This is a genomic window from Exiguobacterium abrahamii (genome assembly GCF_015645365.1).
GTDB lineage: Bacteria > Bacillota > Bacilli > Exiguobacteriales > Exiguobacteriaceae > Exiguobacterium_A > Exiguobacterium_A abrahamii.
Map to the genome: position 1 here is coordinate 1 of NZ_JADOYC010000002.1, position 57,049 is coordinate 57,049.

Below are 57,049 nucleotides of genomic sequence, written 5' to 3' on the forward strand. Positions count from 1 at the left end.
GAGCTGAGTGATACTAATCGGTCGAGGCCTTGTTCTAGCAGATGCTTGTTGATGACTTCAGTTTTGAGGGCGCGAGCCTTTCAAAAAAATGAAAAAAAGTCTTGACGTTATGCGAACATAATGTTAAGATAATAAATGTCTGGTGGCGATAGCCAAGTGGTCACACCCGTTCCCATGCCGAACACGGAAGTTAAGCACTTGAACGCCGAAAGTAGTTGGGGGCTTCCCCCTGTGAGGATAGGACGCTGCCAGGCGATCGTTCCGCAATAGCTCAGCGGTAGAGCAACCGGCTGTTAACCGGTAGGTCGTAGGTTCAAATCCTACTTGCGGAGCCATTTATTACTTCTTCACCACGTACAATGGAGAGCTGTCCGAGTGGCCGAAGGAGCACGATTGGAAATCGTGTAGGCGTCAAAAGCGTCTCAAGGGTTCGAATCCCTTGCTCTCCGCCATCATCACTTTCAATTCATAATGGCCCGTTGGTCAAGCGGTTAAGACACCGCCCTTTCACGGCGGTAACACGGGTTCGAATCCCGTACGGGTCACCATTTATAGCGTCGCGGGGTGGAGCAGTCTGGTAGCTCGTTGGGCTCATAACCCAAAGGTCGTCGGTTCAAATCCGGCCCCCGCAATTACATACGGTCCTGTGGTGTAGCGGTTAACATGCCTGCCTGTCACGCAGGAGATCGCGGGTTCGAATCCCGTCAGGACCGCCATTGTTAAGGCTTTGTAGCTCAGTTGGTAGAGCAAAGGACTGAAAATCCTTGTGTCGGCGGTTCGATTCCGTCCAAAGCCACCATCTTTATTAACAACATGATTTTCCCATTTGTGGGGGGGTAGCGAAGTGGCTAAACGCGGCGGACTGTAAATCCGCTCCCTCGGGTTCGGCGGTTCGAATCCGCCCCCCCCCACCACCATAGGGGCATAGTTTAGCGGTAGAACTACGGTCTCCAAAACCGTCAGCGCGGGTTCGATTCCTGCTGCCCCTGTTTACCATGGCGATTGTGGCGAAGTGGTTAACGCACCGGATTGTGATTCCGGCATTCGTGGGTTCAATTCCCATCAGTCGCCCTCTTATTATTGGGCTGTAGCCAAGTGGTAAGGCACTGGATTTTGATTCCAGCACGCGAAGGTTCGATCCCTTCCAGCCCAGCTTTTCAAGCGGAAGTAGTTCAGTGGTAGAATACGACCTTGCCAAGGTCGGGGTCGCGGGTTCGAATCCCGTCTTCCGCTCCAATGAGTGGCGCCATAGCCAAGTGGTAAGGCAGAGGACTGCAACTCCTTTATCGTCAGTTCGATTCTGACTGGCGCCTCCAACTATTTCTCAATTAAATAGTTTTGCAAGAGATTGTGCCGGTGTGGCGGAACTGGTAGACGCGCACGACTCAAAATCGTGTTCCTTTGGAGTGTCGGTTCGATTCCGACCACCGGTATCTTGCGGGTGTAGTTTAATGGTAAAACCTCAGCCTTCCAAGCTGATGACGAGGGTTCGATTCCCTTCACCCGCTTTATACTTTTTACACAATCTGATGTTTCACCTGATCATGCGGGTGTAGTTTAATGGTAAAACCTCAGCCTTCCAAGCTGATGACGAGGGTTCGATTCCCTTCACCCGCTTACCAAAAAAGAGCAATGTGTCGTTTTCGCTGACACCTTGCTCTTTTTGTTTAGGAACGGGATTTTAACGAGGAAAGGAGTAGATCGTGATGGATGGTATGCAATTGAAATTGACTTTACAAGAGTACGCAGCAGAGATTGGGATCGATGAATTGAAGGTGACGACGGCTGATCCATTTCTTGTCTTAAAACGTCGCTTGCAAGCGCAACAAGAAAAAGGATTCGCTTCTGGTTTTGAAGAGCCCGATCTCGATCTTCGAACGACACCGTCTCTACTCGTTGAAGATGCCGCTTCGATCATTGCCATTGCGGTCGCGTATCCAAGTACTCTCAAAAATGCACCTCGTGGCAAGGAAGGGGAGCGACGGGGAATCTTTTGTCGATCGTCCTGGGGACTGGATTATCACCAAGCGTTGCGCGAACGCTTGACGTTACTTGAAGAAAAAATTCAAGAATTGAGTCCAGGTGCAAGGACACGCTCGATGGTCGATACAGGAGAACTCGTCGATCGTGCAGTAGCAGAACGAGCAGGTATCGGATTCAGTGGGAAAAACTGCTCGATCATCAGTGAGGAGCACGGATCCTATCTCTATCTTGGTGAACTGATTACAGATATCGTCCTACCGCCGGATCAGCCAGTCGAAGAATTATGCGGGACATGCAATAAGTGTATCGACGCTTGTCCAACGGATGCGCTTGTTGAACCTGGCGTCATCGACGCTAAACGGTGCATCTCGTTTTTGACGCAGACGAAAACACTACTACCAGAACCATTCCGAATGGCGCTTGGGAACCGTCTGTACGGTTGTGATACGTGTCAGCAAGTATGTCCGTATAACCGGAAGAAGAATGCGACACATCATGTTGAACTGCAGCCGGATCCAGAACAAGTCAAACCGCTCTTAGTTCCACTCTTATCCATGAGTAATCGTGAGTTCAAGAGCCGGTTCGGTACGTTGTCTGGCGCATGGCGTGGAAAGAAGCCGATTCAGCGTAATGCGATTTGTGCGCTCGTCCATTATCGAGACAAGAGCGCGATTGAGGCGCTACGATTGATGATAGAAACGGATGCCCGGGAAGACATGCGGGCACTGGCACTCTGGGCAGTCGGTCGGATTGGCGGAATTGATGAGAAGTCGTACATCGAATCACGTCTTTTAGCCGATATTGCAGTGGATGTGCAAACCGAAGGACAACGGTTACTTGAGGAGTGGGGGGAAGCAGATGCCATTTCAACAGCTCACTTATGAATTTGGTACCTTGCTCGTCGCATGGGAAAAAGAGCACATCGTGTATCTCGATTTTGGATTGAATGAAGAGCGTGCTCGAACCTATTTGCAAGAAGAAACCGACGACGGTGAATTACCGAAAGCTTGGCGCATGGCGTTTGATCGTTACGCAGTCGGCGATCGACAAGCGCTTGATGCACTTCCTTGTCAGTTGCATGTCACACCATTTGCAGAGCAAGTATTGCACGCTTTACAAACCGTTCCGTTTGGTCAGACGATCAGTTACGGTGAACTGGCTCGAATGATTGGGAAACCAAAGGCAGCACGAGCCGTTGGTGGTGCCTTGAACCGGAATCCGATTGCGTTAATTTATCCGTGTCACCGTGTCATCGGGGCGACTGGTAAACTGACGGGTTTTGCAAGTGGGATTGCCCATAAAGAAGCGCTTTTAGCGCATGAGATAGGAGAGAATTAAACCATGGCTATTCATGTCGTTATGTATCAACCGGAGATTCCTCAAAATACAGGAAATATTTCACGCACATGTGCAGCGACGCATTCCGTCCTTCACTTGATCCGACCGCTCGGCTTCTCGACGGACGATAAGCAACTTAAACGTGCGGGTCTCGATTACTGGGAATTCGTCGATGTCCGTTATCATGATTCGTTAGAAGAACTGTGGGAGAAGCATCCGGAAGGTATTTTCTACTATATTACGAAATATGGAGAACAGTACCCGAGCCAGATCGACTTATCGGATGTCGAACAGGATTATTTCTTCGTCTTTGGTCGGGAAACAAAAGGATTGCCGCTTGAAGTCATCGATGCGAACGCAGAGCGTTGTATCCGTCTACCCCAATCGAATCTCGTTCGTTCACTGAACGTCTCGAACACGGCAGCGATCATCGTCTATGAAGCATTGCGTCAGCAAGGATACGCAGGTCTTCTATAAAGCAAAAGCTCCATCCTGAATCAGGATGGAGCTTTTATGAATTATTCGTTACCTTCAGGTTTTTTGTTGTAGCCTGCAGTGAAGATTGCTGTCAAAAACGCAAGACTTACGCCGACCATTAAGATAAATGCCATTTTTGTTTCCCCCTTCAGTCTCTTGAACCGATATAATCTATTATAGTATACCTGTAAGTGAAATTGTGTGCTACATATGAATTTTCTATGAATGGAGACTCCACATGCGTACGAATGTTTACCTATTAAGTTATGCTCCGCTGATCAGCATCTTGTTATTTAGTACGTCCCTTGCGATTGCAACGACGGAACTTGCACTACATTGGCTCGATCAAGTCGGAGTGTACGATGAATTGTTACAACTCTTGACGGCACGCGATACGAAGCTTGTCGTTTGGCTCGGCTTTTTGATTGTCTACTTCATGATCTTCAGTTCATTGAAATTATTATCGGATACGATCAATCAGCTCGGTTTCGCCTTTTTCATCAAGGAACAAGAGGGAACGACACTCGGCATGTTACGTCCGGGAAGTATTTTGCTACTTATCGGAGGTTGTGTTAGCTTTGCCTTCATGACGTCCTTCTTGCATGTCGGAATCGTGTTGCTTGTGTCTTTTTTCATCTACTTCATCTTTTACACGATACAAATCAGTAAAATGACGAGTGCAGCAGGAGCCGTTGGTTTGATTATCTTTTCTTTCTTAGCCTGGGGTGTTCTGCTTGCTGGTCTATCCTGGGTCGGTCTGACTTTATTCAATTCGTTCGGGGAAGCGATTTTATTTCCGAGTTGATTTAAGGACGTAAAATCGTCGCCCACGTCTGGACCTGTAGCGTTGCATTTGCCTCAACAGGGAAGGGACGTGGGCGATCTGCCCCTAGCCAAATCCCTCCGATATGTTGATTCTTGATGCCAACGAACCACATATCCTTATTGTCGTTCGTTGTTCCTGTTTTTCCTCCGATATAGCGCGCAGAGGAATCATATCCTTTGCGTCCCGTTCCATACGTCATGACATTTTTCAAACCAGCCCGTAATTCCCGGTTCGTCTGACTGGACCAAATCCGTTGTTCCTTTTCTTGTGGTCGTTCGACCGTTCCATTCTTAAGCGTAATACTTTTAATCATCGACGCCGGTCGGTAGAGCCCATCATTAACGAATACGGTATAGGCGTTTGTCAGTTCATACGGACTGATTCCGTATTGCAACCCACCTAGAGCACTCGTAAACGCATCATCCTCGCGCGTCCATTGGCTGAACTGGAACGGACGGATCGACTTCAATCCTTCCCGGAAAGAGACAGCAAATGCGCGAATCGCTGGTGTGTTATAGGAGTAAGCAATCGCATCGGCAATCGTTACTTGTCCGAGAATTCGATTTCCGCTATTTGACGGACAGTATCCATCGATACAGACGGGACTACCGTCTAATGTGCTCGATAAGCGGGCTTTCGTCTTCTCAAGGTAAGGACCATAGACAAGTAACGGTTTGATGGCTGAACCAGGTTGTCGGTACGACTGCACTGCTCGGTTGAACTGACCTGTCAAATTCGATTTGTAGCCGACAAGAGCGGTGACCCCGTGTGTTTGTCCGTCGATGCCAACATAAGCACCCTCAATCGGGTTGGGTAGATTGCGAAGAGCTTCCTTAGCCCGTCGTTGTTCTGCTGAGTCGAGATATGTCGAGATGACCGCCCCTTGTTGATGCAGATATTCTGCAGCACGCTTCTCACTCCAACCTTTTTTTTGAGCGGTCATCCGAACCGCAGCTTGAACGGTGGCATCGATATAATCTGGATAAGGGACACTCGGTTTATAGGATCGAGGCGACACACGAGAAATAGCAAAATCTTTCGTCAGTACACGATCGCGTATTAACGCTTGAACGATTCGTTGCTGACGTTTTTTTGTGTTTTCAGGAAAGCGTAGCGGGTCATAAAGAGAAGGATTGTTCGGAATTGCTGTCAGAAAACTGATTTCAGACCAACTCAACTCGCGTGCCGGCTTATTGAAATATGATTTTGCGGCAAGTTCAATACCATAAATATTATTCGCGAAATAGGCTTGATTGACATACGCCGTCATCAGTTCTTTTTTTGAATATTTTTGCTCCAAAGACACAGCAATTAACAACTCTTTTATTTTCCTAGTATATGTTTTTTCGTTTGATAGATACGTCATTCTTGCTAGTTGTTGTGTGATCGTACTGCCACCTTGAGATTTAGAATCCGACTGATTTTTTGTAAACGCGCGTAAGATTCCTGTGATGTCATATCCGTCATGTTGATAGAAACGCTGATCTTCGATGGCAACAAACGCTTGCTCGATTTTTTTCGGCAATGTTCGAGGAGTTAGATCATCCCGTCGCAATCCGTCATAGAGCTCGACCCGTTTGTTTTCATAGGTTACGGTGATTGGTTGATAGGAGGTCAGTGGATGTCGCGTCGTCTGTTCATCGGCCCAGAAAAAAAGTGTACGTGCTGTTTTCAACTCATCTTTTATTGAAAATAAGGAAAATAGAAGCATCGTCGCAAGACCAAGTAAGACAAGATATCCTGTAGTAATTCGCATGAGAACTCCTTTCAAAAAGCCATTTCATTCCTATTATCGGTCTTTTATGGAGAAATCAATAGATTTTTTTTCGATTTTTGTATTTTAATAAACCTATTTTGCAGGAATGTTATATTAAAAAGAGAAAAGATTGGGTATATAGAAGTATCTGTGGATTTTTACAACGCGAATTGTCTGAAAAAAAAGAGCATAAATGGAGGGGACGAAATGGCTAAAAAGAATGTCGTTGCGATGTTACTTGCAGGCGGAGAAGGGAAACGTCTGGGAGCTTTAACGAAACATACTGCAAAACCAGCTGTTGCATTTGGAGGAAAGTACCGGATCATTGATTTCCCGCTATCGAACTGTACGAACTCAGGAATCGATACAGTTGGTGTATTGACGCAATATGAACCACTTGAATTAAACCGCTATCTCGGAATCGGGAGTGCATGGGATTTAGATCGACGTAACGGTGGTTTGACGATTCTACCTCCTTACCAGGCGCAAAACGGAAAGAACTGGTATGAAGGAACGGCAAATGCCATTTATCGAAACATGAGTTACATCAACCAATTTGACCCTGACTATGTTCTTGTCTTATCAGGCGATCATATTTATAAAATGGATTATGAACAGATGATTGAAGAGCATCGTCTTGGCGGAGCGGACGTGACGATCTCCGTTCGTGAAGTGCCGTGGGAAGAAGCACCACGGTTCGGAATTCTCAACACGGATGATGATCTCCGGATTAATGAATTCGAAGAAAAACCACAGAATCCAAAGTCGAATCTTGCATCGATGGGAATCTACGTCTTTAACTGGGATGTATTAAAACGTCATTTGATTCAAGATGCTGGTGATGCGGAATCAAGCTTTGACTTCGGTAAGAACATCATTCCGAACATGCTCTTTGAAAACCTCAATATTCGAGCTTATAAATTTAAAGGATACTGGAAAGATGTCGGAACGATTCAATCGCTCTGGGAAGCGAATATGGACTTGTTGACGGCAGAACCAGAGTTTGATTTATATGATCCTTCTTGGAAAGTCTATTCGGTCAACCCGAATCAGCAACCACAATATATCGGGAATGCTGCGACAGTCGAGACATCGATCATCAATGAAGGATGCCATATCGAAGGTGAAATCAATCATTCGGTTCTCTTCCATGGTGTCGACGTAGCAGAAGGATCACTCGTCAAAGACTCGGTCATCTTCCCGAACGTCAAAATCGGACGAGACGTCACGATTCATCGGGCAATCTTAGCAGACGGTGTGATCGTAGAAGATGGTGCAACGATCGGCTCTCCAGACGGAGAAGTTTTCGTCATTGAAGCAGACAGCATCGTCAAGAAGAACGAAGTCATCAAAGAAGCGATTCAATAAGGGGGATATTCGGATGAAGGTCGATTTATTAGGTGTCATCAATTTAAGCGGAGAAGAAGGCTTTTTCAAGGAATTGACGGAACATCGTAACTTAGCGGCAGTTCCATTTGCAGGACGTTATCGGTTGATCGATTTTACATTAACGAACATGGTACAAAACGATATCGCAAACATCGGGATTTTTACACTCGAGAAATATCGTGGAATGATGGACCATCTTGGATCGGGTAAAGAGTGGGATCTTGACCGTTCAAACGGTGGACTCTACATCTTCCCGCCTGCATTGTCACAAGATGCGAACGAGTTCCGTGGAGATTTATCGAACTTCCACCTCCACCGTGACTTCTTCCTTCGCAGTAAGGAAAACTATGTCGTCGTTTCTGGTTCAAACATCTTATCTGCTGTAGATTATCGCGATGTGTTACGCGAACATAAAGAATCGAATGCGGACATCACGGTCGTCTATACGAAGCGTGAGTTGCCTTGTAAATACTGCCGTCCGATCCGTTTTGGCGAACAGAACCGCGTGACGGCAATCGGATCACGAGGGTTCCAACCGACGGATGAGACGTTCTACATGGAAACGGTCGTCCTATCGAAGAATCTCTTTGTTCGTTTAATCGATGAAGCCATCGCACGTGGTGAGTACGATTTACTTCAAAGCATCATTCGTTCGCAGCTCAATCGCTTGCACGTTCACGGGTATGAGTACCGTGGTACATCACAAGTCATTCATTCGCTTCGTTCGTATTACCGTGAAAGCATGCTGTTACTTGAACAGTGGGGAGCAATCAACGACTTCCAACACGTTTATACGAAAATCAAGCATGAACCACCGACGCGTTACTTACCGGGTTCTGCCATCAAGAACTCACTCGTCGCAAACGGTTGTAAGTTAGAAGGCACGACGACGGATAGTATCTTGTTCCGTGGTGTCAAAGTCGGAAAACACGCTCGCATCAAGAACTCGATCATCATGCAAAAATCAGTCATTGAAGAAGGCGCGGTCGTCGAGTACGCGATTCTCGATAAAGAAGTCACTGTCAAACGCGGTCAAGTCATCCGCGGAACGGCAGAAGAGCCAATCGTCATCAAAAAACAAACAATCGTTTAAAGGAGATGTCATTCATGAAGGTATGGTTTGCTGCCACGGAAGCGACACCCTTCATCAAGACAGGGGGGCTAGCTGACGTCGTCGGCTCGCTCCCCTTAGCGCTTGCTGAGGAAGGGGCAGACGTTTCAGTCGTCTTACCCAATTATGGTCAAATCAAGGAACAATACAAATCAGAGATGGAGTTCTTGTTCGACTTCATCGTGCCAGTCGGTTGGCGCCAGCAATTTGGTGCCGTCCTCCGATTGAAACAAGATGGTGTGACGTTCTATTTCATCGATAATGAGTACTACTTCAAACGGGATGGCGTCATTTATGGACATTACGATGATGCGGAACGGTTTGCCTATTTCTCACGTGCCGTCCTTGAGATGATTCAACACCTGGATCGAAAGGAAGTACCGGACGTCATCCATTGTCACGATTGGCAAACAGGCGTGATTCCAGCGTTCCTACGCATCCATTATCAACACTTAGAGCGCTATCAAGACATTAAAACGGTCTTTACGATTCACAATCTACAATACCAAGGTGTCTTCCCGGAAGAAGTGCTCGGTGACTTACTTGGTTTGAGTCATGAACATTTCACAGCGGATGGGATCGCTCACAACGGTCTCGTCAATTACATGAAGGCAGGGCTTGTCCACTCCAATCAAATCACGACAGTCAGTCCATCGTACCGTGATGAAATCATGGATCCCTATTACGGTGAGACACTTGAGCCGGTTCTGCAACATCGCGCTGTCGACGTGCGTGGCATCTTGAACGGGATCGACTATCGTCAATTTGATCCTGCGCAAGATACGCATCTCGTTGAGACATATTCCGTTGATACCGTCACGGAAGGAAAAGCAAAAAACAAGGCGGCCTTACAAGAGGAACTAGGTCTCCCGATTAATCCGGACGTACCGTTGTTCGGTTTCGTATCTCGTCTCGTTGACCAAAAGGGAATCGATTTACTCGCGCATATCTTGCCAGACTTGTTCGAACTCGATGCGCAGTTCATCATTCTCGGATCGGGTGAAGCGGAATATGAAGGATTGTTCTATCATGCGACATCGATTCGTCCAGACAAAATCGCTTCTTATATCGGATTTGACGTTGGTCTCGCACAACGGATCTACGCGGGCAGTGATGCCTTCTTGATGCCGTCGCGTTTTGAACCGTGTGGTCTCAGTCAGTTGATTTCGATGAAGTATGGCTGTTTACCGGTCGTTCGGGAAACAGGTGGGCTCCGTGATACGGTCAAACCGTTCAATCAGTTCACATTAGAAGGAAATGGATTCTCGTTCGCGAATTATAATGCACATGAGTTTTTAGAAGCGATTAAACGTACGATTGAGGTGTATCATGATCGACCGGTCTTTGATCATTTGATTGAGACAGCGATGAATGAGGACTTCAGTTGGTTGCGTTCAGCCGACGAATACTTGGCGTTATATCGTTTGATTGCACCGTCCGCCACTTGATCGTATCACTGGGAAAAGGGGTTACGTCATGTTCAAAGATAAAGAGAAGTTCAAGGAGAGGTTTACGGAACGATTCGTTTCGATGCATGGTAAAGCCATAACGGAAGCAACAGAAAACGATATCTATCAGACACTTGCCTATCTGGTACGCGAGACGGTCACGACCGATTGGTTACGGACGAAGGAAACATATATCCATAAAAAAAGTAAGCAAGTCTATTACTTCTCACTCGAGTTTTTACTCGGACGTTTCCTGCATAACAATCTATTGAGTCTTGATGTCTTAAAGGATGTGGAGCGGGGACTGGAAGAACTCGGATATCAGCTCAGTGATTTGACGGAAGAAGAGCCGGAACCTGGACTTGGGAACGGGGGTCTCGGACGTCTCGCGGCGTGTTTCCTTGATTCCCTTGCTGCGCTCGGTCTTCCTGGACACGGAAACGGGATCCGGTATCAGTATGGTCTCTTCAAGCAAAAAATCATCGATGGTTATCAAGTCGAGTTACCGGATAACTGGCTGAAGAACGGAAACATGTGGGAAATCAGACGTTCTGATAAAGCGGTCGATGTGCCATTCGGTGGACACGTTTGGCTTGAAGAGGTCGGTGATGGATATCGCGTCCATCATGAACCGGCTGAAATCGTCCGTGCTGTTCCGTACGATATGCCGATCGTCGGCTATCAAAACAAGGTTGTTAATAACCTGCGACTCTGGAGTGCTGAGTCTCCACTTGATGATGATGAATTACTTAGCCAATACCGTGGAAACTATAAGGATTTACTGGCACATAAACAGTCGATTCAGACGATTTCAGAGTTTCTGTATCCGGATGATACGACGCATGAAGGAAAAGAGTTGCGTCTGAAGCAACAATACTTCTTCGTCTCTGCTGGATTACGGAGTATCTTGACGTCCTTTAAAAAGCGAAATCATTCACTGAAGCAACTCGGCAACCATATCGCCATCCATATTAATGATACGCATCCGGTCGTCGCGATTCCGGAGTTGATGCGGATCCTTATCGATGAAGAAGGATTTGGCTGGGAAGAAGCATGGCGGATCACGAAGAGTGTCATGTCGTTTACGAACCACACGTTACTGTCAGAAGCACTCGAGCGCTGGCCGATTGATTTGTTCCGTCGCTTGTTACCGCGCATCTACCTCATCATCGAGGAAATCAACCGACGCTTCTGTAAGGATGTGCTTGCGAACTATCCACACATGGAAGCGCATATGCGAGATATCGCCATCATCGCGGATGACCGGATCAACATGGCGAACCTGGCTGTCGTCGGCACACATTCGACGAATGGAGTCGCGCAGATTCATACGGAGATTCTGAAGCAACGCGAGATGCGCTTATTTTATGAGATGTTTCCTCTTCGCTTTAACAATAAGACGAACGGAATTACACATCGTCGCTGGTTCCTCTCATCAAACCCAGCACTGGCAAATCGTGTGACGGAAGCAATCGGGGATAGTTGGATTCAGCATCCGTCCGATTTGCAAAAGTTGACGAAATGGGCAGAGGATCCAGCATTACAGAAGGACATCGCCGAGATCAAACTTCAGCGTAAAGAAGAACTAGCATTACTCATTGAAAAAGAAACCGGGATCGTCGTGGATCCGACCTCGATTTTTGATGTTCAAGTCAAGCGATTGCATGCGTACAAACGTCAACTCTTGAATGCGTTACACATTCATTCGCTTTACTATCGTCTGAAGGAAGACCGTTCCTTCACGATGACACCGCGGACATTCATCTTTGGTGCAAAGGCTGCGCCAGGCTATCATTATGCAAAAGAAGTCATTCGTTATATCAATGCGTTAGCTCGCTTGATCAATCAGGATCCAGACGTCAGTCCATACTTGAAAGTCGTCTTCCTAGAAAACTATCGAGTATCGCTTGCTGAGAAGATTTTCCCGGCAAGTGACGTCAGTGAACAGATTTCGACTGCAAGTTATGAAGCCTCTGGAACCGGCAACATGAAATTCATGATGAATGGCGCCTTGACGATCGGAACGCTTGACGGAGCAAACATCGAAATTCGAGACGAGGTCGGGGATGCGAACATCTTCATCTTCGGCTTAACACCGCAGGAAGTCATGAATTATAAGCAGTACGGTGGTTACAGTGCATACGATCAATACAGTGCCCAACCCGAGCTACGACGGATCATTGATAGTCTCGTCGATGGAACAATATTTGCTCCAGGTGAATTCCAAGCGATTTACGATTCGTTATTGACGTATAATGATGAGTATCTGATCCTGAAAGACTTCATGTCGTATCAACAAGCGCAGGAACGAATCGATCGGATGTATCAGCAACCAGAAGAATGGTATAAACGCGTCATTCTTAATATTGCACGGTCAGGTGTGTTCTCAAGTGACCGAACGATTAAAGAGTATGCGAATGCGATTTGGAACATCAAACCGATTCAACTCTGAACAAAAAGACACTGACAGATGTTTCTGTCAGTGTCTGATACTTACGAACGGGAGACATCTTCACCACGGCTGACCCAATCACTATAAGAGCCGGCGTAAAGCCGGACATCGGTTTTCCCGAGTGAATGGAGAGCGATGACATTGACACACGCTGTCACACCACTTCCACAATAGAGGATAGGGGCTGTGACCGGTAGGATGTCGGCGTACAGTTCTTTCAAATCTTCCGCGTCCCGTAAGCGACCATCTGGTGAGAGTGCTTGCTCAAAGAAACAATTCACGGCACCTGGGATGTGGCCGGCGACGTGATCGAGTGGTTCGATTTCTCCACGGTATCGATCGGGTGCACGGGAATCGATGATCATCGTTTCTGTCAGCTGATGCTTTAGCTCTTCGAACGAGACGAGCATCTCATCTTGAAAACGAGGCGCGTACTGAGACGGTTCATAAGTAGGGACGTCGTCCGTGACCGGAAGATCGAACGCTAGGTAAGAGGAGAATCCGCCCTCAAGGACTACGACACGCTCATGTCCGATCCATTTAAATAACCACCAGGCACGAGCGGCATACGGAAAACCATCGTCATACAAGACGACGAAGTCTTCCGGTGTCACACCATGCTGTTCCAGTGTGTGTTGCCACGCTTCTTTTGAAGGAAGCGGATGCCGACCGCCGACCTCATCGACGGGACCGGAAAGGTCAGTCGTTAAATCCAGGTGCTGTGCACCTTCGACGTGTTGTTCCAAGAAAGCATTTCGTCCATATTCAGGTTGTTGCAAGTCATATCGGCAGTCAAACCAGCGAATCTGATCCGTTCGGACGAGCTGTTGAAGATCTGCCATTTGAATCGTAGGAAACATGCCTCATCACCTTACCCTTTCTAGTGTTAATCATATGAAAGGTATCGCTTCATCGCAAGTCTTACCCTCATTCAAAAAGGAGTCGATTTACCATGTCATGGAAAGAAACCTATCAAAAATGGGATCAGTTCGCTGATTTAGATAGCACATTAAAAGAAGAGTTAGTCACGTTAGCAACGGATGAAAAAGCAGCCGAAGAAGCATTCTATAAAGAACTCGAATTCGGAACAGGTGGTATGCGTGGGGAAATCGGTGTCGGAACGAACCGGATGAACGTATATACGGTCCGAAAAGCATCACAAGGGTTCGCAGCATTCATTAAGGCGTCGGGGGAAGAAGCGGCAGCAAAAGGAATCGTCATCGCACACGATTCACGCCATTTCTCACCAGAATTTGCGCTAGAGGCGGCACGTACGCTCGCAAGCAACGGCATCAAAGCGTATCTGTTCGACGGTCTACGTCCGACACCGGAACTTTCGTTTGCGGTTCGGTCTTTACAAGCGGCGGGCGGGATCGTCATCACGGCAAGTCACAACCCACCAGAGTACAATGGCTACAAAGTATATGGGGATGACGGTGGACAACTTCCGCCAAAAGAAGCAGATGAACTCGTTTCTTATGTCAGCCAAATCGAAGATGAGCTATCGATTGAACTGGAGCAAGAAGAAGTCCTTCGCGCGAACGGTTTGATCGTCCGTGTCGGAGAAGAGCTCGACGAAGCGTATCAAGACAAATTACAAACGATTCGTGTTTTACCTTCGATTCAATCGCAATTAGCGGATCCACTTAAAATCGTCTTCACACCACTTCACGGAACAGGTCTTGTGCCGGTAACAGAAGGCTTGAAACGGTATGGATTCGAACACGTGACAGTCGTTAAGGAGCAAGCGGAACCAGACGGTGCGTTCCCGACCGTGACGTCGCCGAACCCGGAAGAACATGCTGCCTTTAAACTGGCGATCGAATATGGTGACCGGACAGATGCCGACATCTTGATTGCGACGGATCCAGATGCTGACCGTGTCGGAGTCGCAACACGTGATGCCGACGGAGAATGGACAGTCCTGACAGGGAATCAGACGGGCGCGTTATTGCTCGACTACATCCTTTCACAAAAAGCGGCGCAAGGAACACTGCCAGCGAACGGATTCGTCGCGAAGACGATCGTTACGTCGGAACTCGGCGCGTTGATTGCGCGTCATTATGATCTCCATGTCGAGAACACATTGACAGGCTTTAAGTTCATCGGGGAAAAAATCAAACAATACAATGCATCGGGTCAATATGAGTATCTCTTCGGATACGAGGAGAGCTATGGTTACCTCATCGGTGACTTCTGCCGAGACAAGGATGCCGTCCAAGCGTGCTTGTTAGCTGCTGAGATGGCTGCGTACCATAAGAAAGAAGGACGGACGCTCTATGAGGCGTTACAGGCGATTTACGAGCAGTTCGGGTACTTCGAAGAGTCACTCCGCTCTCTAACGCTCAAAGGGAAGGATGGCGTGGCACAGATCGGGCGTATCATGGATACGTTCCGTGAGAATCCGCCAAAACAAGTGGCTGGAGAACAGGTCGTTTTATTCGAGGACTATGATGCGAGCATCGCCCACGATTTGAAGACGCATCAACCTTCACCAATCAACTTGCCAAAATCCAACGTACTGAAGTTTACGCTCAGCGATGGATCGTGGTTCTGCCTTCGTCCATCGGGCACGGAACCAAAAATCAAATTCTACTTCAGCGTCACGTCACCAGATGCTGCTGAGACGACACGAAAACGTCAGCAGATCGAAGATGAAGTCATGCAAGAAGTCGAACAAATTCAATAAGTCCCATGCAGGATCACGTCATCGACGGGGTCCTGTTTTTTTGTCTCAGAGCATCAAAAAGTGAAATCCGTGCAACCGGTACCATTTTGAGGTACAGTAAACGAGATAGAGTTTATACGATAGAGGAGTGGAAGATAGATGGAACGGATTCAACTAACAGAAGATTTATCATTCTCACGCATCATTCATGGTTTATGGCGATTGAGTGAATGGGAGATGACGAAAGAAGAGCGGCTTGAATTGATTGAAGCATGCCTTGCTTTAGGGATTACGACGTTTGATCACGCGGATATCTATGGTGACTACACGAATGAACGCTTATTCGGAGAAGCACTTGCTTTAAAACCGGAGTTACGTGACCGAATGGAGATCGTTACGAAGACGGGCATCAAGATGAAAGGGAATCATTTCTCGGATCAGTCGCTGTCATTCTACGATACGACGAAAGAGCATATCATCAAACAGGTGAACCGTTCTCTGCAAGAACTCGGTGTCGAGTACGTGGATACGTTGTTGATTCACCGTCCAGATCCATTGATGGACCCGAACGAGATTGCTGAAGCATTCGTAGAGTTGAAGGACGCAGGAAAGGTACGGACATTTGGTCTCTCAAACCATACACCTGCGCAACAAAGTCTGATTCAGTCGCGCTTACCATTCATGCTCGTGACGAATCAACTCGAGTTGTCGGTTTCTGAACTGAAACATTTCGAGGACGGATCCGTTGATCTCTGTCATGAGAATGAGATGCCGTTAATGGCATGGAGTCCACTTGCGGGCGGTCGTCTCTTCAAAGATGAGCAATATGCACCGTTACGCGAAAAATTAGCTGAGATTGCAGAGACGATCGGGGCAGAAGAAATCGACGAAGTCGCATATGCATGGTTGCTTAAACATCCAGCACGTATCATGCCAATCGTTGGTTCGGGTAAGATTGAACGCATCGAATCTGCGGTTCGTTCGACGAAATTATCGTTGACACGCGAGCAGTGGTTTGAGATTTTGAAGGCATCACGTGGTCGTGACGTCGATTAAGTGGTTTTGAGACAGAAACGAATCGATTCGTACGTGTGCCATTAATAAAACAAAGTGAGAGGTTCGTTTCTGATATATCATCCGGAAGCGTTCCTCTCTTTCGTTTATGAACAGAGTGTTCTTTCTATTTAAAAATAAACAAAAAAAGCCCCATCTCAAGGGGGAGGAGAGATGGGGGATCTATGAGGTTAAGCTTCTAAGCGAAGCATCTCCTGACGGTATTTATCTAAACGATCTTTACTTGCTGACATGGCAGCTTGGTCATTGGCTTGAATCGCATCGAAGAGCGTACTGAGCTCATAATCGATTTCGAGACGTAGCACTGGAATTCGCTGCTCTGCATCTTGTCTACGGAAAGCTTCAATTACTTGTTTCATCTCGGCCACGCTCCTTTGTAAGTTGTCAGATAATTCTGATTTTTATTAGTATACTTGATTATTCCCGGATTGCCTAGTGCTAAACCTAAAAAAATCTAAAAAAAACACACTTGAAATCCTGACGGTTCCAAGTGTGGAAAATTCATTCTGGAATGCTGAATCGTGCCTCTAAGCGATGTTGAACACTTTGAATGAGTGTTGACATGATCCAGTAAATCGCAGCTGAGAATAGCAGCAACGGCATGACGAGATACGTCGTCGCTGAAATCTGGTCAGAGACATATGTCAATTCTTCAACAGCAACAATCGTACCGAGTGATGTCGACTTGATGATATCGATGACAGAGTTCGAAAGCGGTGGAATCGCTCGAGATAATGCTTGCGGCAAGATGACATCCTTGAATGTCTTACGACGCGGAATACCGAGCGAATCAGCTGCTTCCCATTGTCCACGATCGACAGAGGAGATGGCAGCGCGGAACGATTCTGAGATATACGCAGAAAAGTGAAGCGATAAGCCGAAGGCAAGAGCTTGGAATCCAGTCAATTGAAGGACAACGAGACCATTGTATAAAATCAGGATTTGTAACAACAATGGTGTTCCTCGGAAGAAGGAGACGTATAAACGTGCAAAACCGCTAAAGACGGCAAGGCGGCTATCACGCATGACGGCAAGAATCAACCCGAGAATAAGCGCAAAGACGATGGCGAGACCACTTGCAAGAAGGGTCGTACCAATCGCCTTTGCGTAGACGTCCGAGTTATCCCGAACAATCGTCAGTAATTCACTCACTTACTGATATCCTCGTTGAAGTACTTCTCACCGATTTTTGCAAGAGTGCCGTCTTCTTGCATCTCAGCGAGTGCTTTGTTGAAGTCTTCTGTATACTTGCTGTTTTTCGCCATCATGAAGCCTGATTCGTTCTTGTCGAACGTCTCACCGACCGCTTTGACTTTATAGCCTGCTTTCTTCAGCTCCGTCAAGACGAAGAGACGATCGTTCATGGCAGCATCAACACGACCTGCTTCAAGATCTTTTAAGACTTGGTTCGCACCTTTGTAGTATTTCACTTTCGCACCAGCTTCTTCAGCCGTTTTAGCATAGAGTGAACCTTGTGTCGAACCGACTGTCTTTCCTTTTAAGTCGTCGAGTGTTTTGATGTCATTTGTCTTATTGTTGACGATGATCGTTGAACCAGAGACCGTATACGCATCAGAGAAAGCGTATTTTTCTTGGCGCTCAGGCGTGATTCCCATTTGGTTCGCGATGACATCGATTCGTTTTGAATCGAGTGCTGGGATGAGTCCTTTGAAGTCCATCGCTTTGTAATCGACTTTATAGCCGGCACGTTTTGCGACTTCGTTCATGACGTCTACGTCATAACCTGTCAATTTTCCTTTTTCTTTATACGTGAAAGGTGGGTACGTTGCTTCTGTACCGACTGTAATGACTTTTGACTCTTTATCAGAACCTGCGTTGTCGTTCGAAGCGCCGCATGCTGCAAGCACCCCCGCTGTTGATAATGCTGCTACAGCTAATTTCAAACCGTGTTTCATAGCGCTCTCTCCTTTATAAATAAATGATTTCAATTCCTAGTTTTCGAATAGGATTAATTTTAAGCTACAAGCAGTATCATACAAAGTTACAGGAACGTCTGTCAATAAAAAAGACTGCCCTTAAAAGGACAGTCTGAAACATCGGAACTGATTAATGATGCGATTAACGGATCGTTGCTTCTGTTGAAGCATCGAAGAAGTGTGCTTTCGTCATATCGAAGAAGAGATCAAGCTGCGATCCCATCTCGACGTGTGAACGAGAATCAACACGTGCCGTGAACGCTTGTTGTCCGACTTTTGAGTAGAGGTAAGACTCTGCACCCATCAATTCGGAGACTTCGATATGTGCTGGGAAGCGGTGTGCTGTTTTCGTATCTTGATAGATCAATTCCGCATGGATGTCCTCTGGACGAATTCCGAGGACAAGATCCTTGTTCGTGTAACCACGGTCGCGGAGAACTTTCATTTTTCCTTCTGGTACTTCAAACTTCTCTTCTGTTCCTGAAACATGGAAGAGACCGTCTTCCGCTAGTTTACCTGTCAAGAAGTTCATCGATGGTGAACCGATGAATCCGGCGACGAACATGTTATCCGGGTGATCATAGACTTCTTTCGGCGTACCGACTTGTTGAATGATACCCGCTTTCATGATGACGATTCGTGTCGCAAGCGTCATCGCTTCCGTCTGATCGTGCGTAACGTAAATCGTTGTCGTCTCAAGACGTTTGTGTAACTGAATGATTTCCTTACGCATTTGTACACGCAATTTAGCATCTAAGTTCGAGAGCGGCTCATCCATCAAGAAGACTTTAGCATCACGAACGATGGCGCGACCAATCGCTACCCGTTGACGCTGACCACCAGAAAGTGCTTTTGGCTTCCGCTCGAGATACTCTTCAAGACCAAGGATACGAGCTGCGTTATCGACGCGTTGCTTGATTTCATCTTTTGGGAACTTCCGAAGCTTTAATCCGAACGCCATGTTATCGAAGACGTTCATGTGTGGATACAGCGCGTAGTTTTGGAAGACCATCGCGATATCGCGATCTTTTGGCGCTACATCGTTCATGCGTTTACCGTCGATGATGAAATCCCCACCTGAGATTTCTTCAAGTCCAGCGATCATCCGGAGCGTCGTTGATTTACCGCAACCTGATGGTCCGACGAAGACGATGAATTCTTTATCTTTAATGTGAAGGTTGAAGTCATCAACCGCTTTTGCATCACCTGAGTAGATTTTATCGATATGTTCAAGACGAATTTCAGCCATGTGTAGTTCCCCCTAATGTAAATGATGAAATAATAACGCTTACAAGATTTAGTATAAAAGAAGTCAGGGAGTCTGCCTATGGACAACCTGACTAAATGCAAACGTTTTCAATTAGGCATCATGCTACAAGAAGTAAGGTATAGAGGAAAGTAGCACCTTCAAATGAGCGAACATCGATTCCAGTCTGCTCCGTCAACCGGTCGAGTCGATACTGGAGGCTGTTTCGATGTAAGAATAGATGTTTTGCTGTCAGGGAGACGTTCAAATTAGCTCGACAAAAAGCAAGGATTGTCTCACGAGACTCTGGCTCGAGGGAACGGATGAACTGATTGACGAGTGTCGCGCGGTGCCGGTCATCTAGACTTGCAAGACGGATCATGGCAGGCAAGAAACGTTCGATTTGCATCGAAGGAACGAGAGCAAGCGCTGCTTGTTCAAGTTGGAACTGAACAGCGATATCACCTGCAGCACGTTGTTGACCAAGCAATACCTTACCGTCGAGTACAAAATCAGATTGTAATGCTAAAAATAAATCGGATAGTTCTGACTCGATGACAAACTCTTCGCGTTCAACGACCGTGAAGCGGTGTGTGCTAAAAGGAATAAGGATGCTCGTCTGCGAAAAGAAAGAGGAGAGCAATTGTTGAATTTCTTCACTTGTCCGTTCATCGGTTGGATTGAACAAAAAATGGACAAGTCGGAACGATTGATCTTCGAGGGCATGAGCAGATTGGATACGCTCTCGCCATAGATCGATATCAGACCGCGACGTCGTGATGATGCGTTCAGCGAATACATCAAGCAGTTGTTGTTCACGGTCAGAGATGGCAGTCGCCTTGATTCCAAAACAAAGTCCATCTTCAAGTCGATATACGCTATACTGTTCCTGGCAATAAACATTCGGATCGGTCGTAAGCTGGTCATTGAATACAGTCATCAGTTGTCGTAACAAACGGCATCACTCCTAAATCGTACATAACTATCTCGACTTTACCATAAGTCGAAAATCGGAAGGAATGATAACTTATGTCAGATACGTTTTTACTCGTATTGAAACTTGTCGGAATCATCGTCATTGGGGCCCTGATTGGCGCAGTCACGAATCATCTAGCGATTCGGATGTTATTTCGACCACTCGAACCGAAATACATCGGAAAATTTCGCGTACCCTTTACGCCGGGGCTGATTCCTAAACGGCGGGATGAACTGGCAGCGAATCTCGGACGGACGGTCGTCAAGCATCTCTTGACGCCAGAAGGGATCGGGAAACGTCTCGCATCACCAGCTGTTCGTGGAGCTGTCACGCGGCTCGTCGAACAAGAAGTCATGAAATGGACACGCTCGGAAGAGACGACGGAAGCGTGGATTAGTCGCTTCATCGACGAACCCAAACAACGGATCCAAGGAAAAATCAGTTATCACTTGGAGCAGGAGTTTTCGCTCCTCATGGGTAAATGGCGTGAAAAATCCGTACGCGAGTTGATCGGGGAAGCCGGAGAACAAAAAATCGAAGAGGTCATGCCAAGACTCGTCACATCCGTATTGCACCAAGCGGAGGAATATTTTGATGGACCAGAAGGACGTCTACAACTCGAGGAAACGGTTGCTCGTTTCATCCAACAACGTCTCGGAGGTGGGATGTTCGGGATGTTGCTCGCGAACGTCAACGTCGTTGATATGATTCAGCCGGAGCTGAAACGGGTACTTCAATCAGAGTCGACGTCTCAGTTCATCCTTGCCTTATTACGTCAGGAATGGCAAAAGGGACTGGATCGTCCACTGTCGTCTTATATGACAGAAGAGACGGAGTCACGGATTCGACAGACCGTCAAAGAACAAGTCTTGGCGCGTTTACCGATCGAATCGATGCTTGCTACACCATTACGCGTCTGGTTGAATCCCCTCGAGTCACAATTACTCGAGCAACATGTCCCTGTCGTCATCGATCATCTATTCGAACGGACGACGAATCAAATCGGGCAAATTCTACAAACGCTTGATCTCGAAACGATTGTTCGAGAAGAGGTTGGTTTGCTGGATACTGCGTATCTCGAGGAAATCGTCTTATCGATTTCCAAACGGGAATTCCGGGCTATCACTTGGCTTGGAGGGTTGTTAGGTGGTTTAATTGGATTGATACAGGCGGGGCTTTATCTCGTCTAAACAAATTGGAGGTTTTACTCATGGCAGAAACAAACTTATACGATCACGCGTACACACTGGAGCGTGCATTACGCGAAACTTCGGAGTACACGACATTAAAAGACTTGTACACGCAAGTTAACGCGGATCCGGAATCAAACGAATTGTTCGCATCGTTCCGTAACATCCAACTCGAATTACAACAAAAACAGATGCAAGGTGAAGAAATCACACCAGACGATATGGCGTCTGCTCAAACAAAGATGCTTGAAGTCCAAAACAACCCATTAATCAGTCAGCTGATGCAAGAAGAGCAACGGATGCATACGATGTTGACGGAAGTCACACAAATCATCATGAAGCCGTTAGAAGAACTCTACGCGCCAATGATGGAGCAACAAGACGACGTTCAATAAGTCATCAAAAAGGAAGACGCGCCATTATGGCCGTCTTCCTTTTTTGTATGGCTCAAGATGAAGCAGAAACGATTCGTGGCAAGTAAGCGCGCTCGAAATGAATCAAACGACCTGAACGTGTGACGCGAGCGGCATGATGGGCGTACCCACTCTCATTGAGACGCCGAATCCCTTCTTCTCGTGCCTGTCCATCTGTTTCTGCTTCAAAAACGTCATCGAGTAACGTTTCACCACGATCTGAAAAGACTGTAATCGTATACTGCATGCTTGTTCCTCCCTTGTCTGATCGGTCTTGTATTTAGTATAGTGAATCAACATTCATTTTACAAGCGCAAGTCTAAGTCTTGCCACGTCAGCTGTCGCGCAGCGGGAGGAGTAGTCAGGTGACTGACCGTCATACCAATCAAGCGGATCGGTCCGTCGAAGGTGATGCCATTGAAGAGTTTTGTTGTTTCCTCAAGTAAGCGTTCTTCGTCCGCTGTCTCTTCTGAAAATGTATGCCGTTTCGAACGTGACTGGAATGTATCGGTCTTCCACTTGATCGTGATCGTCCGGCAGACGAGTTCTTTTTTTTGAAGACTCGCAATGACGGATTTTGATTCTCGAATCAACGTCTCGAATATCGTATCGATATCCTCCGTATCTTCTTCGAAGGTCGTCTCAGAACCAATCGATTTTCGCTCGCGTTCCGGACGAACCGGACGCTCGTCGATGCCGTGTGCCATCGCATGCAGTTCCGTTCCGCGATCGCGTCCGAGTATTGCTCGTAATTGTTCGACGGGCATTGCTTGGACATCTGCGACGGTTTCAATCCCTTGTTTCCGTAATGCCTGTTCCGTGACTTTTCCGACGCCGTGTAAGTCTCCGATTTTCAAAGGGGATAAGAAACTGAGAACGTCTTCTGGTGGAACGACCGTCAACCCGTTCGGTTTCTCGTAACCGGAAGCGACCTTCGCGACGAGCTTAGAGTTCGAAACACCAGCAGAGGCCGTCAGACCTGTCCGTTCTTTAATTTGCTGTAGAACATATTGTGCGATATAGGTTGCACTTTTTTGATCAAAATAATTTTCCGTGACATCGAGGTACGCCTCATCAAGCGAGAGAGGCTCGACGAGCGGTGTCACTTCTCGGAAAAGCGCCATGATTTGCGCACTGACAGCCCGGTAGACGTCAAAGCGAGGGCGAATGAAGACCGCACGAGGGCAGAGCTGAAAGGCGCGTCGTGACGGCATCGCGCTATGGATGCCATATTTCCGTGCTTCATAGGAACAGGTCGCTACGACACCACGGGCATGAGGCGGTCCACCGACGACGACGGGAACACCTTTTAATCGAGGACGATCGCGTTGCTCGACGGAAGCGTAAAAGGCGTCCATATCAATATGAATGATTTTTCGTTCCATCGGACAAGCGTCTCCTTTCAGTAGATATGATACAATTAGTATAACGAACTTATGTTCTGATATCTATTTTTTTGGTCGACTGTTCTTCGGCATTCGAACAAGAGCACCTAACCACCCACGCCAGCGCATCCAGTAGAAGATGCCACCGGTCGAGAGAAAGATCAAACCAAGGGATAGGGCGTAACCGTATTTCCATTCTAATTCCGGCATGATTTTAAAGTTCATCCCCCAAATCGCACCGAGGGCCATCGTTGGTGTCGCGACGGCAGTAAAAATCGTTAATGCCTTCATGATTTCGTTTCCACGGAAGTTCGAGACGGTCGTCGATAAGTCGAGCAGGACCTCGATGTCTTTTTGATAATGTTCGATGAGCATCAACAGACGGCGGACACGTTTCGTAGCTAGTTTCAACGAGAGATCCTCGAGATACGCGTCCTCATCGAGAAATGATTCTTCGCCAGCCATGACGAGCTCTTGAAACGGAACGATCAAATCAGACCAGTTCTCGATCGTGTCGCGTAACGCGAAGATACTATCGAGCGAATCTTCATTGATACTGCCGCGCAGTTCATCTTGTCTTGAGAACAGTTCCGTCTCAAACTGATCGATACCGGCAAAATACGTGTTCAGCTGTAAAGCAAGAATCGTATAAAAGGCTGCGAATGGATGCGTGGGAGAATAGGGAGCGACCAGGGACACGATGGAATCCGACAATCCGATCGTGATCAGTTTTTCTTTCGTTACGTAAAAACAAATCGAGCGACGGTCACTTTTATCGACGGGATTTTGCCAGGTGACGACAGCGCCATAGAGAACCCCTTTTTCCGAGCGGGTGAAGTTCATGTCTTTCGATCGCAGCTGTGTGACCCAGTCCATTTCGGATTGGTCGACGACAGCCGTCGGAAAGGTTTGTTCATAGTCAGCTAAATCGAGATAGCGGGACCAATTAAATTGAGGTTCCAGTTCCATGTTCATGACTCCCATATAGTAGAATGAAATAGTATATGCCTTAAGTGTAGTCAATGGAATATAAAAAAGACACCTATTTTACAGATAAAGGACGTGTTTCAAGTATGAAAGGAATCGGTAAATTAGCAGTTGGAGAAACGCTCGATCAACGAGCGATGATCAAGCAAGCAGTCAAAGGAATTGCAGCAAATGGGAAACCATACTTGACGCTCATTTTGACGGATAAGACAGGCGAAATCGAGACGAAGATGTGGGATACGAGTGATCTTGAAAAATATGCGCCGAAATCAATCGTCCATGCTGCTGGAGAAGTCATGGACTATCGGGGACGGACACAACTTAAGCTCAAACAAATCACGGTCCTAGAGGAGACGAATGTCGAGGACTACGTCCAATCCGCGCCGATTCCGCGAGAGCAGATCGAGACGGAAGTCCTCGCGTTCGTAGAATCGATTCAGAACAGTGATATGAAAAAGCTCGTTAAACATTTGATTACTTCGCGATTCGACGCCTATTTCACGCATCCGGCAGCGGTCAAGAACCATCATGCTTTTTACTCGGGGCTGTCATACCACGTCCTTTCGATGTTGCGTCTAGCGGATCAAATCGCTCAACTCTATCCGACCTTAAACCGTGACGTGCTAATCAGTGGCATCATTCTGCACGATTATGCGAAAATCAAGGAGTTATCCGATCCGGTTGCACCGGAATATACGTTGCCTGGTAAACTCGTCGGTCATATTACGATGATGGTAGCGGAACTTGAAAAAGTCGGAGCAGAATTACAAATTGACGCAGAAGTACTGACGGTCTTGCAACATCTCGTTTTAAGTCATCACGGACGACCAGAATGGGGTTCTGCCGTCGCACCACAGATGCGCGAAGCAGAAGTCTTGTTCTTGATCGATAACCTTGATGCACGGATGACGATGATGGATCGCCTTCTGGAATATGTCGAGCCAGGACAGTTCTCGGAACGATCATTTGCACTAGATAATCGTGCTTTTTACCGTCCGAAGCTATAAGGGGGAAGAAAGATGAAGACGAAGTTGTTTGATACGGTTCAACTCGGAACGTTGACATTCCGAAATCGGGTCATTATGGCGCCGATGTGTATGTATAGTGCAAAAGAAGATGGACTCGTTACGGATTGGCATGTCACGCACTATGCAACCCGTGCGATGGGTGGTGTCGGCGGCGTCATCTTAGAAGCGAGTGCTGTCACGCCAGACGGTCGCATTTCAGCCGGTGATCTTGGAATTTGGTCAGATGCGCATATCGAAGGCTTACAACGGATCGCAGAGCAAGTCAAAGCAGCGGGTGCAAAAGCAGGCATTCAACTGGCCCATGCCGGGCGCAAAAGCACGACGGCAGAACCACCCGTTGCACCGAGTGCTTTACCGTTTGATGATACGTATACACATCCACGAGCATTAACGCTTGAGGAAATCGCGACGATCAAACAACAGTTCATCGATGCAGCACTGCGTGCGGAACGAGCAGGGTACGATTTCATTGAAATTCATGGGGCTCATGGTTACTTATTGAACACGTTCCTCTCTCCGTTATCAAACGTTCGTGAGGACCAATACGGTGGATCGATTGAAAATCGGATGCGCTTGTTGCTAGAAATCATTGATGGCATTCAAGCCGTTTCAAAGCTCTCGATTTGGGTCCGGATTTCAGCAGCCGATCACGCAACAGGGGGAATGACAGCGACGGATTATATTCCACTCGCAAAAGAACTAGCTGCACGTCACATCGATCTACTCGACTGCAGTTCAGGTGCTGTCGTCGCTAATGCCGTACCGGTAGTGTATCCGGGCTATCAAGTGAGTTATGCGGAAGAGTTGAAACGGGAGACGGGTATTGCAACAGGCGCGGTTGGATTGATCACGACAGCTGCTCATGCAGAAGAAATCGTCCGTAACGGTCGAGCAGATATCGTCCTGCTCGCACGGGAACTACTTCGCCAACCGTACTGGGTCTATCATGCGGCAGCCGAACTAGGAGACACGGTCGCCTTGCCGAAACAATACGAACGAGCACCGATTCGGACGGTTCGTTAATCATCGCTCATATAAAAACGACACGAAAAAAGGAAGCCTTCGCGGCTTCCTTTTTTGATTACTGCTGTTGTTGCATCATCTGTTGTTGCATTTGTTGTTGTTCTTGTTTATCTAAATCAAAAGCATCCTTGAAGTCTTTGTTTTCGATTTTAACATCGTATTCTTTCATGAGCGAACGGTAGATATCGTTCGGGTTGACTTGTGCTGCTTTTTCTTCAGCAAGCGCTTTTTTGATGCGAGCTTTTTCTTTATCAAGTGTGAAGTCTTTCTTTTCTTTACGATCGACTACTTTGATGATGTGGTAACCGAATTGTGTTTTGATTGGATCGGAGATTTTACCTTCAACGCCATCCTTGAACGCATAATCTTCGAATTCCTTGACCATTTTACCTTTTGTGAAGTATCCAAGATCTCCACCTTTTGTACCGCTACCTGTATCTGTTGATTTCTCTTTTGCGAGTTTCGCGAAGTCCGCGCCGTCATCCAATTGCTTTTTGATGTCTTTTGCTTCTGACTCTTTCGCAACGAGGATATGGCTTGCTTTGACTTCGACTTTTTCTTGGTCAAAACGCTCTTGGATTTCTTTATCTGTTACTTTTGATTTCGCAGATTTTGCTTCCGTTAAGAGCATTTGTGTGCGAAGAACTTTCTCGAATTCTTTTTCGTTCTTGATTCCAGCAGATTTCAATGTTGTATTGAACTGCTCTTTATCCGGGAACTGGTCTTTTGTCTTCTTGACTTCTGCTTCGACTTCTTTATCCGTGACTTCTTTGCCGTATTTCTTCTCAAGCAATTGGTTCATCGTTTGCTGGAAGGCGATTTGAGCACCAGCTTTTTCGTATGCTTCTTCTTGGACGTCAGCCTTGTTGACTTCGCCACCTTTGTAATTGATGACGGCTTCGTCATTTGATCCACATGCTGCTAACGTAAATACACTTGCGACTGCTGCTGCGCCTAACAATTTCTTTTTCATACATACACCCCTAATTTACCATTTATTTCAACCGTTTTATCATATCATATTCTCGTCTGGTTGACAGCTGTATCTTGTCATGCCAAGAGATACTTGCTCTTTTCCATGCTATCACATCCAAGTAGTCGGTTGAGGATAATTTTTATGGGAAATTGTGAGGGAAATAACGCTCTTGAGACATAGTAGTAATGTCCTTGTCATGAGGAAAAAAGACCTAAAAAAAGCATTCTAGCTAGAGGCTAAAACGCTTTTGGTAAGGTTATGCTTTTTTGATTGAGTCCATGACTGGATCTTGAGGGCGACGATCTGCTTCTTCTGTGATCATCTTTGATGTCTCAGCGAATATGTCCATGAAGCTGTCGCCATACAAGCGACGTACGATCGCAGAAATGTCCGTTAATTCCGGGAACTTCCCGTACAGTTCCTGAAGAGGAAGTGATGCACGGAAGACACCGTTTTCTTCAGGGCGGAACGCTTGAATCGTCTCAAGCAAGAGTGATTCGCCCTCTGGTGTCAACTGGACGTAGGTATTTCGTTTATCTGTTTCCTTTTTTGAGAACGTCAACAGTCCGCGGTCTTCTAACTTCTTCGAGAAGTTGAATGCCGTCGAGACGTGCATGACACCATATTTCGCGATCTCTGAAATCGAGGCACCACCTAGCGCGTGCGAAATCCACAAGATATGATGTTCATTGATGTTCAAATCAAAAGGTTTGATCCAGTTTTGCCAATCTTTTTCTACCGTTTTCCATAGTGCTTTGCTTAACTGGACAATCTTGTGGCTATACAACAAAGCCTCTTGTCCAGGATATAACTTTTCGTGTTCCATATCTGACTCATCCTTTCGAAAGGTGACAATGGCTCAAACGCGCAAAATGCAAACTATACAAAAACAAATCGAAGCAACGGATCTTACTTTTGTGGAGAAAGCTGGTCTGCTTCCTGTTTCGCTTCATCAGCGAGAGACTGGATCTTCGTGAGCGATGCTTGGACTTCCGTTTGGTATTCCGAGACGCTCTGCATGACTTCTTCTTTGAAGTGCATACCAGACGCTTTTGCTGTCTCTACTAAGTTCTTGCCCTCCTGGGTCAAATCCTGCACATTCGTTACGATTGTAGAATAAGAATTTCGACGTTGATGACCGTTCGAAGAGTCGCTTTTCGTACCTTGGCGAAGCGCCTTCAGACCGTAAAAAGTCACAAGTGTTAGCGTAGCACCAAAAGCGACCCAGTTACGGGCGGGACGCTTCGACATATTGAACCTCCTTTTTAATATTAAAATATTTGTTTCATATTATTTTACCGAAAATCGAATGAAAGAAACCTATTTCGGCAATATTTTTCTAAGAATAGAAGAAAAAGAACAGACTTAGATGCGAGAAGCGATCGAGTTAGCGAGTTCAGCCAATTCCTCTGCCGTGTAATCGTCATTATGAACTTCCCATTTCGCGCCGAAACCGTCTTGTTTATCGTGACGCGGAATGAGGTGCAGGTGGAAGTGGGAGACTGATTGACCGGCTACTTTTCCTGTATTCGATAAGAGATTCATGCCAGCTGCTTCTGTTTCTTGTTGAAGCGCACGACTGATTTGCGGGATCGTCGCAAATACGTCTTGTGCTTGTTCAGGAGAGAGATCATACAAATTATCGGCATGTTGTTTTGGAATGACGAGCGTATGTCCTTTCGTCACTTGTGACAGGTCGAGGAAAGCGAGAACTTGTTCGTTCTCGAAGACGATATGACCAGGGACTTCTTTGCGAGCAATTTTACAGAAGATACATGATTCTTTTTGCATGGAACGTTCACTCCTTTGGGTAAGATAATATTAGTATACGGAAAGTTTCCGACTTCCGCACGATTGACAGTCAAATTGAACCCGATACACTTAGAAACATACAGATACTGACGGAAGGAGCGAATTGCATGGCATCACGAGTAGCCTCGACGGCACAAAAAAAACGAAAACGGCGTCTGCTCGTCGGTAGCGTCATCGTCGTCGGTCTTTTCTTATTATTTGCCTTTTGGTTTGGGCGTAACATGCAAGAAGCGGCGAGAATGGAAAAAACAGACGAGCGTCTTGCTACCTTGTTAAAGGAAAAGGATCAGCGTGGATTCCAACAACTCGTCACGATGAACGGTAAGTCACTACCGATGAGTGAGGCGACGCGACTCGTTAATTGGTTGACGGCTGACTCAGAACGGACGGATCGGGTCATCGCACAAGTCAAGCAGGATCAAGGCACAGGGAAACAAGTAAAGACACATCTGTTTTCGCTTCAAGAAGAAGATGGATGGCTTTGGTATGACCGGTACTCTCTCGATGTGAATCCTCAGCGCTTAACCGTTTCAAGTGATTTACCGGGAACAAAGGTTTCACTAGACGGAGAAGAAGTCGGGACAATTGATCAGAAATCCCTTGAAGTCAAGCGATCTCCTGGAGAATACGATGTTCAAGTAAGTGCGGATCAATCAGGACAGACCGTCCAAGAATCAAAGACTGTACAACTCGGAGATGAACCGAACGCGACAGTCGACTTTAAATTGGCTGATCGATTCAATACGACCGTTTCGAACGAATATGCAGTCGATATCAAAACATTACTTGAGACGGAAGTGAAAGCCCGGACTGGAAAAAGTATCGATACGATGACGGGCTATCTTGGACGTTCGCGTGACGCGTTTGAGAATACGTTCGGGACGCCTGATTCGACCGTTGCCAATCGAGCACGATACGATGGATATGAAGTGACCTATCAGTCGGGTCAGGTGGAAGAATTGTTGATCCGATTGAATAAGACTCCGGATGAACTGGAAGCCATCGCTGGAAAACCAGAACGAAAGAAGCGTGAGCAAGTCGGTACCGTTTGGGAGTATCCGTCTAGTTTTCTCGAAGGTGTGTTCGAATGGTTGAACTTACGAGCAGAAAAACGAGTCGTCGAGCGAGAGGACGGCATGTGGTTACAATTAAAAGACTAATAAAAGACTAAAAAATCCTCGGACAGAAACGTCCGAGGATTTTTGGTTATCGTTTATTCACCGCACGGAGAATGAACGATACGATAAGGATAAGAATGATAGCTCCGAGTAAAGCAGGTACGATTGCGAATCCGGCAACGATCGGACCCCAATCTCCAAATAATGCTTGACCGATGATTGCACCGACGAAACCAGCGATGATGTTACCGATGATACCACCTGGAACATCTTTACCTAAAATTAAGCTTGCCAGCCAACCGATAATACCGCCGACGATTAACGCCCATAAGAATCCCATTTAAAACACTCCTTTTCAATTTAAGATCTATGATTACTTACGTACTGCCCGGAGAATAAGTGAGACGATGAAGATCAAGATGACTGCTCCGAGAATAGCCGGAATGACTGCGAATCCACCTATTTCTGGTCCCATTGAACCAAAGATGGCTTGACCAATCATCGAACCGATGAAACCAGCGATAATGTTACCGATGATGCCACCCGGCACATCTTTCCCGATAATTAAACTTGCGATCCAACCGATGAGACCACCAACGATGAGTGCCCATAAGAAACCCATTTTTAAACATCTCCTCTACATATTAGTTTTACCTGTTTTCAGGCAGTTATAAACACGTGCGAAAATGAAAAAATCTGAAATCGTTCATTCTTTAAATGACTAGACGATTAGACCACTTGATAGAGAATAAATGGACGATTCATTGATTTCACTTTCAATTTACATGTAAATCGTTTTCATATATTGATGTAACGATTACACTTAGAGTAATTGCCGAAAAAACAAGTATTAAAACATTATATTTTAAAAAACTAGACGTTACGCTAGAAAAACGAAGCAAATCTACTTTACGATGAGCCTAAGGGGAGTGGCAGATATGTTATTAGACATTAAAGGTTTGTCAGGAGGATACGGTTCAAAAACCGTTCTGCATGACATCAATATCGAAGTCGATCGAGGTGAACTCGTCGGTCTGATTGGGTTGAATGGTGCCGGAAAATCAACGACGATCAAGCATATCCTTGGTCTTTTACCGGTCAAGACAGGATCGGTTCGAATCAATGAATTGGATTTAACGACGAACGAAACCGAGTATCGTCGCCAAGTGGCGTATATTCCGGAACAGCCGATGTTATATGAACAACTGACGTTACGGGAGCACCTTCGTCTGATGGCGCAAGGATATGACGTCGAAGAAGCAATTGCTACAGAACGCGCGCAACATTACGCTGAACGACTTCGAATGACGAAGCAACTCGAATGGTTTCCAAGTGTTTTCTCAAAAGGGATGAAACAAAAAGCGATGATTTTATGTGCACTCGTCACAGGCAGTGAGCTGTTAATCGTCGATGAACCGTTCGTTGGACTTGACCCACTAGCGATTCGTGAGTTACTTCAGATTTTTAGTGAACTGAAGCAGGACGGTAAGGGGATCTTAATGTCGACGCATATCCTTGAGACAGCCGAGCGTCACTGTAACCGATTCGTGCTCTTACATGAGGGGCACATTGCAGCAGAAGGAACGACAGCTGCTTTACGCGCGCGATATGGACTGCAAGATGGAACACTGGATGATCTGTACGTCGCTGCGATCGAGGAGGCGGAACGATGAACAGCCAGTCCTTATGGAAGGAACGGTATCAGACGGCGATGACCGAGACAGTGAAATACACACGGTATATGGCGAATGGTGGACTGTTATTTACCGTGTACTTCGTTATTTTGTACGGTTTAGTCGTCTACGGTCGTTTCCTCGACCAACTCGATCCATCGTTTCCTGGTCGGTTCGTCATGGCAGCCTTGTTTCTGATTTTACCGCTCTACCGGACAAGTCGGACGTTTCTCGTCGAAGCGGATCAAGTGTTTCTATTACCGGTATTAGCGAAGTTATCTAGTTTCATGCAACAAGTCCGAGCGTACAATGCGGTCTTTGGTATCATCCGTGCGGTGCTTCCGTTTTTAGCTGTCGTTGTCCTCTATGTTCGAACGGAACAGACGACACCCTTTGAACTTGTCTTAATGGGAGTAGCGCTTGCTTTGTTCGGAGCGGCTGCAAATTTATCAAAGCTTGAAGGGATCGCACATCGGACGGTGTTACTGTATGCGTTCGGAGCGGCGCTACTCGTCATCATCGATATGGCGTGGATGACGATCGTCGTCGCACTTCTCTTAATGGTTGTCCTTCATTTGAAGCGTCAGGACCATCTTCCTCTACGCGAATGGATTGCACTTGAGCAGGAATCGCGTGATCGTTTTTATCGATTAGCGAATTGGTTCGTTGATGTGCCGCATCTATCGGCAACGTATAAACGCCGTCGTCTCTTAAGTAACATGGTCGAGCGGATTCCATATCGAGCGCAAACGACATTCGATTACTTGTATGTCAAACAGTTCATCCGGAGTGGAGACGGGATCGGATTGATTGTTCGTTTGACGCTGATCGGGGCTGTATGCATGTGGTTAGCGAGTGGCAACTTGTTGTTCGTTGCGCTTGCAATCCCTGCGTTTGCAGGATTGACAAGCTTTCAACTAGCACCGTTTACGAAGGCAGTGGACCAACATCTATTGACGCGTCTATTACCGTTTGGAAATGCTGTACAGGCGAAACGGAAAATCATCCGCTTCGCAGCAATCAGTCAATGCATCGTCTTGACGCTACTTGGATTCTTTTTAAGCGGATCCATCTATGTCGTTGGTGGGGCAGCCTTGGCGCTTGTGATTGGTGAATACTACGCTCGAAAATAATAAACAGAGCCTACGCAATGAATCCATCGCGTAGGCTCTGTTTATTATCAATCATTAGTTAACACGTTCGTTTGAGAGGTCTTCTTCTTCGACCATACGTAATTCTTTGCTGACAGGAGCAGGGAGATCATAAGAAGATTGACCATGTTCTGCAACATCCAGTCCGCGGAGTTCATCTTCGCGTGTGATCCGAAGACCAATCGTAAGGTCGAGAACTTTTAAGAATGCGTAACTTAAGACGCTGACAATGACGACGGCAAAGACGACGCCAAGTGCTTGAACACCGAGTTGCGTAAAACCGCCACCATAGAAGAGACCAGCTTGTCCGATCCCTGTGATTTCAACGAGTCGTGGTGAAGCGAAGAATCCAGTTGCGAGTGTACCCCAGATACCAGCGACGCCATGAACGGAGAAGGCACATAATGGATCATCGACACGGCTTGCGAGAAGAATGCTCGTTCCATATGTGATCACACCAGCGAGGAAACCGATGACGACGGCTGCCCACGGTTCAACGAAGGCACAGGCTGCTGTGATGGCAACAAGTGCAGCTAACACGCCGTTGATGATCGAAGGGATATCTGCGACACGACGGTGCCAGAATGAGATGGCAAGAGCACCGAGGGCACCTGCTGCAGTCGCAAGTAACGTCGTCAAGGCAACGTAACTAAAGAATCCATCGGCAATCGTTAGTGTCGAACCAGCGTTGAAGCCGAACCAACATAACCAGAGGATGAAGGCACCAACGACAGAATAGATGACGTTGTGTCCGAGTAACGGTGTTTTTTCAGCACCGATGCGTTTCTTAAGCAGTAAAGCAGCAACGAGTGCAGCGATCCCACCTTGTAAGTGAACAACCGTTGATCCAGCGAAGTCTTGCATCCCGAGCGAACCAAGGAATCCACCTGCCCAAACGGAACGTGCGATGATCGGATAGATGATGGCAACGAAAAACGTTCCGAACAACAGGTAGACGGATAATTTAGCACGTTCTGCGAATCCGCCCCAAGCGATCGCGAGGGAGACAGCGACGAATGAGAGTTGGAAGAGGAACTTCACATCAATCGTGATGTTCGACCAATCAAGACTGCTGAACCCTCCTTGTAAGAAGAATCCTTCCGTTCCGATGATGGAATTGCCATCACCGAACGTCAATCCGAATCCGATGGCCCAAAAGGCGAGAGCGGCAACGGAGAAGCTGATGATTTGTTTGACGGCGACGTGCCCCGCGTTCTTCGCCCGTAACATCCCTGTTTCTAGAAGTAAGAATCCAATTTGCATCGTAAAGACGAGCAGTGCTGCGAATAAGACATAAAACGTATCGACTGAGATAGCGAGTTGTTCCAGTTTCATTGTCGTTCCTCCTTTATCCATTTAAAGTATGTGTTTACTTTAGACGGAAATACTTTCAAAGAAACGTGTTGTGTCAGAAAATCTGACATGGTATTTTTGTGGAAAGGAGTGACGAAGATGAACTACCGTGAAAAAAAGGTGATGTCGATCGGAATCGTCTGTGAATTGACCGGCTTGTCAGAACGTCAGATTCGTTACTATGAGGAACGGAAGTTAATCTTTCCAGAACGGACAAATGGGAAAACACGAAAATATTCGTTTACGGATGTCGAGCGACTCGTCGAAGTCGCGGAAAAAATCGAGGATGGCTGGCGCACGCACGAAATTCGAGAAAAAGAACGCAAGGTAACGGAACAGCAACGTTCTGACTTGATTCGTGGTCAGTTGAATGCTGCATTCGGTCTTTACAAGAAACAGTGAACATTTCATGAACTGGTAACAGAACTGTCATTTTGTAAACGATTTATTGGCACAGACTTCTTAATTTCAGATATAATGTTTCTGTGTTCACAAACTTATCGTACGTTTTTTTGGGGCGTTAGAACGAGTATAAAGGGGTAGTTATGATGAAGAAATTCAATGATACGTTTTTGCGGGCGATCCGTGGCGAGCAGATTGATCACGTTCCCGTCTGGTACATGCGACAAGCAGGTCGTTATCAAGCGGAATATCGTGAAATCAAGAAGACGCGGACGCTTTTCGAGATCACACATGACTCGGAACTAGGCGCATATGTGACAGAACTACCTGTAAAACAATTAGGGGTCGATGCAGCGATTCTGTATAAAGACATCATGACGCCACTTCCATCGATGGGCGTTGACGTCGAAATCAAGAGTGGTATCGGTCCAGTCATCGCGAACCCGATTCGCACGATGGCAGATGTCGAAGCATTACAACCATTTAACCGTGAAGATATTCCATATATCTATGAAACGATTCGTTTGTTACGGGAACGACTCGAAGTACCGTTGATTGGTTTTTCCGGGGCACCATTCACGCTTGCGAGCTATATGATTGAAGGTGGTCCTTCGAAGGGATACCATAAAACGAAAGCATTGATGTATGGACAACCTGAGGTATGGCATGCCTTAATGGAGAAACTAGGTGACATGGTCATCGATTACATCAAATCACAAGTGGATGCAGGAATCCAAGCGTTCCAAATCTTTGATTCATGGGTCGGAACGACAAGCCGGAAAGATTATGTCCGTTACATCAAGCCAACGATGGAACGCATTTTCACGGAATTAAAAGATACAGGCGTGCCGATGATCATGTTCGGTGTAGGAGCGAGTCACTTGGCAGAAGAATGGCACAGTTTACCGTTAGACGTCGTCGGACTTGATTGGCGTTTGTCGATTGACGAAGCGCGTGAGCGTGGACTGACGAAACCTGTCCAAGGAAACCTCGACCCGTCTTATCTGTTAGCACCGTGGGATATCCTTGAAGCAAAAACGAAGGAGATTCTCGACATGGGAATGAAGCAACCAGGCTTCATCTTTAACCTCGGTCACGGCATCTTCCCGGAAGTCGATCCAGAAGTATTGAAACGTTTGACTGCATTTATCCATGATTATTCGAAAGAAAAAATGGAGGTAGGAAAATGAAGACGTTAGGACTACTTGTTATGGCGTACGGTACGCCATATAAACCAGAAGATATCGAGCGTTATTATACGCACATCCGTCGCGGGCGCAAACCGTCTCCAGAAGCATTGGCAGAGTTGACGGAACGTTACGAAGCCATCGGTGGAGTCTCACCACTCGCACAAGTCACGATTGATCAGGCTGAAGAGCTACACCGTCAACTGTCTGAGAAATATGCTGGTGAAATCGAGTTCAAACTCTATCTTGGTCTGAAACACATCGAGCCATTCGTTGAGGATGCTGTCGAGCAAATGGCAAAAGACGGCATTACGGAAGCGGTCACGGTCGTTTTAGCACCACACTATTCGACGTTCAGTATCCGTTCATACAATGGTCGTGCGAAGGAAGTCGCGGATAAGCATGGTATTCGTCTCGCATCTGTCGAATCGTGGTACAAAGAAGAAGCGTTTCTCGATTGGTGGGGGAAAGAAATCCGCAAGACGTTCGACGCTTTACCAGTACCTGAAGAGAAAGCCGTTCTCGTCGTTTCAGCACACAGTCTCCCTGAGAAAATCATTGCAAACGGTGATCCATACCCAGAGCAATTGAAGGAAACAGCCGAATTGATCGCGCAACGTGCTGGTGTACCGCATATGATCACAGGCTGGCAATCGGCTGGACAAACGCCAGAACCATGGCTTGGACCAGATGTTCAGGATTTGACACGTGACGTCTACGAAGAAAAAGGATACGAAGCATTCGTCTACGTACCCGTTGGTTTTGTAGCCGATCACCTAGAAGTATTGTTCGATAATGATTACGAGTGTAAAGTCGTCTGCGACGAACTCGGAATTCATTATGCGCGACCTGTCATGCCAAACGCGGATCCAGCTTTCATGAAAGCTGTCACGGAAGCCGTCGCGAAACAGGTGGGTAGTTATGTCCAGTAAACGTCTCGTCATCGTGGGCGGCGGTATATCAGGACTTGCAGCCGCCTATTATGCAGAGAAGAAGTTTCCGGAGATGAACATCACGTTACTCGAGGCAGAGGGTCGTCTCGGTGGTAAGGTGGCGACATATCGGGACGAAGGATTGACAATCGAGCGGGGACCGGATTCATACGTCGCACGGAAACACGTGTTGACGGATCTCATCGAAGAGATCGGATTAGGGGAGCAACTCGTTCGCAATAACACGTCGCAAGCGTATATCTTGGATGCGCGCGGTCTCCACCCGATTCCAAAAGGTGCCGTCATGGGCATCCCGACTGATTTAGAGTTATTCGCAAAGACGTCTCTATTGACGGAAGAAGAAAAAGCAGAGGTGACAGAACGCTTGCTTCACCCTGCTCCTGATTTGACGATTCCGGAAACAGACATCCCATTAGGGGAATACCTGCGTCCGCGTCTTGGAGATGCGCTCGTCGAGAAGTTGATTGAACCGCTTCTTTCAGGCATCTATGCGGGTGATATCGACCGGATGAGTACGTTCGCGACCTATCCACAATTCGTTGCGAATGAGCAAAAGGCGGGAAGCTTGTTCGAAGGGATGCGCCTCATGCGTCCACTTGATCAACAACAAGGTCCGACGCTCAAAGCGACAGGTCAATTCCTATCACTTGCTACTGGACTCGAGTCTCTCGTCGAGCGTTTAGAAGAGGTGCTCGAACGGACAGAGATTCGTCTAGAGACACCGCTTCGCTCCATTGAACGGGAAGCAGACGGGCGGTATCGTCTCGAAACGGATCATGGTCCAGAATATGCCGATGATATTTTGTTGACGATTCCGCATCGCCAAGTCGTGTCCTTGTTACCGGAAGCGACGCTTCCAGGGCTTGCGAACCTTTCGACGCACTCGACAGCGACGGTCACGTTGATTTTTGATAAGGAAACGGCGTTACCGATTGATGGAACGGGATTCATCGTCAACCGTCGGGCACCGTATTCAATCACAGCATGCACGGCGATTGATCAAAAGTGGAATCATGCAGCACCGAATCATACCGTGCTCCGTGCCTTCATCGGACGCCCCGGAAAAGATGCACTCGTTCGTGAATCAGACGAAATGATTGAACGCGTCGTCTTAGAAGATCTTGAAAACATCTGTGGTCGTCCATTGCAACCGGAACGTGTCGTCATCAGTCGTTTATTAGACGGCTTACCGGCCTATACGGTAGGACATGCACAGCGGATTCAAGAAGTGCGAGAAATCGTCGCTTCTTACTATCCACACATTCATTTAGCCGGACTCGCTTATGATGGTGTTGGTTTGCCAGACTGTGTAGCAGGTGTCAAAGCGACGCTTGAACAAATGGCGTTACAACAACCGGAACCATGTAAAGAATCATGACACACCTAAACCTTTTTGAAGCTAGCCGTGCTTCAAAAAGGTTTTTTTTGTCTTCAGAAGAATGACACGGAAGGAAACGGGAATAAGAGACAGAGGAATCAAAATCGAAGAATACCGTTGAAGCGGGAGGGAATCGTATGGTGGAAGTATGGAGTACGTTCACAATCATCATCGTCTACGGATTACTTATCATGAATATCTTGGCTGTCCTGACGGTTATTTTTCTCGAGCGGCGCGATATTGGTGCGACGTGGGCATGGGTATTCATCTTGTATTTCGTTCCGCTCGTTGGGTTTCTCGTCTATCTGTTTTTCGGAAGACTGTTGAAAAAAACGAATTTTTATCGTGTCACGGATGAAGAACAACTGGAACAGGATAGACGGATTGCCTTACAGAAAAAAGAACTTGTAACGATGGGACGGCACCCGATGATTCAAAAGCACCGGGATATGATTCGGATGAACTTAATGTCGAACGGTTCCCTGCTCAGTCTCTCGAATCAATTGCAGATTCTTTCGGATGGCGAGCAGAAGTTCAATCGGATGATTCAAGATATCCGCCAGGCTGAGCATGAAGTGAACATCCAATATTACATCATTCAGAAAGATCGTCTCGGATTAGCGTTGATTGATACATTGACCGATTGTGCCCGTCGTGGGATCAAAGTCCGTCTCTTGTATGATGCTGTCGGATCACGGAGTCTGAAACGGACAGACTTCAAGGAGTTACTCGCACACGGGGGAGAAGTGTTCGCCTTTTTCCCGTCGACGATTGGTTTCGTTAATTTTCGATTGAACAACCGCAATCACCGTAAATCCTGCATCATCGACGGTCGAATCGGCTACATTGGCGGGTTCAACGTTGGTACGGAATATCTCGGTATCGATGAAAAGTTCGGCTACTGGCGGGATACACATTTTCGCTTGGAAGGTGACGTCGTTCACGATCAACTCGACCGCTTTATTCTCGACTGGAACCAAGCAAGCGACCTCTATACGGAAAAATCTTTATTTTACTATGGAACGCATAGGATTCAGGATATATTACCGATGCAAATCGTCACATCGGGTCCGGATTCTCGTTCAGAGTATTTGAAGCTTGCCTTGATCAAGATGATCAACGAAGCAAAACGGACGATTTATATCCAATCGCCTTATTTCATTCCAGACACGAGTTATTTAGATGCATGTAAGGCAGCCCTTTTGTCCGGAGTGGAAGTCCGTATCATGATTCCGAATAAGCCGGACCATCCATTCGTTTACTGGGCAACGACTGCGGCTGTAGGGGAGTTGTTATCGTACGGAGCTAAAGTCTACACGTATGAACCTGGATTTTTACACGCAAAGACGATCGTCGTTGATGGTGAGATTGCTTCAGTCGGGACGACGAATATCGATGCGCGAAGTTTTCGGTTGAACTTTGAAATGAACACGATCGTCTATGATCAGGCAATAGCGATTGAACTAGAGCGTCTTTTCCTCGCTGATTGTGAGGTATCAAAGCTCATGACGGTCAAGTCGTATGCCGCGCGATCAAGAACGATCAAATTCAAGGAAAGTATTTCACGTTTGTTGTCACCGATTTTGTAAACCGCGTTTACGACCAGTCAAAATGTGAAAAATGGTATAGTGGTATGGAAATAGAAAAAGAGGAGAGTGAAGACGATGGCAAATCCAATCAAACTACTCGTATCAGACATGGACGGAACCGTTCTTTCGGGCAAGCAACGAATTGAACCGGAGACGATTCAGGCAATTGAAGCGGCACGCGAACAAGGTGTCGAATTTGCAATCGCAACAGGACGTAACTACTTAAATGCAAAAGAATTAACTGACGCAGCAGGAATCCACTGTCCGATCATTGCTTCAAATGGGGCACGTGTGATGACCGTCGATGGAGAAGAGTTGAGTGCGACGACGTTGACGACGGAACAAGCACAGCAAATTTACGGCATCATCAGTCAATATGAAGTTTTCTTTGAGATGTTCTGTGATCAAGGGCTCGTGACAGCACAAGGAGCGACGATCGATGCAGCCTATGATTCCCTGAAAGAATTAAGTGAAGAAAGTGATCGGGCGAAACAAGTGCTTGATTTCTTCCACGATCGTTATTATGTCCACGAAGACGTCAAGATGATTGATGGATTCCGATCGTACATCCGTAACCAAGCGGGAAAAGTATTTAAATTCATCTCATTCTCGTTTGATCAAGAATTAATGAAAAAAATCTGGCAGGAAATCGAGCAGAAGGTCGATGGTGTCTATGTCACGTCGTCAGGACACGATAACATCGAAGTCATGGCAGTTGGTGCCGATAAAGGAACGGCAATTAAAATCCTCGCAGACCACCTCGGTGTGCCAATCGAACAGGTCGCTGTCATCGGTGATAACCTGAATGATCTTCCGATGTTCAAAGTTGCCGGAAAGGCGATCGCGATGGGAAATGGTCATGATGAGGCAAAAGCGATTGCCCATCACGTGACGAAATCAAATGACGAGCACGGCGTCGGATATGCGATTCAGCAGTTGGCGTCCCGCGCTTGGTAAGGGGGACGTTTCATGTTTAAGGCATTCAAGGAATTCGCATTTCGAGGAAATGTGATCGACTTAGCGGTCGGAGTTATTCTTGGTGCTGCGTTTAGTGGGATCATCAAATCCCTCGTCGACAGCGTCTTCATGCCACTGATTGGTATCATTATCGGGGGCATTGATGTCAAAGGATTGTCGGTCATGGTTGGAAATGCAGAGTTGCAGTACGGTCAATTTCTTCAAGCGAGCATCGAATTCTTGTTGATCGCCTTTGCACTGTTTATCTTCGTCAAAGGTATCACTTCATTCCGGAAGAAGGAAGAAGTCGTCGAAGAAGAAGCGGTACCAACGACAGAAGAAAAATTATTGACAGAAATCAGAGATGCCTTGATTCATCAAAATGAGTCATCGACGAAAAACTGACGTATATAATTGGGATTAACTTAAAAAAGAAGGACTCGTCTTTTCACGCCCTTTCCTCAGGCGAGACACAAGCCAGTTTTCCTGCTTCATTCAAGCAGGAAAGCGGGTCTTGCTTGTCTCTGACAGCGCGATGCGCTTTTTCTTGTAGGAGTGTCGTGAAACGAGGTCTTCTTTTTTTACGAGATAAGGGTGGCAGATCATCATTCTGCCACCCTTATCTTTATGGAGACTGACTTATGAATCAGTCCATTGTTAATCATAAAATTTCGAGTAACGCATTTTCAGAGCAGACTTGTAACGAAAGCTGTTTTTTCATTCCTTGATCAAATGAAATTTCTAGCACGTCGTCAACCAGGTGCAAAACGGTTCCGGGACCAAATGCTGTATGCGAGACACGCATGTTCTCAGTGATCGGTAATGGAGCAACGCTAGCTCGCGCTGCAACAGCAGGGCGCTTGCGCTCTGCTTTTCGTTTTGCAGCATCAGGCGTGACGAGGCGATGAACGTCTTCGACGAATGGCGAGACATCAAATGATTTCGATTTAAAACGATAGGACAGAAGATGTAGTTCGTGTCGCGCCCGTGTCATGCCGACGTAAAACAAACGTGCAGCTTCTTCCATATCATCGAGTTGTCCATTCTTGTATGCCTTGATCGTATCAGCCGATGGAAGAATACCAGCAACGAGATCAATCATGAAGACGCGATCGAATTCAAGTCCCTTTGCACTGTGAAAGGTCGAAAGGGTGACCGCATTTTGATTTTTATTTTGTTTCGCATCACGCATCAATTGTTCGAGATGCGCGATCCGTTCACGAAAGGCAAGTAGTGTCGGTACATCACTTGCGATATTATCGATTGTGTTTAACGTCTCAAGCAGGTGATCGAGACTAAAACCGAGACTCTCACTCATTTTTCGCAAATTCTTTTCGTAGCCCAGTTCATGACGAATCAAAGAGAGGGCAGCAGAGGGGCGAACGGTTTGAATGGAAGCGAATGTGCGCTTCATTTGTTGAAGTTGTTTCTTTTGATAAAACTTCATCTCGATTTTGTTTATGAGTAGATCAAATACAGATTCACCCGTACCGAACTGTTGCAATTGAGCCAGTTGCGCTTTTGAGATATATCCGGCAAATTTCGTATGGATAGTTGCTAACACATCGATATCTGTCGGATCTTGTGCGAATGTCATGAAGTTTAAGATATCCTTCAAAATCCAATGACTGAAGAATTTATGATCGACATCCTTAATATAAAACGGAATATTTGCTTGATCCAACGCATTCATGACGTTGATCGAAGAAGCATTGTTGCGATATAAGATGGCTACTTCACGGTAATTCGTCTCTGTCCGTAGTTGATTCAACAGATAGCGGGTCTGATCCTCGTAAGTTGGTAACGTCTCTAAAATGATTGGACGAACAGCAGCGTTCTCCGTAAACATCTGTTTCGGATAGCGTGCTTTATTGCGCTGAATGAATTGGTTCGCGACGGATACGATGTCTTGAGACGAACGATAATTTTGTTCCATGTAAAGAATCGTCGCATTCGGATACGTATCCTTGAAGTGGAGAATTTTCGAAGCATCTGCACCACGCCAACTGTATAGCGTCTGATCATCATCTGCAACGACACAAAGACGGTTATGCGGTAAGGCTAACTTTTCGACCAATTGATGTTGAACGAGTGACGTATCCTGACTCTCATCCGTTAGGATATAGTCGAAGCGTCGCTGATAATGTTGCAACAGACGACGGTCTTGCTCCAAAATCGTATTCGCATACGTCAACATATCATCAAAGTCGAGTAACGGATGTAAGGGATCACGCGACTTGAATTGTTCATATGCCACATAGATATCAGGGAAATGTTTGATCGTCGTCGGTACTGCCTTGATTTCCTTTAAAGAAAGAAGACGGTTCTTGACGAAGGAAATCATCCGCAATAACTCATCCATCTGGTCATCGGTAATGACACTCCGATTAATTTCCTGGAAAATACGCCGGAGTAACATGCGTTTGTGTGGCGCATTCGGATGTTGTTGATCCATGGGTCCCTCAATGATCGTATAGGAGAGACGTTGCTGGGATGTATGATCCCGAACGACTTGAAAAGCAAAGCTATGAATCGTCGAGAATGCCGCTGTCGTTCCAATTAATTCGTGAAATAGATGATAAAAACGATCCGCCATCTCGCGAGCTGCTGCCTTACTGAAGGTCAGCCCTAGAATACGATGTGGTTCGATCTTTTTTTGTAAAATCAAATAGGCAATCTTAAAATTAAGCGTCGTTGTTTTTCCAGAGCCGGGTGAGGCGAGTAACAGCAACGGACCATGGTCATGTTCGATTGCCTGTTGTTGGACAGGATTCAATTGAATGCCGGTCAATCGCTCCATCTGTTCGAAAAAATCTTCATGCATGATACAGTTCACCTCGAGCGTATTTATTTCTCGTCCAATAATCGAACTTTCCCTAGTGTATCATTTTTAGTGTCAGGATTGGATTACGGAAAGAAGAACCGTGGAATAAAGAGACAAGAGCCTATTGGATGTTATGTAAGACGAGTACCCTAAAAGACTAGGCAAATGGACACAAAAACATTAAAATGGGAATAGATGTAAGAGAGTACTCTCTTGTCCTGTACAAAGAGGGAAGGCGGAATGAGAATGTCTGTAGTGAAATTACACATGTATACGAATGAACATTATGAACAATGTGATGCGTTCATTCTTCCGGAAGAACAAGTCCAGTTTACTTCTTTTCCGACGGATGTCGTCACAGATGCAGTTGCCCATCCAGATAAATTCCCGGTTGTCATCAAAAAAGACGAGCTCGTCGTCGGATTTTTTATTCTTCATCTTAATCCCCCTAAAACACATCGAACACATGAACAAAGTGTCCTGTTACGTGCCTTTTCCATTGATGCACGCCATCAGCACCAAGGATATGCGAAAGAGGCAATGATGCAGTTGCCAGAGTTCGTGCATCATCATTTTCCAGAAGTCACAGCGATCACATTAGCGGTTAATAAAAAGAATATTGCTGCAAAATCACTGTACTTCAAGACGGGATACGTTGATACGTTACAGTCCGTGATGGGTCCGATTGGGGAGCAGCACATCCTTGCCTTTGATCTAGAAAAAGAATCACGATTGAAGCATTGAATTAAAAAAGCATTTTCCTGATTTTATTCAGGAAAATGCTTTTTTGCTTAAGATAAATCGTAGAGCGATAGATGCGCACCTGCTTCACCAGAGAAGGCAATCCCTCGACTGGATGTTTTCGGGAAAATCCGTCCAGATGCAACGGCTTCTCCGTCATTCAGGAAAAGTTCAAACGAAGAACGATCCACGAACAAACGTAATGTATGCAAGTCCTTCGCAAGAATCGTCGATCGCGAAGTGCCGAATGATTCAGCAGGTACTTCCGCACCTGATCGGCTTCGATCGATTGTAAATTGACGTGATACAGCATCGTAATGGAATACGGTTTCTTCAGTGGCGTCTTGACGAATCGAGAAGCGGAACGAGTCCGACGATAGTTTTAAGTCTGTCATCACGAGCTCGAAAATCTCGGCTTCCGCAATCGTCACGTCTTGTTCGAAAAGAATCGTTTCGTCAAACAGCGTCTCTTTTCGTAGCTGTGTCAGTTCACGGACAGGTCGTTGACGAAGTTGCCCCTGTTCGATCGTTAATTCACGTGGCAATGTCAAAGCATGTGCCCAGTTATAGATGTCAGAAGGATAACTGATATCCGGTAACCCCATCCAACCAACAAGAATCCGTCGACCATCTGCCGCCTCAGTTGTTTGTGGCGCGTAGAAGTCAAATCCGAAATCGAGTTCTTGGAACGATTCGTGTGTGAATGTTAAGTCGGGTAAAGCTAACGGTTCGCCGATGAAATAACCGGACTGGAAAATATTTTGATAGTTCGGACCATCTGGTTCAATCCCTTGAGGGCTAAAGAGGAGGATCCCTTTTCCATCCAGCTCGAAATAATCAGGACATTCCCACATGTAACCGAATATTGGATTGTTCGTCTGTAATTCACCGAGGAATGTCCAGTGCTCTGCATCTTGAGACTGATAGATGACAGTACAGCCCGTCAAGTCACTACGCTGTGCACCAATGATGCAGTACCAGATGCCCGATGCATCTTGGAAGACTTTCGGATCACGGAAATGTTCCGTATATCCTTCAGGAACGTTTGGAATAGCAGGTGGTAAATGTTTTTCGATTCGTCCATCCGAGCGGAGATGACCGACGATTTGGCTCGTATGGCGATTCCAATCGGCATCCCGTTTATTACCGGTATACATGATGTGCACTTGATCATCTTTAATGAAGCCACTACCGGAATAAGCACCGTGTGAATCAGGATCGTCATTTGGGATCAAGGCGGCTCCTTCATCGAACCAATGTACAAGATCTTTTGATGTCATGTGATACCAGTACTTCAGCCCGTGTACAGGTCCGAGTGGAAACCATTGATAAAACAAATGATAAAGACCATCATGATAGACGAAGCCGTTCGGATCATTCAAAAGTCCGGTCGGAGGTTGAATATGGTAAGAAAATCGCCAAGGAGATGTTCGAACTTCTTCCTTCATCGCTTGGTAGACGCTCGGATCGACATCCGAGAGGGGACGGTATCGTGCTTCACGTGTCCATTGATTCATGTTGACAGCTCCTCGTTGAAAAATTATACGCTTCTCGTTCACCTTACGGAGGAGAGCTGCGCTTGTCAATCCTCCGTCCTGAATGGTCAATGAACGGACATACATCCTCTGCCGTTTTGCTTCGAACGATAGAGCGCTAAATCAGCGCGATGCATGACTTGTTCGAGTGATTCTCCTGTCATCTGTTCGGCGACTCCGATACTCATCCCGATGTGGACGGTTTGTTCTTCTAAGTGATACGGCATCGAGACGTGAGCAATCCATTGTTCACCTAAGTATCGTGCTTCTGTTAAGGATTGAGTCGTCAAGACGATGATGAACTCATCGCCGCCCAGACGAGCCACGAATCCACCCGGTGGAAGTAATTGTTCGAGACGTTGACTGACCTCGATCAGCAGGAGATCGCCTAGCGCGTGACCATACGTATCATTGACTGCCTTAAAGCCGTCCAAATCGAGGCAAAGATAAATAGAATGCGTTTCTGCAGGCAATTGTTCGATGTATTGAGCGAGACCGTTGCGGTTCGCGAGACCCGTCAGGCTGTCGCGTTGTGACAAGCGTTCAAACGTCAATTTCTCTTGTTCGGTATGTAGCAAGCGATGAATCAGTCGTTGTAAGGCATCCGTCAGTGTCTCGATTTCCCGGATTCCACGATGATTCGGGAGTGATTTTGAGGGATCATCCTGCATCTGTTGGGCGGCATGTGTGATTTTCAATAATGGTCGTGTCAATAACTTCGCTAACATCCATCCGAGTACGGCTGTGATGAAAGAGGCAATCAATCCGGCGATAAAAATCGTTTGACGTAAAGCGTCGGCATCAGCGAAGGCAATCGAAGTCGGTTGACGCACGAGAACCGTCCAACCTAATCCATCGTAATCCTTGTAACCTCGGCTTGTACTTTGACCAGAGACGAATTCTTTCCCTTGCCAAGAGGCGGTCGCAGAAGCATTCGAAGTCAGCGTTACGCTATCAGGTAATGTTTTACCGCTCCATCCGTTCGGTCCAAGCAAAATCGTCTTTCGATCTTGACTAATGATGAAGACATCGACTTGTTGGAGAGAGGACGTGGCGCTCTGAAAACTTTGTTCGATCGCTTTTGCCCATTCGAAGCTGAGATGTGTCGCAAGGACACCAGAAAATCGCCCCTTATCGTACAAAGGTGTACTAATATCGACGAATTGTAACGGTTCACCGCTTGGGTTTGGCAATAATTTTGCGAGTAGAACAGCTTCATGGACATCGCCGATGAATGGTTGTGACAAGGCTTGTTGGAAGACAGGGCGTTCCTTGATCGATGTTCCTTCAAGAATCTGATTCGTTGACGCAACGACTTTACCTTTCGCATCTAAGCGACCAATCCAAGAAAAGTCAGGAATCTGTCGTTGTAACTCTTCGAGTGTCTGCCGTGTTTCTGCTTTTTGTTCTGTTTGTTGAATCGTTGATAAGGAACCCAGCAATTTTACTTCGGCATAACGTGACCACATGTAATGATCAAGCTTATCAGACAGTTGGTGAGCGGTCGTTGACAGATTCATCCCGACTTCCGATTGGAGTCGGTTTGTTGCATGGTGACTAATGAAAAAAGTTAATCCGAGCGTCATGCTAAAAAATAGCAGGGAAATCAATCCCGCTAACAAAACATCAAAGCGAAGTGAGGGTCTGGACATTGTGTGATACTCCATTCATGCGTTTTCATTTGTTTTTACTTACATCATACACGTAGACGTCTACGTGTTGTTCGCGATTCGAGATACTCGTTCGCGCGTATCGAAATTCGTGTTTTTCCCAAAAACGACGGGCTCTTAAATTGTCGGGTAAGATCGCGAGATGAATATGAGGTTCCTGACTTAGGAACTGATCACAAAAAGCGGATAGTAACCGACTGCTAATTCCCGTACCGTGTTGAGAAGCATCCAGTAAGAACAGACCGATCCAAGGTGTACCGTCTTTTGGATGCTTCGGTAGATAGTCAATCAGTAAGACGGGTTCTCCGTCTACATACCCAATCAGCGATACGGTATCGGGATTTAAAAACTCTTCTTGTAAGGTCGAATCAGAGAGCGGGAGCACTCGTTCTTCTAAGCGCGCATATTCTGGAACACTCGCGTACAACGATTGGATGATCGGAAAGTGTTTGCGTGTCACTTCTTCAAAAAAAATCATCTGATAAAGACTCCATTCTTTATTTTTAGTATAAAATTTCTACTGTTACGCCTTTTTAATTGGAATCGGATTACATATTTGTAAGAAATGAAACTTATCCTTTAAAATCACGTACACTAATAGCATAGACAAAATATGAATGAGGAGGAAGAGCAGATGTTAAAGATTGAAAATATCTCAAAGCGTCTCGGAAAAGAGCAAATTTTAAAAGACGTCAGTTTTGAGGTATCCCCAGGAGAAGTGTTCGGCTTCCTCGGACCGAATGGAGCAGGGAAGACGACGACGATTCGCATCATCACGGGACTACTCGAGCAGGATGCAGGAAAAGTCACGGTCAATGGATTTGATGTCGTAGAAGAGCGTTCGAAAGCGCTGACGCAAATCGGAGCAATCGTTGAGAATCCAGCGTTTTATCCTTATCTGACAGGAAAACAAAACTTGGTTCATGCCAAAAATCTCATTCCGGGACTCGGTCAAGTGGATTATGATGCACTAGCACGACTCGTTGGTCTTGAAGGAAAGCTTTCAAAAAAAGTCGGAGAGTACTCACTCGGAATGAAGCAACGACTCGGAATTGCTCGTGCCTTGCTACATAACCCGCGCGTCTTGATTTTAGATGAACCAACGAATGGTCTGGATCCATCCGGGATTGCGGAGCTTCGTGAATATTTACGCCAAATGGCGCGTGAGCAAGATATCGCGATTTTAATTTCAAGCCATATGTTGAGTGAGATGGAACAAATCAGTGATCGTTACGCAATCATCGATCAGGGTGTCATCAAGTCGGTCGAGTCCGTTCGTAATGAAACCGGAGCGAAAATCGCTCTTCGTGTCAATGCGGAAGCGATGACAGATGTACTCAATGCCCTTCGCGTCGCAAACTACCCATCAGAAGTACTTGAGAATAAAATCATTATCACCGCACCGGAAAGTGAATGTCCAGCTATCGCTCGACTCGTCGTGCCGATTGCCGATTTACATGAACTGACCGTTAAACGTTTGACGCTTGAGGAACAATTCCTGCAAGTAACGAAAAAAGAGGGGGATTCACATGCTTTCGCTCATACAAAATGAATGGATGAAATGGTGGACGACTAAAAAAGCGAAGATTGTCTTAGTATTATATGTATTAATTGCTGTAGGTCTGATCATTATTGCGAAAACGAATGATATTTCATTTGATCGGAGCGGTTATTACTCGGATACGCTTTCGATTTTAACAGGACTGCTCGGTATCATTACGATTGTCTTCACGGCAGAAGTCATCGGAAATGAGATTCGCTACGATACGATGAAACATTTGTTGATGAGTCCGTATTCCCGAATGACGATTTATTTCTCGAAACTGATCTTTTCGATCTTGATCATGTTATTCCAATTCGTGTTCATCGTTGTCGTCCTTTACGCCGGTTCTTTTGCGTTTTCAGAGGCGGGCGATCCACTCGTGTTCCGTGATACGATCGTTGAGCTTGTGAATCCGATCTTTACGATTTTCATGACACTATTCTTCTCTTTACTGTTCCGCTCAGTTGGAATGATCATCGGTTTTACCGTGTTGGCTCAATTCTTCACAGCGATTGTCGGTGGCATTTTACTTACTTTAAAACCGGAAATCGCTAAGTGGATCGTGTTCATGCATCTCGACTGGTCGATGTACTTTAAAGGAACGGCAGGTTATGGGATGGGCGAAGTCATGGGAACAAGTTTGACGTTCTCCGTTTTATTCGTTCTTGCGCATATTATCGTCTTGTTCGGTGGTTCTATCTTGATTTTCCAAAAAAAATCATACACTTAAGAAAAAAATGTACACTTCCAGATAATCCATCTAGAAGTGTACATTTTTTTAGCTTAACTGCTTGTCCGTTTAGGTGGACGTGCCGTAATCGGGAACAATCGCTGAAACCATTCGATCAGTGGACCGTTCAATAAGAGGAAAATGAAAGTTCCGACTCCGATGCCGATCAGTTCGCGTTCAATCAGTGAAAAGAGGCAAGCAATCAAAAAAGGAATGCCAAGGCTGATCGTTGCTCCGAGCGATGTACTTTTAAAGCGGCTGATCAGTGACTTCATCAAGTAATCCGGTGGCATCAATACGAATCCGATTTGGAGATAGAGAGCGAGTCCAAGTGAAATCAATGGCATGCCGATCAACATGTACACGGCACGCATCCAAAGTCCCTGTGGTGTATAAATCAATTGATGGATGGATAAGAAGAAATCAATCGCAGCGCCGAACAGGACGACGAGTGCGAAACTGAGGACGATCGTCCACCAACTAAATCGACTCCCAAGAGAAAGTGCCGCAATCAAAGCGAGCACATGTAAGACGATGATCGCTAGTCCGACAGTTAAAGGAGAGATCGCCGCGACGGCTTCACTCGCTGATGTCCAAGGTGCACTCCCGATCGAGGCGGTCACCATGAAGCTGTTTCCTAAGGCGTTAATTAAAATAGAGAATAAATAGATGGCAATCCGTTTTTGCTGACTCATTGACGTGCACAGACGATAGGACTGCGCGTTCACCTCCTGAAAAATAAATCGTTTCGTTAAGCTATACCCTAATCGTAGCGCTCTTTTCACTTATTTTCATGAAAAGAGCATTGCCTATTCCTTATGTTTCACGACATACTTAGGACACATTACGAATCAGGGGGAGAACATATGACATATTTCGGACAGAAGATCCTGCCTTCCGTTAGAAAATTAGAAGACTTTGAAAAGATGCTGAAGAGTCCATATGAATATGGGGTCTTACTCGAAATGCATGTGTCGCGTTTAAAAGCGGTCTATGAGATGGCGCATCGTTACGACAAAAAAATGTTTTTGCACATGGATCTCGTTCAAGGGTTAAAAAATGATGAATATGCCACAGAATACGTCTGCCAAGAATTGAAGCCGTATGGTGTCATTTCGACGAAGGCGAGCGTCATCTTGAAAGCACGTCAAAAAAAGGTCAAGACGATGCAACGCATGTTCTTACTCGATTCCAGTTCACTCGAAAAAAGTTATCAACTCATGGAACGGACGCAACCTGATTACATCGAAGTGTTACCAGGGTTAATGCCAAAGTACATTCAAGAAGTGAAAGAAAAGACAGGGCGTCTCGTATTCGCCGGTGGACTCATCGATACGGTCGAGGAAGTGGAACAAGCGATTGAAGCAGGTGCCTCTAGTATCACAACATCGAATAAGGACTTGTGGCGTCATTTTGAACCACGCTCTTAACTGGATTGTGATGAAAATCATTCGGATTATTTGACAGCGTTTTCACTGATTGTTATAGTGATATCAAGTTGATACAAAGTGACGGAGAAAAGGGAGATTCACGTGTGAGTCCTGCTTGAAGAACATTCAAGCATGAACTGACGTGGATCTCCTTTTTATGTTGCTTTTTTCACATAACCAAAAGGAGGAACATATATGTCACCCTTACTAGCGGAATTTTTAGGTACAGCCTTGCTTGTCGCGCTTGGGAATGGTGTTGGTGCAGGCGTTAGCTTGACGAAATCGTTTGCGAAGGATGCAGGCTGGATCGTCATCACGTTTGCGTGGGGGTTTGCCGTGGCGATTGCAGCGTATGCTGTCGGTCAATTCAGTGGAGCACACCTTAACCCAGCAGTAACGCTTGGTTTAGCCTTTGACGGTTCATTTGCATGGGCAGACGTACCAGGCTATATCGTCGCTCAAATTGCCGGCGGGATACTTGGTGCAAGTCTTGTTTTCGTCCATTACTTACCACACTGGGCGGAGACGAAAGACCCAGCAACGAAACTCGGCGTCTTTGCGACGTCACCAGCGATTCCACATACATTTGCCAATCTAATGAGTGAAATGATTGCGACATTCTTACTTGTCATCGGGTTGTTGTCGATCGGAGCGAATAAGTTCTCCGATGGTCTAAATCCATTGATCGTCGGTTTCTTGATCGTCAGCCTCGGTATGTCGTTCGGAGGCACGACAGGATATGCGATGAATCCGGCGCGGGACCTTGGTCCACGTATCGCTCACTTCATCCTACCGATCCACGGAAAAGGATCATCGAACTGGGGATACTCATGGATTCCGGTTCTCGGACCAGTTCTCGGTGGAAGTCTTGGCGGATTGTTTTATCGTTCGGTCTTCACAGGAAAAGATACACCGGCTTTTTGGATTGTAGGACTTGTGACAATCGTCATATTAGGCTTATGCTATAGATTCGGTGTTCGTCCGAACAAAACAACGTCAGTGGAGTCAAAGTCAGCTTAACTTATTTAGATACAAAAGGATGGGGAAGAGATGGAGAACTACATTTTGTCATTGGATCAGGGAACGACGAGTACACGTGCGATCCTGTTTAATCGTGCCGGCGAGATCGTCCATTCAGCGCAACAGGAATTCACGCAGTATTTTCCGAAACCAGGTTGGGTCGAACACAACGCAAACGAGATTTGGGGAAGTGTCCTTGCTGTCGTGGCGACTTGTCTGACGGAGGCGAACGTAAAGCCATCGCAGATTGCTGGTATTGGGATCACGAACCAACGTGAAACAGCTGTCGTTTGGGAAAAAGAAACAGGGAAACCGATTCATAATGCAGTCGTGTGGCAATCGAGACAAACGGCTGAAATCTGTGAAGCGCTTCGAGCAGCCGGTCATGCCGAGCTCTTCCGTGAGAAGACAGGTCTATTGATTGACGCTTATTTCTCTGGTACGAAAGTCAAATGGATTTTAGATCATGTCGAAGGAGCACGGGAACGTGCTGAACGTGGTGAACTATTGTTCGGTACGATCGATACGTGGCTCATCTGGAAATTATCCGGCGGAAAAGCACATGTGACCGACTATTCGAATGCAAGTCGTACGTTGATGTATAACATTCATGAATTAAAATGGGATGACGAGTTACTCGACATCTTAGATGTCCCAAAAGCGATGCTTCCGGAAGTACGACCATCTTCTGAAGTGTACGCAGAGACAGCAGGATATCACTTCTTCGGAGAAGCGGTTCCGATTGCTGGAGCAGCGGGCGATCAGCAAGCAGCATTGTTTGGTCAAGCGTGTTTTGATACTGGAATGGCGAAGAACACGTACGGTACAGGCTGCTTCATGTTGATGAACACAGGGGAAGAGGCTGTGAAATCAGAGCACGGATTGCTGACGACGATCGCATGGGGCGTCGATGGAAAAGTGGAGTATGCTTTAGAAGGAAGTATCTTCGTCGCAGGATCTGCGATTCAGTGGTTACGTGACGGATTACGTCTCATTGATGATGCCAAAGAATCAGAAGGGTACGCAACACGCGTCACGTCTTCAGACGGTGTCTACGTCGTACCAGCGTTCGTTGGTCTCGGTACACCTTACTGGGATTCAGACGTTCGTGGTGCAGTCTTTGGTTTGACACGTGGTACGGAAAAAGAACACTTCATCCGCGCGACACTTGAATCACTCGCTTATCAGACACGCGACGTCCTATCTGCGATGGAGCAAGATTCAGGCATCGAGATGAAAACGCTCCGTGTCGATGGTGGAGCAGTCAAAAACGACTTCTTGATGCAGTTCCAAGGTGATATCATCCAAGCACCAGTTGAGCGTCCGGAAATCAATGAAACGACGGCGTTAGGTGCAGCGTACCTCGCAGGTCTTGCTGTTGGATTCTTTGAGAACCGTGAACAAATTGCGACGCAATGGAAAAAAGAACGTCGTTTCGAGCCGAGCATGGCAAAAGAAGAGACGGATGCGCTCTACGGTGGATGGCAAAAAGCTGTTCAAGCTACGATGTTGTTCAAATGATGTGAGGTATGTTATAGTAAGGTCAAGTTAATAAATCGGTCGGAGAATATGGAGAGACCACAGCAGCAGTTGACATAGTCAGCGTGTTTGTTGTGGTCTCTTTTTTTTCGAACCTAAACAGGAGGAACTATTCATGGCTAACCAACCATTTTCAAGCAAAAACCGTGCAGATGTCTATAATCGATTAACACGTGAAGAACTCGATCTACTCGTCGTAGGTGGCGGTATCACAGGTGCGGGGATCGCCCTCGATGCAGCGTCACGCGGTATGAAGATTGGCCTCGTCGAAATGCAGGATTTCGCGTCCGGTACGTCTAGTCGTTCAACGAAATTAGTCCATGGTGGTCTACGTTATTTAAAACAATTCGAAGTTCAAATGGTCGCGGAAGTCGGTAAAGAACGTGCGATCGTTTACGAAAACGGACCACACGTCACGACACCAGAGTGGATGTTGCTTCCGATGCATAAAGGCGGTACGTTTGGACCGTTCAGTACGTCAATCGGTCTTCGTGTTTATGACTTCTTAGCAGGTGTTAAACGTTCGGAATGGCGGACGATGTTATCTGCGAAAGAAACATTGGCAAAAGAACCACTCGTCAAACAACAAGGTCTTAAAGGTGGCGGTTACTACGTTGAGTACCGTACAGATGACGCCCGTCTAACGATTGAAGTCATGAAAGAAGCGGTTGAACACGGTGCACGCGTCGTCAACTATACAAAAGCAGAAGAAATCATCTATGATGCTGGAAAAGTCGTCGGCATGCGTGTGACGGACCTCTTGACAGGTGACGTCCATGAAATCCGTGCGAAAAAAGTCGTCAACGCGACAGGTCCATGGGTTGATGAATTACGTGAAAAAGATGGCTCTAAAGTCGGGAAACAACTTCGTTTGACAAAAGGTGTCCACGTCGTCATCGATCAATCGAAATTCCCGCTCAAACAAGCGGTCTACTTCGATACACCAGACGGTCGGATGATCTTCGCGATTCCACGTGATGGAAAAGCGTACGTTGGTACGACAGATACGTTCTTCGATAAAGATACTGCACATCCGAAGTTCACAGTCGAAGACCAAGACTACGTCCTAGACGCGATTCACTACATGTTCCCAGAGGTTAAAGTGACAGCAGAAGACGTGGAATCAAGCTGGGCTGGTGTACGTCCATTGATTTATGAAGAAGGAAAAGATCCTTCTGAAATCTCTCGTAAAGATGAAGTATGGCAGTCTGAGTCAGGTCTCATCACGATTGCGGGTGGGAAATTGACTGGATACCGTAAAATGGGTGAGCACGTCGTTGATCTCGTCGCTAAACTCTTGAAAAAAGAAGAAAACGTCGCGTACGCACGTTGCTCAACGAAAAACATGCCAATGTCTGGTGGACACGTCGGCGGAGCAAAAGGATTTGCTGAATTCCTAAAAGCTCAAACAGCAACGAACGGTCTAACGACAGAAGAAGTTCAATTCCTAGCAAAACGCTACGGTTCGAACTTACCGAAAGTACTTGAATATGCAGCAGCATTCGATGCAGCAACGACAGCTCTTCCACGTTCTGTCTATGCACAACTCCACTACAGCATCGAACATGAAATGGTCGCTCGTCCGATCGACTTCTTCATCCGCCGTACAGGTGCTGTCTTCTTCGACATCGCTTGGGCTCGTGCGCACAAAGATGCCGTCATCGAAGAAATGAAATCTGTCTTGAACTGGACAGCAGAACAAACAGATGCTTATACGAAAGAACTCGATATCGAAATCGAAGATGCAGCACATGCACTCGTGACAGAATAAGCTCTCTAACTCATCAAGGAATCAAGATCAATATGATCTTGATTCCTTTTTTGTATATTCGTATTGGCGCGGGCGGAAAGATTGCAACTCTGTCTAGAGGCGACTATGCTTAATGTATGAAATTGCACAAAAGGAGAGAACACAGATGAAAGTAGAAGTATGGTCAGATTATGCATGTCCGTTTTGTTATATTGGGAAGCGTCGCTTAGAACAAGCGATTGTGAATGAAAAATTAGATGTCGAGGTCGAATTCAAGAGCTTTGAACTCGATCCAGATGCACCAGCGGTACCGACACAAGGCTTATACGAAATTCTCGCGTCAAAATATGGAACGACTCTCGAGCAGGCACGGAATATGTCGCAAGGTGTCGTTGATACGGCACGTCAGGAAGGCTTACACTACGAGATGGATCGTGTCATCCCAGCCAATACATTCGAGGCTCATCGCCTGACTCAATTCGCAAAAAAACATGGTAAGATGAATGCAGTATCAGAAGCACTGTTCACAGCGTACTTCATGAATGGAGAAGATTTGAATGACCCAGCCATTCTGACACGAATCGCAGTAGAAGCAGGACTTGATGAGGCAGATGTCAAAGCGTTTCTTGCGTCAGAAGAACTGGCGACAGATGTTCGAGAAGAAGAAGCGATGGCACAACAACTGGGTGTCCGTGGTGTACCGTTCTTCGTCTTTGACCGGAAATATGCCATTTCTGGCGCACAACCAGTGGAAGCCTTCGAACAAGTCTTCGCGAAGATGCGCCAAGAACAAACACTTGAAGTCATCGCTGAAGGTGACGCGTGTGGTGTTGACGGCTGTAACTGATCACATTATGATTCCATCACAAAGGAGCACGAAACCCTTATGAAATTCATCTTCCATCCTGAGATTCGCGATGCGCGAATCAATCTCGCTGTCGAAGAATTCATCTTGAACAACCTAAACGTCAATGAAGAAGACTATTTCTTGTTTTATATCAACGGTCCATC

Annotated in this window: 54 protein-coding genes, 15 tRNA genes, 1 rRNA gene and 1 pseudogene (1 of these 71 cut by a window edge); 49 read left to right on the top strand and 22 right to left on the bottom strand. The window is 46.4% G+C overall.

Annotation, left to right across the window (positions count from 1 at the left end):
* Positions 1-138 precede the first annotated feature (138 nt).
* The 20 genes from rrf to ITJ88_RS09785 all read left to right on the top strand — a co-directional run bounded on the left by rrf (position 139) and on the right by ITJ88_RS09785 (position 4,603).
* Positions 139-254 (top strand): 5S ribosomal RNA (gene rrf / locus ITJ88_RS09690).
* Positions 255-260: 6 nt separating this feature from the next.
* Positions 261-335 (top strand) — tRNA-Asn (locus tag ITJ88_RS09695).
* A gap of 26 nt (positions 336-361) precedes the next feature.
* Positions 362-452 (top strand) — tRNA-Ser (locus ITJ88_RS09700).
* 21 nt (positions 453-473) lie between these two features.
* Positions 474-548: transfer RNA gene (locus ITJ88_RS09705), tRNA-Glu, on the top strand.
* Positions 549-558: 10 nt separating this feature from the next.
* Positions 559-632: transfer RNA gene (locus ITJ88_RS09710), tRNA-Met, on the top strand.
* An 8-nt stretch (positions 633-640) separates the two neighbouring features.
* Positions 641-716 (top strand) — tRNA-Asp (locus tag ITJ88_RS09715).
* A 7-nt stretch (positions 717-723) separates the two neighbouring features.
* A tRNA-Phe gene (locus ITJ88_RS09720) sits at positions 724-799 on the top strand.
* A 31-nt stretch (positions 800-830) separates the two neighbouring features.
* A tRNA-Tyr gene (locus ITJ88_RS09725) sits at positions 831-914 on the top strand.
* Between the two features lie 4 nt (positions 915-918).
* Positions 919-989, top strand: a tRNA-Trp gene (locus ITJ88_RS09730).
* 9 nt (positions 990-998) lie between these two features.
* Positions 999-1,071, top strand: a tRNA-His gene (locus ITJ88_RS09735).
* Between the two features lie 10 nt (positions 1,072-1,081).
* Positions 1,082-1,153 (top strand) — tRNA-Gln (locus ITJ88_RS09740).
* An 8-nt stretch (positions 1,154-1,161) separates the two neighbouring features.
* Positions 1,162-1,236: transfer RNA gene (locus ITJ88_RS09745), tRNA-Gly, on the top strand.
* Positions 1,237-1,242: 6 nt separating this feature from the next.
* Positions 1,243-1,316: transfer RNA gene (locus tag ITJ88_RS09750), tRNA-Cys, on the top strand.
* Positions 1,317-1,352: 36 nt separating this feature from the next.
* Positions 1,353-1,433: transfer RNA gene (locus tag ITJ88_RS09755), tRNA-Leu, on the top strand.
* A 4-nt stretch (positions 1,434-1,437) separates the two neighbouring features.
* Positions 1,438-1,508 (top strand) — tRNA-Gly (locus ITJ88_RS09760).
* Between the two features lie 38 nt (positions 1,509-1,546).
* Positions 1,547-1,617: transfer RNA gene (locus ITJ88_RS09765), tRNA-Gly, on the top strand.
* An 89-nt stretch (positions 1,618-1,706) separates the two neighbouring features.
* Entirely contained in the window at positions 1,707-2,867 is a 1,161-nt protein-coding gene (queG, locus tag ITJ88_RS09770) for a tRNA epoxyqueuosine(34) reductase QueG (protein ID WP_195865552.1), read from the top strand.
* A complete protein-coding gene (locus ITJ88_RS16430) occupies positions 2,842-3,321 on the top strand; it encodes a methylated-DNA--[protein]-cysteine S-methyltransferase (RefSeq protein WP_195865553.1) in 480 nt (159 codons plus the stop codon). The genes queG and ITJ88_RS16430 overlap by 26 nt, the downstream gene beginning before the upstream one ends.
* Positions 3,322-3,324: 3 nt before the next feature.
* Positions 3,325-3,798 (top strand): tRNA (uridine(34)/cytosine(34)/5-carboxymethylaminomethyluridine(34)-2'-O)-methyltransferase TrmL, encoded by a 474-nt coding sequence (trmL, locus tag ITJ88_RS09780; RefSeq protein ID WP_023467320.1) that lies wholly within the window; start codon positions 3,325-3,327, stop codon positions 3,796-3,798.
* 238 nt (positions 3,799-4,036) lie between these two features.
* Positions 4,037-4,603: a DUF5366 family protein gene (locus tag ITJ88_RS09785; RefSeq protein WP_195865554.1), complete on the top strand. Its 567-nt coding sequence runs from the start codon at positions 4,037-4,039 to the stop codon at positions 4,601-4,603.
* A 1-nt stretch (position 4,604) separates the two neighbouring features.
* Here the strand turns inward: ITJ88_RS09785 and ITJ88_RS09790 are convergent, their stop codons facing one another.
* Positions 4,605-6,380 carry a transglycosylase domain-containing protein gene (locus ITJ88_RS09790; RefSeq protein WP_195865555.1) on the bottom strand — a complete coding sequence of 592 codons (1,776 nt, stop codon included), beginning with the start codon at positions 6,378-6,380 and terminating at the stop codon, positions 4,605-4,607.
* Positions 6,381-6,587: 207 nt separating this feature from the next.
* On the opposite strand from ITJ88_RS09790, the gene ITJ88_RS09795 reads away from it, so the two are divergent.
* The 4 genes from ITJ88_RS09795 to ITJ88_RS09810 are packed head-to-tail and all read left to right on the top strand — an operon-like array spanning position 6,588 to position 12,780.
* Positions 6,588-7,748 carry a glucose-1-phosphate adenylyltransferase gene (locus ITJ88_RS09795; RefSeq protein WP_058265030.1) on the top strand — a complete coding sequence of 387 codons (1,161 nt, stop codon included), beginning with the start codon at positions 6,588-6,590 and terminating at the stop codon, positions 7,746-7,748.
* A gap of 13 nt (positions 7,749-7,761) precedes the next feature.
* Positions 7,762-8,862: a glucose-1-phosphate adenylyltransferase subunit GlgD gene (gene glgD, locus ITJ88_RS09800; protein ID WP_195865556.1), complete on the top strand. Its 1,101-nt coding sequence runs from the start codon at positions 7,762-7,764 to the stop codon at positions 8,860-8,862.
* A gap of 14 nt (positions 8,863-8,876) precedes the next feature.
* Positions 8,877-10,328 (top strand): glycogen synthase GlgA, encoded by a 1,452-nt coding sequence (glgA, locus tag ITJ88_RS09805; protein ID WP_195865557.1) that lies wholly within the window; start codon positions 8,877-8,879, stop codon positions 10,326-10,328.
* 28 nt (positions 10,329-10,356) lie between these two features.
* Entirely contained in the window at positions 10,357-12,780 is a 2,424-nt protein-coding gene (locus ITJ88_RS09810) for a glycogen/starch/alpha-glucan phosphorylase (RefSeq protein WP_195865558.1), read from the top strand.
* A 41-nt stretch (positions 12,781-12,821) separates the two neighbouring features.
* Here the strand turns inward: ITJ88_RS09810 and ITJ88_RS09815 are convergent, their stop codons facing one another.
* Complete coding sequence (locus ITJ88_RS09815; protein ID WP_195865559.1) at positions 12,822-13,640, bottom strand: sulfurtransferase; 819 nt, start codon at positions 13,638-13,640, stop codon at positions 12,822-12,824.
* 92 nt (positions 13,641-13,732) lie between these two features.
* On the opposite strand from ITJ88_RS09815, the gene ITJ88_RS09820 reads away from it, so the two are divergent.
* Together ITJ88_RS09820 and ITJ88_RS09825 are read left to right on the top strand one after the other, a co-directional pair.
* Entirely contained in the window at positions 13,733-15,469 is a 1,737-nt protein-coding gene (locus ITJ88_RS09820) for a phospho-sugar mutase (protein ID WP_195865560.1), read from the top strand.
* A 138-nt stretch (positions 15,470-15,607) separates the two neighbouring features.
* The gene (locus tag ITJ88_RS09825) at positions 15,608-16,504 is read left to right on the top strand and encodes an aldo/keto reductase (protein WP_195865561.1); all 897 of its coding nucleotides are present in this window, start codon (positions 15,608-15,610) and stop codon (positions 16,502-16,504) included.
* A gap of 188 nt (positions 16,505-16,692) precedes the next feature.
* Here ITJ88_RS09825 and ITJ88_RS09830 read toward each other — a convergent pair whose 3' ends face one another.
* The 5 genes from ITJ88_RS09830 to ITJ88_RS09850 all read right to left on the bottom strand — a co-directional run bounded on the left by ITJ88_RS09830 (position 16,693) and on the right by ITJ88_RS09850 (position 20,660).
* On the bottom strand, positions 16,693-16,881 hold the full coding sequence (locus ITJ88_RS09830) for a hypothetical protein (protein WP_023467331.1): 189 nt from the start codon (positions 16,879-16,881) through the stop codon (positions 16,693-16,695).
* Between the two features lie 142 nt (positions 16,882-17,023).
* Positions 17,024-17,674, bottom strand: coding sequence for an amino acid ABC transporter permease (locus ITJ88_RS09835; protein ID WP_023467332.1), 651 nt, complete (start codon positions 17,672-17,674; stop codon positions 17,024-17,026).
* On the bottom strand, positions 17,671-18,438 hold the full coding sequence (locus tag ITJ88_RS09840; protein ID WP_047396216.1) for a transporter substrate-binding domain-containing protein: 768 nt from the start codon (positions 18,436-18,438) through the stop codon (positions 17,671-17,673). The genes ITJ88_RS09835 and ITJ88_RS09840 overlap by 4 nt, the downstream gene beginning before the upstream one ends.
* Positions 18,439-18,601: 163 nt before the next feature.
* On the bottom strand, positions 18,602-19,708 hold the full coding sequence (locus ITJ88_RS09845) for an ABC transporter ATP-binding protein (protein WP_035409428.1): 1,107 nt from the start codon (positions 19,706-19,708) through the stop codon (positions 18,602-18,604).
* A 118-nt stretch (positions 19,709-19,826) separates the two neighbouring features.
* A complete protein-coding gene (locus ITJ88_RS09850) occupies positions 19,827-20,660 on the bottom strand; it encodes a PucR family transcriptional regulator (RefSeq protein WP_087679745.1) in 834 nt (277 codons plus the stop codon).
* A gap of 74 nt (positions 20,661-20,734) precedes the next feature.
* Between ITJ88_RS09850 and ITJ88_RS09855 the strand changes: the two genes are divergently transcribed.
* On the top strand, positions 20,735-21,871 hold the full coding sequence (locus ITJ88_RS09855) for a DUF445 family protein (RefSeq protein WP_087679746.1): 1,137 nt from the start codon (positions 20,735-20,737) through the stop codon (positions 21,869-21,871).
* A 20-nt stretch (positions 21,872-21,891) separates the two neighbouring features.
* Entirely contained in the window at positions 21,892-22,266 is a 375-nt protein-coding gene (locus tag ITJ88_RS09860; protein WP_023467337.1) for a YlbF/YmcA family competence regulator, read from the top strand.
* 52 nt (positions 22,267-22,318) lie between these two features.
* On the opposite strand, the gene ITJ88_RS09865 is transcribed toward ITJ88_RS09860, so the two are convergent.
* From ITJ88_RS09865 to ITJ88_RS09875, 3 genes are all read right to left on the bottom strand, one after another.
* On the bottom strand, positions 22,319-22,531 hold the full coding sequence (locus ITJ88_RS09865; protein WP_195865562.1) for a YhzD family protein: 213 nt from the start codon (positions 22,529-22,531) through the stop codon (positions 22,319-22,321).
* Positions 22,532-22,589: 58 nt separating this feature from the next.
* A complete protein-coding gene (dinB, locus tag ITJ88_RS09870; RefSeq protein WP_133207900.1) occupies positions 22,590-23,669 on the bottom strand; it encodes a DNA polymerase IV in 1,080 nt (359 codons plus the stop codon).
* 63 nt (positions 23,670-23,732) lie between these two features.
* On the bottom strand, positions 23,733-24,638 hold the full coding sequence (locus ITJ88_RS09875; RefSeq protein WP_195865563.1) for a magnesium transporter CorA family protein: 906 nt from the start codon (positions 24,636-24,638) through the stop codon (positions 23,733-23,735).
* Between the two features lie 104 nt (positions 24,639-24,742).
* Here ITJ88_RS09875 and ITJ88_RS09880 point away from each other — a divergent pair, with 104 nt between their 5' ends.
* Both ITJ88_RS09880 and namA read left to right on the top strand, forming a co-directional pair.
* Complete coding sequence (locus ITJ88_RS09880; RefSeq protein ID WP_029340932.1) at positions 24,743-25,663, top strand: HD domain-containing protein; 921 nt, start codon at positions 24,743-24,745, stop codon at positions 25,661-25,663.
* A 12-nt stretch (positions 25,664-25,675) separates the two neighbouring features.
* Positions 25,676-26,707: an NADPH dehydrogenase NamA gene (gene namA, locus ITJ88_RS09885; protein WP_195865564.1), complete on the top strand. Its 1,032-nt coding sequence runs from the start codon at positions 25,676-25,678 to the stop codon at positions 26,705-26,707.
* A 58-nt stretch (positions 26,708-26,765) separates the two neighbouring features.
* Here namA and ITJ88_RS09890 read toward each other — a convergent pair whose 3' ends face one another.
* The 4 genes and pseudogenes from ITJ88_RS09890 to ITJ88_RS09905 form a co-directional block, all read right to left on the bottom strand.
* Positions 26,766-27,680, bottom strand: a complete 915-nt coding sequence (locus ITJ88_RS09890; RefSeq protein WP_195865565.1) for a peptidylprolyl isomerase — start codon at positions 27,678-27,680, stop codon at positions 26,766-26,768.
* Between the two features lie 259 nt (positions 27,681-27,939).
* Positions 27,940-28,509: an HTH-type transcriptional regulator Hpr gene (locus ITJ88_RS09895; protein WP_023467344.1), complete on the bottom strand. Its 570-nt coding sequence runs from the start codon at positions 28,507-28,509 to the stop codon at positions 27,940-27,942.
* Between the two features lie 83 nt (positions 28,510-28,592).
* Entirely contained in the window at positions 28,593-28,934 is a 342-nt protein-coding gene (locus ITJ88_RS09900; protein ID WP_023467345.1) for a hypothetical protein, read from the bottom strand.
* A gap of 114 nt (positions 28,935-29,048) precedes the next feature.
* Positions 29,049-29,477: pseudogene (locus ITJ88_RS09905) on the bottom strand (HIT family protein); the annotation flags it as partial.
* A gap of 125 nt (positions 29,478-29,602) precedes the next feature.
* On the opposite strand from ITJ88_RS09905, the gene ITJ88_RS09910 reads away from it, so the two are divergent.
* Positions 29,603-30,655, top strand: a complete 1,053-nt coding sequence (locus tag ITJ88_RS09910) for a TcaA second domain-containing protein (RefSeq protein WP_195865566.1) — start codon at positions 29,603-29,605, stop codon at positions 30,653-30,655.
* A gap of 46 nt (positions 30,656-30,701) precedes the next feature.
* On the opposite strand, the gene ITJ88_RS09915 is transcribed toward ITJ88_RS09910, so the two are convergent.
* Both ITJ88_RS09915 and ITJ88_RS09920 read right to left on the bottom strand, forming a co-directional pair.
* A complete protein-coding gene (locus ITJ88_RS09915; RefSeq protein WP_195865567.1) occupies positions 30,702-30,953 on the bottom strand; it encodes a GlsB/YeaQ/YmgE family stress response membrane protein in 252 nt (83 codons plus the stop codon).
* Positions 30,954-30,986: 33 nt separating this feature from the next.
* Entirely contained in the window at positions 30,987-31,235 is a 249-nt protein-coding gene (locus ITJ88_RS09920) for a GlsB/YeaQ/YmgE family stress response membrane protein (RefSeq protein WP_035409405.1), read from the bottom strand.
* Between the two features lie 316 nt (positions 31,236-31,551).
* Here ITJ88_RS09920 and ITJ88_RS09925 point away from each other — a divergent pair, with 316 nt between their 5' ends.
* Together ITJ88_RS09925 and ITJ88_RS09930 are read left to right on the top strand one after the other, a co-directional pair.
* Positions 31,552-32,286: an ABC transporter ATP-binding protein gene (locus ITJ88_RS09925; protein ID WP_195865568.1), complete on the top strand. Its 735-nt coding sequence runs from the start codon at positions 31,552-31,554 to the stop codon at positions 32,284-32,286.
* The gene (locus tag ITJ88_RS09930) at positions 32,283-33,419 is read left to right on the top strand and encodes an ABC transporter permease (protein WP_195865569.1); all 1,137 of its coding nucleotides are present in this window, start codon (positions 32,283-32,285) and stop codon (positions 33,417-33,419) included. Before ITJ88_RS09925 ends, ITJ88_RS09930 begins: the two co-directional genes overlap by 4 nt.
* A 54-nt stretch (positions 33,420-33,473) precedes the next feature.
* Here the strand turns inward: ITJ88_RS09930 and ITJ88_RS09935 are convergent, their stop codons facing one another.
* Entirely contained in the window at positions 33,474-34,772 is a 1,299-nt protein-coding gene (locus tag ITJ88_RS09935; RefSeq protein WP_023467352.1) for an ammonium transporter, read from the bottom strand.
* Positions 34,773-34,889: 117 nt separating this feature from the next.
* Between ITJ88_RS09935 and ITJ88_RS09940 the strand changes: the two genes are divergently transcribed.
* The 7 genes from ITJ88_RS09940 to mscL all read left to right on the top strand — a co-directional run bounded on the left by ITJ88_RS09940 (position 34,890) and on the right by mscL (position 41,661).
* Complete coding sequence (locus tag ITJ88_RS09940; RefSeq protein ID WP_023467353.1) at positions 34,890-35,192, top strand: MerR family transcriptional regulator; 303 nt, start codon at positions 34,890-34,892, stop codon at positions 35,190-35,192.
* Positions 35,193-35,335: 143 nt separating this feature from the next.
* Positions 35,336-36,382, top strand: a complete 1,047-nt coding sequence (gene hemE, locus ITJ88_RS09945) for a uroporphyrinogen decarboxylase (RefSeq protein WP_023467354.1) — start codon at positions 35,336-35,338, stop codon at positions 36,380-36,382.
* Complete coding sequence (hemH, locus tag ITJ88_RS09950; RefSeq protein WP_050677707.1) at positions 36,379-37,311, top strand: ferrochelatase; 933 nt, start codon at positions 36,379-36,381, stop codon at positions 37,309-37,311. Before hemE ends, hemH begins: the two co-directional genes overlap by 4 nt.
* Positions 37,301-38,710, top strand: a complete 1,410-nt coding sequence (gene hemG, locus ITJ88_RS09955) for a protoporphyrinogen oxidase (RefSeq protein WP_195865570.1) — start codon at positions 37,301-37,303, stop codon at positions 38,708-38,710. The genes hemH and hemG overlap by 11 nt, the downstream gene beginning before the upstream one ends.
* 137 nt (positions 38,711-38,847) lie before the next feature.
* Complete coding sequence (cls, locus tag ITJ88_RS09960) at positions 38,848-40,299, top strand: cardiolipin synthase (RefSeq protein WP_195865571.1); 1,452 nt, start codon at positions 38,848-38,850, stop codon at positions 40,297-40,299.
* Between the two features lie 75 nt (positions 40,300-40,374).
* Complete coding sequence (locus ITJ88_RS09965) at positions 40,375-41,256, top strand: Cof-type HAD-IIB family hydrolase (protein ID WP_195865572.1); 882 nt, start codon at positions 40,375-40,377, stop codon at positions 41,254-41,256.
* Positions 41,257-41,268: 12 nt separating this feature from the next.
* A complete protein-coding gene (mscL, locus tag ITJ88_RS09970) occupies positions 41,269-41,661 on the top strand; it encodes a large-conductance mechanosensitive channel protein MscL (protein ID WP_023467359.1) in 393 nt (130 codons plus the stop codon).
* A gap of 256 nt (positions 41,662-41,917) precedes the next feature.
* Here the strand turns inward: mscL and ITJ88_RS09975 are convergent, their stop codons facing one another.
* On the bottom strand, positions 41,918-44,080 hold the full coding sequence (locus tag ITJ88_RS09975) for an ATP-dependent helicase (RefSeq protein ID WP_195865573.1): 2,163 nt from the start codon (positions 44,078-44,080) through the stop codon (positions 41,918-41,920).
* 267 nt (positions 44,081-44,347) lie between these two features.
* Here ITJ88_RS09975 and ITJ88_RS09980 point away from each other — a divergent pair, with 267 nt between their 5' ends.
* Complete coding sequence (locus ITJ88_RS09980) at positions 44,348-44,824, top strand: GNAT family N-acetyltransferase (protein ID WP_230088800.1); 477 nt, start codon at positions 44,348-44,350, stop codon at positions 44,822-44,824.
* A gap of 47 nt (positions 44,825-44,871) precedes the next feature.
* Here the strand turns inward: ITJ88_RS09980 and ITJ88_RS09985 are convergent, their stop codons facing one another.
* From ITJ88_RS09985 to ITJ88_RS09995, 3 genes are all read right to left on the bottom strand, one after another.
* Positions 44,872-46,338, bottom strand: coding sequence for a glycoside hydrolase family 32 protein (locus ITJ88_RS09985; RefSeq protein ID WP_195865575.1), 1,467 nt, complete (start codon positions 46,336-46,338; stop codon positions 44,872-44,874).
* A gap of 86 nt (positions 46,339-46,424) precedes the next feature.
* Positions 46,425-48,008, bottom strand: a complete 1,584-nt coding sequence (locus ITJ88_RS09990; protein WP_195865576.1) for a sensor domain-containing diguanylate cyclase — start codon at positions 48,006-48,008, stop codon at positions 46,425-46,427.
* A gap of 25 nt (positions 48,009-48,033) precedes the next feature.
* Positions 48,034-48,504 carry a GNAT family N-acetyltransferase gene (locus ITJ88_RS09995; protein WP_195865577.1) on the bottom strand — a complete coding sequence of 157 codons (471 nt, stop codon included), beginning with the start codon at positions 48,502-48,504 and terminating at the stop codon, positions 48,034-48,036.
* Positions 48,505-48,660: 156 nt separating this feature from the next.
* On the opposite strand from ITJ88_RS09995, the gene ITJ88_RS10000 reads away from it, so the two are divergent.
* Together ITJ88_RS10000 and ITJ88_RS10005 are read left to right on the top strand one after the other, a co-directional pair.
* Entirely contained in the window at positions 48,661-49,578 is a 918-nt protein-coding gene (locus ITJ88_RS10000; RefSeq protein ID WP_195865578.1) for an ABC transporter ATP-binding protein, read from the top strand.
* On the top strand, positions 49,556-50,299 hold the full coding sequence (locus ITJ88_RS10005; RefSeq protein ID WP_195865579.1) for an ABC transporter permease: 744 nt from the start codon (positions 49,556-49,558) through the stop codon (positions 50,297-50,299). Before ITJ88_RS10000 ends, ITJ88_RS10005 begins: the two co-directional genes overlap by 23 nt.
* 53 nt (positions 50,300-50,352) lie before the next feature.
* Here the strand turns inward: ITJ88_RS10005 and ITJ88_RS10010 are convergent, their stop codons facing one another.
* On the bottom strand, positions 50,353-50,994 hold the full coding sequence (locus tag ITJ88_RS10010) for a YczE/YyaS/YitT family protein (RefSeq protein ID WP_195865580.1): 642 nt from the start codon (positions 50,992-50,994) through the stop codon (positions 50,353-50,355).
* 171 nt (positions 50,995-51,165) lie between these two features.
* Between ITJ88_RS10010 and ITJ88_RS10015 the strand changes: the two genes are divergently transcribed.
* From ITJ88_RS10015 to lplA, 6 genes are all read left to right on the top strand, one after another.
* Complete coding sequence (locus tag ITJ88_RS10015) at positions 51,166-51,729, top strand: glycerol-3-phosphate responsive antiterminator (RefSeq protein ID WP_023467370.1); 564 nt, start codon at positions 51,166-51,168, stop codon at positions 51,727-51,729.
* 195 nt (positions 51,730-51,924) lie between these two features.
* Positions 51,925-52,749, top strand: coding sequence for an MIP/aquaporin family protein (locus ITJ88_RS10020; protein WP_087679766.1), 825 nt, complete (start codon positions 51,925-51,927; stop codon positions 52,747-52,749).
* Between the two features lie 30 nt (positions 52,750-52,779).
* Positions 52,780-54,270 carry a glycerol kinase GlpK gene (gene glpK, locus ITJ88_RS10025; protein WP_195865581.1) on the top strand — a complete coding sequence of 497 codons (1,491 nt, stop codon included), beginning with the start codon at positions 52,780-52,782 and terminating at the stop codon, positions 54,268-54,270.
* Between the two features lie 133 nt (positions 54,271-54,403).
* A complete protein-coding gene (locus tag ITJ88_RS10030) occupies positions 54,404-56,059 on the top strand; it encodes a glycerol-3-phosphate dehydrogenase/oxidase (protein WP_023467373.1) in 1,656 nt (551 codons plus the stop codon).
* Positions 56,060-56,204: 145 nt separating this feature from the next.
* Positions 56,205-56,885: a DsbA family oxidoreductase gene (locus ITJ88_RS10035; RefSeq protein ID WP_195865582.1), complete on the top strand. Its 681-nt coding sequence runs from the start codon at positions 56,205-56,207 to the stop codon at positions 56,883-56,885.
* A 39-nt stretch (positions 56,886-56,924) separates the two neighbouring features.
* On the top strand, positions 56,925-57,049 hold the 5' portion of the coding sequence (gene lplA, locus ITJ88_RS10040) for a lipoate--protein ligase (protein WP_023467375.1). The gene runs 865 nt beyond the window's last position; only the first 125 of its 990 coding nucleotides appear in the window; it begins with the start codon at positions 56,925-56,927; its stop codon lies off the right edge, out of view.

Bases quoted from the DNA above. Each gene is read 5' to 3' on its own strand.
- queG (WP_195865552.1), top strand. From the start codon at position 1,707: ATGGATGGTATGCAATTGAAATTGACTTTACAAGAGTACGCAGCAGAG.
- ITJ88_RS16430 (WP_195865553.1), top strand. From the start codon at position 2,842: ATGCCATTTCAACAGCTCACTTATGAATTTGGTACCTTGCTCGTCGCA.
- trmL (WP_023467320.1), top strand. From the start codon at position 3,325: ATGGCTATTCATGTCGTTATGTATCAACCGGAGATTCCTCAAAATACA.
- ITJ88_RS09785 (WP_195865554.1), top strand. From the start codon at position 4,037: ATGCGTACGAATGTTTACCTATTAAGTTATGCTCCGCTGATCAGCATC.
- ITJ88_RS09790 (WP_195865555.1), bottom strand. From the start codon at position 6,380: ATGCGAATTACTACAGGATATCTTGTCTTACTTGGTCTTGCGACGATG.
- ITJ88_RS09795 (WP_058265030.1), top strand. From the start codon at position 6,588: ATGGCTAAAAAGAATGTCGTTGCGATGTTACTTGCAGGCGGAGAAGGG.
- glgD (WP_195865556.1), top strand. From the start codon at position 7,762: ATGAAGGTCGATTTATTAGGTGTCATCAATTTAAGCGGAGAAGAAGGC.
- glgA (WP_195865557.1), top strand. From the start codon at position 8,877: ATGAAGGTATGGTTTGCTGCCACGGAAGCGACACCCTTCATCAAGACA.
- ITJ88_RS09810 (WP_195865558.1), top strand. From the start codon at position 10,357: ATGTTCAAAGATAAAGAGAAGTTCAAGGAGAGGTTTACGGAACGATTC.
- ITJ88_RS09815 (WP_195865559.1), bottom strand. From the start codon at position 13,640: ATGTTTCCTACGATTCAAATGGCAGATCTTCAACAGCTCGTCCGAACG.
- ITJ88_RS09820 (WP_195865560.1), top strand. From the start codon at position 13,733: ATGTCATGGAAAGAAACCTATCAAAAATGGGATCAGTTCGCTGATTTA.
- ITJ88_RS09825 (WP_195865561.1), top strand. From the start codon at position 15,608: ATGGAACGGATTCAACTAACAGAAGATTTATCATTCTCACGCATCATT.
- ITJ88_RS09830 (WP_023467331.1), bottom strand. From the start codon at position 16,881: ATGAAACAAGTAATTGAAGCTTTCCGTAGACAAGATGCAGAGCAGCGA.
- ITJ88_RS09840 (WP_047396216.1), bottom strand. From the start codon at position 18,438: ATGAAACACGGTTTGAAATTAGCTGTAGCAGCATTATCAACAGCGGGG.
- ITJ88_RS09845 (WP_035409428.1), bottom strand. From the start codon at position 19,708: ATGGCTGAAATTCGTCTTGAACATATCGATAAAATCTACTCAGGTGAT.
- ITJ88_RS09855 (WP_087679746.1), top strand. From the start codon at position 20,735: ATGTCAGATACGTTTTTACTCGTATTGAAACTTGTCGGAATCATCGTC.
- ITJ88_RS09860 (WP_023467337.1), top strand. From the start codon at position 21,892: ATGGCAGAAACAAACTTATACGATCACGCGTACACACTGGAGCGTGCA.
- ITJ88_RS09865 (WP_195865562.1), bottom strand. From the start codon at position 22,531: ATGCAGTATACGATTACAGTCTTTTCAGATCGTGGTGAAACGTTACTC.
- dinB (WP_133207900.1), bottom strand. From the start codon at position 23,669: ATGGAACGAAAAATCATTCATATTGATATGGACGCCTTTTACGCTTCC.
- ITJ88_RS09875 (WP_195865563.1), bottom strand. From the start codon at position 24,638: ATGGAACTGGAACCTCAATTTAATTGGTCCCGCTATCTCGATTTAGCT.
- ITJ88_RS09880 (WP_029340932.1), top strand. From the start codon at position 24,743: ATGAAAGGAATCGGTAAATTAGCAGTTGGAGAAACGCTCGATCAACGA.
- namA (WP_195865564.1), top strand. From the start codon at position 25,676: ATGAAGACGAAGTTGTTTGATACGGTTCAACTCGGAACGTTGACATTC.
- ITJ88_RS09890 (WP_195865565.1), bottom strand. From the start codon at position 27,680: ATGAAAAAGAAATTGTTAGGCGCAGCAGCAGTCGCAAGTGTATTTACG.
- ITJ88_RS09895 (WP_023467344.1), bottom strand. From the start codon at position 28,509: ATGGAACACGAAAAGTTATATCCTGGACAAGAGGCTTTGTTGTATAGC.
- ITJ88_RS09900 (WP_023467345.1), bottom strand. From the start codon at position 28,934: ATGTCGAAGCGTCCCGCCCGTAACTGGGTCGCTTTTGGTGCTACGCTA.
- ITJ88_RS09910 (WP_195865566.1), top strand. From the start codon at position 29,603: ATGGCATCACGAGTAGCCTCGACGGCACAAAAAAAACGAAAACGGCGT.
- ITJ88_RS09915 (WP_195865567.1), bottom strand. From the start codon at position 30,953: ATGGGATTCTTATGGGCGTTAATCGTCGGCGGTATTATCGGTTGGCTG.
- ITJ88_RS09920 (WP_035409405.1), bottom strand. From the start codon at position 31,235: ATGGGTTTCTTATGGGCACTCATCGTTGGTGGTCTCATCGGTTGGATC.
- ITJ88_RS09925 (WP_195865568.1), top strand. From the start codon at position 31,552: ATGTTATTAGACATTAAAGGTTTGTCAGGAGGATACGGTTCAAAAACC.
- ITJ88_RS09930 (WP_195865569.1), top strand. From the start codon at position 32,283: ATGAACAGCCAGTCCTTATGGAAGGAACGGTATCAGACGGCGATGACC.
- ITJ88_RS09935 (WP_023467352.1), bottom strand. From the start codon at position 34,772: ATGAAACTGGAACAACTCGCTATCTCAGTCGATACGTTTTATGTCTTA.
- ITJ88_RS09940 (WP_023467353.1), top strand. From the start codon at position 34,890: ATGAACTACCGTGAAAAAAAGGTGATGTCGATCGGAATCGTCTGTGAA.
- hemE (WP_023467354.1), top strand. From the start codon at position 35,336: ATGATGAAGAAATTCAATGATACGTTTTTGCGGGCGATCCGTGGCGAG.
- hemH (WP_050677707.1), top strand. From the start codon at position 36,379: ATGAAGACGTTAGGACTACTTGTTATGGCGTACGGTACGCCATATAAA.
- hemG (WP_195865570.1), top strand. From the start codon at position 37,301: ATGTCCAGTAAACGTCTCGTCATCGTGGGCGGCGGTATATCAGGACTT.
- cls (WP_195865571.1), top strand. From the start codon at position 38,848: ATGGTGGAAGTATGGAGTACGTTCACAATCATCATCGTCTACGGATTA.
- ITJ88_RS09965 (WP_195865572.1), top strand. From the start codon at position 40,375: ATGGCAAATCCAATCAAACTACTCGTATCAGACATGGACGGAACCGTT.
- mscL (WP_023467359.1), top strand. From the start codon at position 41,269: ATGTTTAAGGCATTCAAGGAATTCGCATTTCGAGGAAATGTGATCGAC.
- ITJ88_RS09975 (WP_195865573.1), bottom strand. From the start codon at position 44,080: ATGCATGAAGATTTTTTCGAACAGATGGAGCGATTGACCGGCATTCAA.
- ITJ88_RS09980 (WP_230088800.1), top strand. From the start codon at position 44,348: ATGTATACGAATGAACATTATGAACAATGTGATGCGTTCATTCTTCCG.
- ITJ88_RS09985 (WP_195865575.1), bottom strand. From the start codon at position 46,338: ATGAATCAATGGACACGTGAAGCACGATACCGTCCCCTCTCGGATGTC.
- ITJ88_RS09990 (WP_195865576.1), bottom strand. From the start codon at position 48,008: ATGTCCAGACCCTCACTTCGCTTTGATGTTTTGTTAGCGGGATTGATT.
- ITJ88_RS09995 (WP_195865577.1), bottom strand. From the start codon at position 48,504: ATGATTTTTTTTGAAGAAGTGACACGCAAACACTTTCCGATCATCCAA.
- ITJ88_RS10000 (WP_195865578.1), top strand. From the start codon at position 48,661: ATGTTAAAGATTGAAAATATCTCAAAGCGTCTCGGAAAAGAGCAAATT.
- ITJ88_RS10005 (WP_195865579.1), top strand. From the start codon at position 49,556: ATGCTTTCGCTCATACAAAATGAATGGATGAAATGGTGGACGACTAAA.
- ITJ88_RS10010 (WP_195865580.1), bottom strand. From the start codon at position 50,994: ATGAGTCAGCAAAAACGGATTGCCATCTATTTATTCTCTATTTTAATT.
- ITJ88_RS10015 (WP_023467370.1), top strand. From the start codon at position 51,166: ATGACATATTTCGGACAGAAGATCCTGCCTTCCGTTAGAAAATTAGAA.
- ITJ88_RS10020 (WP_087679766.1), top strand. From the start codon at position 51,925: ATGTCACCCTTACTAGCGGAATTTTTAGGTACAGCCTTGCTTGTCGCG.
- glpK (WP_195865581.1), top strand. From the start codon at position 52,780: ATGGAGAACTACATTTTGTCATTGGATCAGGGAACGACGAGTACACGT.
- ITJ88_RS10030 (WP_023467373.1), top strand. From the start codon at position 54,404: ATGGCTAACCAACCATTTTCAAGCAAAAACCGTGCAGATGTCTATAAT.
- ITJ88_RS10035 (WP_195865582.1), top strand. From the start codon at position 56,205: ATGAAAGTAGAAGTATGGTCAGATTATGCATGTCCGTTTTGTTATATT.